General features: G+C 32.8%; 38 protein-coding genes. 16 read left to right on the forward strand and 22 right to left on the reverse strand.

All coding sequences use genetic code 11. From position 1 onward, the window contains the following. The 5 genes from ACN0WY_RS14495 to ACN0WY_RS14515 all read right to left on the reverse strand — a co-directional run. Positions 1 to 432 (reverse strand): hypothetical protein (locus ACN0WY_RS14495; RefSeq protein WP_417800815.1); only part of this gene is annotated, 432 nt, incomplete at its 3' end. Between the two features lie 49 nt (positions 433 to 481). Further along, positions 482 to 643 carry a hypothetical protein gene (locus ACN0WY_RS14500; protein ID WP_417800816.1) on the reverse strand — a complete coding sequence of 54 codons (162 nt, stop codon included), beginning with the start codon at positions 641 to 643 and terminating at the stop codon, positions 482 to 484. 94 nt (positions 644 to 737) lie between these two features. Continuing rightward, the gene (gene htpG, locus ACN0WY_RS14505) at positions 738 to 2651 is read right to left on the reverse strand and encodes a molecular chaperone HtpG (protein ID WP_417800817.1); all 1914 of its coding nucleotides are present in this window, start codon (positions 2649 to 2651) and stop codon (positions 738 to 740) included. Positions 2652 to 2717: 66 nt separating this feature from the next. Further along, positions 2718 to 3797, reverse strand: a complete 1080-nt coding sequence (locus tag ACN0WY_RS14510; protein ID WP_417800818.1) for a phosphotransferase enzyme family protein — start codon at positions 3795 to 3797, stop codon at positions 2718 to 2720. Continuing rightward, positions 3788 to 4681, reverse strand: a complete 894-nt coding sequence (locus tag ACN0WY_RS14515; protein WP_417800819.1) for a nucleotidyltransferase family protein — start codon at positions 4679 to 4681, stop codon at positions 3788 to 3790. Before ACN0WY_RS14515 ends, ACN0WY_RS14510 begins: the two co-directional genes overlap by 10 nt. A 71-nt stretch (positions 4682 to 4752) precedes the next feature. Here ACN0WY_RS14515 and ACN0WY_RS14520 point away from each other — a divergent pair, with 71 nt between their 5' ends. Continuing rightward, positions 4753 to 6555: a sodium:solute symporter family protein gene (locus tag ACN0WY_RS14520; RefSeq protein WP_417800820.1), complete on the forward strand. Its 1803-nt coding sequence runs from the start codon at positions 4753 to 4755 to the stop codon at positions 6553 to 6555. Between the two features lie 69 nt (positions 6556 to 6624). Here ACN0WY_RS14520 and ACN0WY_RS14525 read toward each other — a convergent pair whose 3' ends face one another. Beyond that, the gene (locus tag ACN0WY_RS14525) at positions 6625 to 8016 is read right to left on the reverse strand and encodes a Gfo/Idh/MocA family protein (RefSeq protein ID WP_417800821.1); all 1392 of its coding nucleotides are present in this window, start codon (positions 8014 to 8016) and stop codon (positions 6625 to 6627) included. 109 nt (positions 8017 to 8125) lie between these two features. On the opposite strand from ACN0WY_RS14525, the gene ACN0WY_RS14530 reads away from it, so the two are divergent. Continuing rightward, on the forward strand, positions 8126 to 9136 hold the full coding sequence (locus tag ACN0WY_RS14530) for a 3-oxoacyl-ACP synthase III family protein (protein WP_408027775.1): 1011 nt from the start codon (positions 8126 to 8128) through the stop codon (positions 9134 to 9136). Between the two features lie 54 nt (positions 9137 to 9190). Here the strand turns inward: ACN0WY_RS14530 and ACN0WY_RS14535 are convergent, their stop codons facing one another. Together ACN0WY_RS14535 and ACN0WY_RS14540 are read right to left on the reverse strand one after the other, a co-directional pair. Next, entirely contained in the window at positions 9191 to 11560 is a 2370-nt protein-coding gene (locus ACN0WY_RS14535; RefSeq protein WP_417800822.1) for a TonB-dependent receptor domain-containing protein, read from the reverse strand. An 88-nt stretch (positions 11561 to 11648) separates the two neighbouring features. After that, on the reverse strand, positions 11649 to 14045 hold the full coding sequence (locus ACN0WY_RS14540; RefSeq protein WP_417800823.1) for a TonB-dependent receptor domain-containing protein: 2397 nt from the start codon (positions 14043 to 14045) through the stop codon (positions 11649 to 11651). A gap of 96 nt (positions 14046 to 14141) precedes the next feature. Between ACN0WY_RS14540 and ACN0WY_RS14545 the strand changes: the two genes are divergently transcribed. Next, positions 14142 to 14504: a CoA-binding protein gene (locus tag ACN0WY_RS14545; protein WP_417800824.1), complete on the forward strand. Its 363-nt coding sequence runs from the start codon at positions 14142 to 14144 to the stop codon at positions 14502 to 14504. On the opposite strand, the gene ACN0WY_RS14550 is transcribed toward ACN0WY_RS14545, so the two are convergent. Genes ACN0WY_RS14550 through pyrR form a run of 5 tightly spaced genes read right to left on the reverse strand, consistent with a single transcriptional unit; the run spans position 14501 to position 17653 of the window. Further along, positions 14501 to 15442 carry a ribonuclease Z gene (locus ACN0WY_RS14550; protein WP_330488122.1) on the reverse strand — a complete coding sequence of 314 codons (942 nt, stop codon included), beginning with the start codon at positions 15440 to 15442 and terminating at the stop codon, positions 14501 to 14503. The two genes, ACN0WY_RS14545 and ACN0WY_RS14550, sit on opposite strands and share 4 nt — an antisense overlap. After that, positions 15443 to 15763 carry a T9SS type A sorting domain-containing protein gene (locus ACN0WY_RS14555; RefSeq protein ID WP_330488121.1) on the reverse strand — a complete coding sequence of 107 codons (321 nt, stop codon included), beginning with the start codon at positions 15761 to 15763 and terminating at the stop codon, positions 15443 to 15445. It abuts the gene before it with no gap. A 43-nt stretch (positions 15764 to 15806) separates the two neighbouring features. Next, a complete protein-coding gene (locus tag ACN0WY_RS14560; protein ID WP_330488120.1) occupies positions 15807 to 16139 on the reverse strand; it encodes a hypothetical protein in 333 nt (110 codons plus the stop codon). 2 nt (positions 16140 to 16141) lie between these two features. Continuing rightward, positions 16142 to 17074 (reverse strand): aspartate carbamoyltransferase catalytic subunit, encoded by a 933-nt coding sequence (locus tag ACN0WY_RS14565; RefSeq protein WP_330488119.1) that lies wholly within the window; start codon positions 17072 to 17074, stop codon positions 16142 to 16144. A 24-nt stretch (positions 17075 to 17098) separates the two neighbouring features. Then, the gene (gene pyrR, locus ACN0WY_RS14570) at positions 17099 to 17653 is read right to left on the reverse strand and encodes a bifunctional pyr operon transcriptional regulator/uracil phosphoribosyltransferase PyrR (RefSeq protein ID WP_330488118.1); all 555 of its coding nucleotides are present in this window, start codon (positions 17651 to 17653) and stop codon (positions 17099 to 17101) included. A gap of 147 nt (positions 17654 to 17800) precedes the next feature. On the opposite strand from pyrR, the gene ACN0WY_RS14575 reads away from it, so the two are divergent. After that, positions 17801 to 19693, forward strand: a complete 1893-nt coding sequence (locus ACN0WY_RS14575; protein ID WP_417800825.1) for a SulP family inorganic anion transporter — start codon at positions 17801 to 17803, stop codon at positions 19691 to 19693. 47 nt (positions 19694 to 19740) lie between these two features. On the opposite strand, the gene ACN0WY_RS14580 is transcribed toward ACN0WY_RS14575, so the two are convergent. Both ACN0WY_RS14580 and ACN0WY_RS14585 read right to left on the reverse strand, forming a co-directional pair. Then, entirely contained in the window at positions 19741 to 20487 is a 747-nt protein-coding gene (locus ACN0WY_RS14580) for a DUF6928 family protein (RefSeq protein ID WP_417800826.1), read from the reverse strand. Positions 20488 to 20526: 39 nt separating this feature from the next. Further along, on the reverse strand, positions 20527 to 21468 hold the full coding sequence (locus tag ACN0WY_RS14585; protein ID WP_125345236.1) for a hydrogen peroxide-inducible genes activator: 942 nt from the start codon (positions 21466 to 21468) through the stop codon (positions 20527 to 20529). Between the two features lie 116 nt (positions 21469 to 21584). Here ACN0WY_RS14585 and ACN0WY_RS14590 point away from each other — a divergent pair, with 116 nt between their 5' ends. Together ACN0WY_RS14590 and ACN0WY_RS14595 are read left to right on the forward strand one after the other, a co-directional pair. Then, positions 21585 to 22055: a Dps family protein gene (locus ACN0WY_RS14590; protein ID WP_125345235.1), complete on the forward strand. Its 471-nt coding sequence runs from the start codon at positions 21585 to 21587 to the stop codon at positions 22053 to 22055. A 188-nt stretch (positions 22056 to 22243) separates the two neighbouring features. Then, on the forward strand, positions 22244 to 23551 hold the full coding sequence (locus tag ACN0WY_RS14595; protein ID WP_417800827.1) for a serine hydrolase domain-containing protein: 1308 nt from the start codon (positions 22244 to 22246) through the stop codon (positions 23549 to 23551). A gap of 29 nt (positions 23552 to 23580) precedes the next feature. Here ACN0WY_RS14595 and ACN0WY_RS14600 read toward each other — a convergent pair whose 3' ends face one another. Both ACN0WY_RS14600 and ACN0WY_RS14605 read right to left on the reverse strand, forming a co-directional pair. Next, on the reverse strand, positions 23581 to 24360 hold the full coding sequence (locus tag ACN0WY_RS14600) for a sulfite exporter TauE/SafE family protein (protein WP_417800828.1): 780 nt from the start codon (positions 24358 to 24360) through the stop codon (positions 23581 to 23583). A 46-nt stretch (positions 24361 to 24406) separates the two neighbouring features. Next, positions 24407 to 25327 carry an AraC family transcriptional regulator gene (locus ACN0WY_RS14605; protein ID WP_417800829.1) on the reverse strand — a complete coding sequence of 307 codons (921 nt, stop codon included), beginning with the start codon at positions 25325 to 25327 and terminating at the stop codon, positions 24407 to 24409. A gap of 199 nt (positions 25328 to 25526) precedes the next feature. Between ACN0WY_RS14605 and ACN0WY_RS14610 the strand changes: the two genes are divergently transcribed. The 3 genes from ACN0WY_RS14610 to acs all read left to right on the forward strand — a co-directional run bounded on the left by ACN0WY_RS14610 (position 25527) and on the right by acs (position 29425). Then, positions 25527 to 27026 carry an aldehyde dehydrogenase family protein gene (locus ACN0WY_RS14610; RefSeq protein WP_417800830.1) on the forward strand — a complete coding sequence of 500 codons (1500 nt, stop codon included), beginning with the start codon at positions 25527 to 25529 and terminating at the stop codon, positions 27024 to 27026. Between the two features lie 58 nt (positions 27027 to 27084). Further along, positions 27085 to 27426 (forward strand): DUF779 domain-containing protein, encoded by a 342-nt coding sequence (locus ACN0WY_RS14615; RefSeq protein ID WP_330488111.1) that lies wholly within the window; start codon positions 27085 to 27087, stop codon positions 27424 to 27426. A gap of 91 nt (positions 27427 to 27517) precedes the next feature. Continuing rightward, the gene (gene acs / locus ACN0WY_RS14620; protein ID WP_330488110.1) at positions 27518 to 29425 is read left to right on the forward strand and encodes an acetate--CoA ligase; all 1908 of its coding nucleotides are present in this window, start codon (positions 27518 to 27520) and stop codon (positions 29423 to 29425) included. 20 nt (positions 29426 to 29445) lie between these two features. Here the strand turns inward: acs and ACN0WY_RS14625 are convergent, their stop codons facing one another. The 3 genes from ACN0WY_RS14625 to ACN0WY_RS14635 all read right to left on the reverse strand — a co-directional run bounded on the left by ACN0WY_RS14625 (position 29446) and on the right by ACN0WY_RS14635 (position 32451). After that, the gene (locus ACN0WY_RS14625) at positions 29446 to 30129 is read right to left on the reverse strand and encodes a DNA-binding response regulator (protein ID WP_417800831.1); all 684 of its coding nucleotides are present in this window, start codon (positions 30127 to 30129) and stop codon (positions 29446 to 29448) included. Continuing rightward, entirely contained in the window at positions 30119 to 32143 is a 2025-nt protein-coding gene (locus tag ACN0WY_RS14630) for a tetratricopeptide repeat-containing sensor histidine kinase (RefSeq protein WP_417800832.1), read from the reverse strand. The genes ACN0WY_RS14625 and ACN0WY_RS14630 overlap by 11 nt, the downstream gene beginning before the upstream one ends. A 71-nt stretch (positions 32144 to 32214) precedes the next feature. Then, entirely contained in the window at positions 32215 to 32451 is a 237-nt protein-coding gene (locus tag ACN0WY_RS14635) for a hypothetical protein (protein WP_417800833.1), read from the reverse strand. A 1668-nt stretch (positions 32452 to 34119) separates the two neighbouring features. On the opposite strand from ACN0WY_RS14635, the gene ACN0WY_RS14640 reads away from it, so the two are divergent. The 4 genes from ACN0WY_RS14640 (at position 34120) to ACN0WY_RS14655 (ending at position 40042) form a co-directional block, all read left to right on the forward strand. Next, positions 34120 to 35580 (forward strand): alkaline phosphatase PhoX, encoded by a 1461-nt coding sequence (locus ACN0WY_RS14640; RefSeq protein ID WP_417800834.1) that lies wholly within the window; start codon positions 34120 to 34122, stop codon positions 35578 to 35580. Between the two features lie 89 nt (positions 35581 to 35669). Beyond that, positions 35670 to 37373: a cytochrome-c peroxidase gene (locus ACN0WY_RS14645; protein WP_417800835.1), complete on the forward strand. Its 1704-nt coding sequence runs from the start codon at positions 35670 to 35672 to the stop codon at positions 37371 to 37373. Between the two features lie 116 nt (positions 37374 to 37489). Continuing rightward, a complete protein-coding gene (locus tag ACN0WY_RS14650; RefSeq protein WP_417800836.1) occupies positions 37490 to 38251 on the forward strand; it encodes a hypothetical protein in 762 nt (253 codons plus the stop codon). Between the two features lie 129 nt (positions 38252 to 38380). Then, entirely contained in the window at positions 38381 to 40042 is a 1662-nt protein-coding gene (locus ACN0WY_RS14655; RefSeq protein ID WP_417800837.1) for a sodium:solute symporter, read from the forward strand. Here ACN0WY_RS14655 and ACN0WY_RS14660 read toward each other — a convergent pair. Together ACN0WY_RS14660 and cmk are read right to left on the reverse strand one after the other, a co-directional pair. Then, a complete protein-coding gene (locus ACN0WY_RS14660) occupies positions 40039 to 41526 on the reverse strand; it encodes an NAD(P)H-hydrate dehydratase (protein ID WP_417800838.1) in 1488 nt (495 codons plus the stop codon). The genes ACN0WY_RS14655 and ACN0WY_RS14660 overlap by 4 nt on opposite strands. An 89-nt stretch (positions 41527 to 41615) precedes the next feature. After that, positions 41616 to 42305: a (d)CMP kinase gene (gene cmk / locus ACN0WY_RS14665; RefSeq protein WP_417800839.1), complete on the reverse strand. Its 690-nt coding sequence runs from the start codon at positions 42303 to 42305 to the stop codon at positions 41616 to 41618. A gap of 270 nt (positions 42306 to 42575) precedes the next feature. Here cmk and ACN0WY_RS14670 point away from each other — a divergent pair, with 270 nt between their 5' ends. From ACN0WY_RS14670 to ACN0WY_RS14680, 3 genes are all read left to right on the forward strand, one after another. Beyond that, positions 42576 to 44756 carry a gliding motility-associated C-terminal domain-containing protein gene (locus tag ACN0WY_RS14670; RefSeq protein WP_417800840.1) on the forward strand — a complete coding sequence of 727 codons (2181 nt, stop codon included), beginning with the start codon at positions 42576 to 42578 and terminating at the stop codon, positions 44754 to 44756. Positions 44757 to 44762: 6 nt separating this feature from the next. After that, positions 44763 to 46598 (forward strand): PorP/SprF family type IX secretion system membrane protein, encoded by a 1836-nt coding sequence (locus ACN0WY_RS14675; protein ID WP_417800841.1) that lies wholly within the window; start codon positions 44763 to 44765, stop codon positions 46596 to 46598. Between the two features lie 48 nt (positions 46599 to 46646). Then, on the forward strand, positions 46647 to 51740 hold a 5094-nt coding region (locus tag ACN0WY_RS14680; RefSeq protein ID WP_417800842.1), incomplete at its 3' end, for a SprB repeat-containing protein.

Here is a 51740-nt window from a genome sequence, read left to right on the forward strand (position 1 = left end):
AAAGACTTTATAAATAGGCATATATAAAAATGATGTCCATTCTTTTTTCTTTAAATATCCAAGTGTAATAAAATCTATAAATATGATAATGGAAAAAAATAGTAAGAATATAGAAAAAAGACCTAATAAAGTTAAGCCTAAAGTTTGAGAAAAAATAGTTGATTCAATAAAAAAATTACCAGCTATTATGAATATAAAAAGTATTGTAAAGAAAGAAATTAAGTAGAACAATGTTAAAAAAGTAACAGCAAATAAAATACTACAATAGTTTTCTAATTTTGCGATATACTCATCAAAAGAACCAACTTTGTTTTTTAAATAATTAGTGAAACGTTTGTTATAATCAAGTACGTCATAATCTATATCGTTAGAGACATATCTTAAACCAATTGCACCAATCCATAAACCTCTTAAAATAACATGAATAACCAAGTTAATAATTAATATGTAACAAGCTGCCCTAATTACAGGGTAATAAAATCTACCAAAGTTTTGTAGCGTTTATAGCAGCTTCAATAGGTTCGATTAAATTTATGAGACCAAAAATAGCAAAACCAGTTATAAGTAATTCTAATTGCCAGCTTTCTTGCTGGAGTTTATCAAGAAGGGCTTTAAATTTAGAGCTTTTGTAATCGTTATTCATAGTTCGTTTTTTGGTAGATGACTTTCTACAAAAAAACAAAATCCTCTTTGGATTAACAAAGAGGATTTGAATAATTTATTTCAGTAGACTCGAACTATTTTATTAATTCGTAGCTACGTTTGATAAAGTTGGTTAACTCTTCACCATGCAATAGGTTTTGAGATAATTTGGCTAAATCAAATGCTTGTGTAACTAATTGTTTTTGCTTGTCTTGATCAGCAGACAAAATTTCTGATACTAATTCGTGGTTGGTGTTTACTACCAAGTTGTACATTTCTGGTAGGTTACCCATTCCCATCATTCCACCGCCACCAGTAGCGTTCATTTCTTTCATACGACGCATGAATTCTGGTACCGTAATTATAAAAGGAGAAGCACTAGAATCCATCGCTTCTAATTGTACGGTATAGCTAGAGTTATTTACAGCTTCTTCGATAACAGGTTTTAGTTTCTCTTTTTCTTCATCAGAAAGTTTAGAAATTACTGTATCGTCTTTCTTAATTAAGTTATCAATATGGTCAGCATCTACACGTTTGAATTGTACTTTAGCATCTCCAGATTCCATTTCTAATTTTTGCATTAAATGTGGAACGATTGGAGAGTCTAATAAGAGTACTTCGTATCCTTTAGCTTTCGCATCTTCAATATAACTGTGTTGTGCATCTTTGTGCGCCGCATATAAAACAATATGATTTCCGTCTTTATCTGTTTGAGTATCCTTCGTTTTTTCAATTAATTCATCAAACGTAAAGAATTTATCATCAACAGTAGGGTATAAGGCAAACTTCTTCGCTTTGTCAAAGAATTTCTCTTCCGATAACATTCCATATTCAATAATAACCTTGATGTCGTTCCATTTTTGTTCAAAATCTTCACGATTGTTTTTGAATAAAGAAGAAAGTTTATCTGCTACTTTTTTTGTGATGTATCCAGAGATTTTCTTCACAGCTCCGTCTGCTTGTAAATATGAACGAGAAACGTTTAACGGAATGTCTGGAGAATCAATGACCCCTTTTAACATTTGTAAGAAATCAGGAACAATTCCTTCTACATTATCTGTTACAAAAACTTGGTTTTGGTATAATTGAATTTTATCCTTTTGCATATCCAAGTTCTGTGTTAACTTAGGGAAGTATAAAATTCCTGTTAAGTTAAATGGATAGTCTACATTTAAGTGAATGTGGAATAAAGATTCTTCAAATTGCATCGGATACAACTCTCGGTAGAAGTTTTTATAATCTTCATCTTCTAAATCTGCTGGTTTTTTAGTCCATGCAGGTTCCGTATTGTTGATGATATCGTCTACTTCAATTTGTTTGTGAGGCTCTGTTACTTCTTTACCGTCTTCGTCTTTTGTGGTTTGTGGAGTGAAATCAGGATCGTTTATTTTCTTGGTTCCGAATTTAATTGGGACTTGGTTAAAACGATTGTATTTTGTTAAAAGCCCACGGATTTTTCCTTCTTCTAAAAACTCAGTAGAATCTTCCGCGATGTGTAATACGATTTCTGTACCTCTGTCAGATTTGTCGTGTTCTACCAAAGTATATTCAGGAGAACCATCACAAGTCCAGTGAGCAGCAGGCTCGTCTTTAAATGATTTGGTGAAAATTTCTACTTTATCAGCCACCATAAAAGCAGAGTAGAACCCTAAACCAAAGTGACCAATAACACCTGTTTCGTTTTTATCGTCTTTGTATTTTTCTAAGAACTCTTCAGCTCCAGAAAAGGCAATTTGGTTGATGTATTTTTCAACCTCATCCGCGGTCATCCCAAGACCTTGGTCTTTTACAGTTAAGGTTTTTGCATCTTTATCAATACTAATTTCAATTTTAGCGTCACCTAATTCTGTTTTAGCTTCACCAATAGAAATAAGGTGTTTTAATTTTGTAGTAGCATCAGTTCCGTTAGAAATTAACTCACGTAAAAAGATTTCGTGATCAGAATACAAGAACTTTTTAATCAGTGGAAATATATTTTCTACCGATACATTAATGTTTCCTTTACTCATAAGTATATATTTTATTTGATATTATTTTCTGTGAGTTTAAGTGTCAAAAAAAATACCAAAGAAATATTAGTGACAAGATGACATGTAAGTGCTTTTTACAAAGGAATTTATTTCATGTTGTTGCTCGCGAATTTTTTGTACCAAACTAAATTGATTATTCGCTCTTTCTAGGTTGTGGTTTGAATGCTTGGTTTTATAATAAACATCATTATTTAAATAATCTGTTAAAAAGCGAAGTCCCATAATAAAGGTCATGACTTGAATACTAATAGGAAGATAGCTTGCTTCTTGTTTAGAAATATTATTTGCTAAACTTTTAAGAAAACCTTCTGTGTAATTTTTAAAATAATTGAGATTAAAGTTAATAGCTGATACATTGACTTCGTCTTCATCGGTCGTATTACAAATAGTTCGTAAAGCATCTCCGTAATCAAAATGTATGCATCCTTTCATTACGGTATCTAAATCAATCATACAAATAGCTTTGTTGTTGGTATCGAATAAAATATTAGAAATTTTAGTGTCATTATGAGTGACTCGTAACCGAATTTCTTTTTGATTGATAGCACGGTCAAGAACCATCATCTCTTTTTTGTTTGCTAGTGCAAAATCAATCCACTTTTGAGCTTTTTGTTTTCTTATTTTGGAAGTTGCATTTAAAGCGTTTTGAAACTCTTGAAAACGAAAAGACATGGAATGAAAGTTGGGTAATGTTTCTACCAAATCGTTTTCGAAATCTGATGTTTGTGCTAAAAATTCAGCGGTAATTAAGCCTGCTTGATATGCAATATCGTTCGCATTAACTTTTAAAAATGTTTGAGAGTTTTCAATAAATTCAGACAAGTTCCAAAGATGCTTATCATCATCTATCAGAGAATAGCTATTTTCTTTGGTGGGAATAAAATGAATTGTTTGTATTCCTTTTTTTGATAAATGTTGGGTGATTTTTATTTTGTTGTGAATAACATCGATTGCTTTTTTAAAAACAGTTGTATTTATTCTTTGTAATACATAATTAACTTCCTCTTGAGTAAGAATTAAGAAAGTATCGTTGATATGGCCAGAATTAAATGTTTCAAAACCTTTGAAAGTGTGTTCGGTTTGAAATTGCTGAAAAATAGTGGCTAATTTTTTTTTTAATTCCATAAGCTTTCTGGGTACACACCGTCTTTTTTTAATTCAGTTATTTTTGAAATTACTGCTGCTTTATCTTTTTTATAGGTAACTCCTAACCAATTAGAGCTGGTTTCTAAAACTTTTACAGTAGCTTTTTGGGTATCTAGTAAGTGATTTACCACACTTGGCAGGTAGAATTCTTCTTTTTCTGTTCGGTAATTCTCCTTTAAAAATTGATGAAAAGGGGTCTCCATTTCTCGAAAGATGGTGGGAGTAAATCCCCAAAAATTCATGGAAACCAAACTGTTTTTTTGAATTTCCTTCTCCTGATTGTTTTCGGAATAAATGATACGGTTGTTAATTAAACTTATGTTAGTGCGTTCAACAACTCTTTTTAAATACTTGCCTGAGTCAAGGTAACATTCTCCTCTTGAAACACTTCCATTTTCAGAAAGTGTATTTTGAATTTTAAATCCAACCATGGCATATTCACAAGAAGAAGAATCAGTTTTGTTTAAAAACTCAGCCATTTTTAAAAAAGCATTAGCTCCATAAAAATCATCGGCATTAATTACACAGAAGTTTTCATTAACTGCATTTTTGGCGGTTAAAAGAGCGTGGGCTGTTCCCCAAGGTTTTACTCTGCTGCTGTTGTTGAACTCTTCCGGAATATTGGTTACCTCTTGGCAAACAAACACTACCTTAATTTTATTGTGAAGTTTGGGTAAATACAAGGCTTTTATAGTTTCTAAGAAATCTTTTCGCACTACAAAAACTACTTTCTTAAAACCACATTTTACAGCATCATATATAGAAAAGTCGATTATAGCTTCGTTTTTATTACTAATAGCGTCCAATTGCTTTAATCCGCCATATCGAGTTCCCATACCAGCAGCAAGAATTACTAAAGTCATAACATTTATTTAAAAAAGCCCAATATAATTTAATCCGATTGATTATTTTGGTCGACATTAAATTTTATTTCATGAACTTAACTACGATTGATTATACTTTTATCTTTATTTTTTTCAGTATCACATTAGGAATAGGAATCTGGGTTTCGAAAAAATCAAAACAAAGTACTTCTGAGTATTTTTTGTCTGGAAGAAATATGCCTTGGTGGTTATTGGGAGTTTCAATGGTTGCCACAACTTTTTCGACAGATACTCCTAATTTAGTGACAGATATAGTTAGAACCAATGGGGTTTCTGGAAACTGGGTTTGGTGGGCTTTTTTGCTAACAGGAATGTTAACCGTTTTTATTTATGCAAAATTATGGAGGAAGAGTCAATCAACTACAGATTTAGAGTTTTATGAGCTTAGATATGGAGGAAAACCAGCTAAGTTTTTAAGAGGGTTTCGATCCTTATACCTTGGGATATTTTTTAATGTTTTAGCAATGGCTGGGGTAACCTTAGCTGCTATAAAAATAGGAGAGGTAATGTTAGGTTTAACACCAATTCAAACAATTGGGATTGCTTCGGTGGTTACTGTGATTTTTAGTGCTATTGGTGGATTTAAAGGAGTGGTGTATACCGATTTTTTATTGTTTTTTGTAGCTATGATTGGAGCTGTTGGTGCTGCTGTGGTTGCTGTAAATCATCCCCAAGTAGATGGTTTAGAAAATTTATTAACACATCCTAACGTCGTAGATAAATTATCAATTCTACCAGATTTTAATAACAAAGAGTTGTTAATTTCAATTTTTATTATTCCATTAGCAGTGCAATGGTGGAGTGCATGGTATCCTGGAGCAGAACCAGGGGGTGGAGGGTATATCGCTCAAAGAATGTTGGCATCTAAAAATGAAAACCATGCTATTGGAGCAACTTTTTTCTTTAATATTTTACATTATGCTTTACGCCCGTGGCCATGGATTATTGTAGCATTGGCTTCATTAGTTGTCTTTCCTGATTTGGCTAGTATAAAAGAGGCTTTTCCAAATGTATCAGATGATAAATTAGGACATGATTTAGCATATCCAGCCATGTTAACATTCTTACCTAGTGGATTAGCAGGGGTTGTACTTACATCGTTAATAGCAGCATACATGAGTACAATTTCTACCCATTTAAATTGGGGAGCATCTTATATAGTTAATGATTTTTATAAGCAAAATATAAATCCAAACGCCAATGAAAAAACATTGGTAAATGTAGGGAAGTTAGCTACTGTTGTTTTAATGATTTTAAGCGCACTGTTGGCTTTGCTATTTACCAATGCGTTGGAGATTTTTAAATTTATCTTAATGTTTGGTGCTGGTACCGGACTTATTTTTTTGTTGCGCTGGTTTTGGTGGCGTATCAATGCGTGGAGTGAAATTTCGGCAATGATAGCATCAGGGATTTTTTCACTGATTTTTTATTTTAATGCTGAATACTTATTTGGAAATGAGGGACTGTTTGAAAGCTATTGGCAGTTTCCATTAGTAGTGTTGTGTACTACTATTGTTTGGCTGTTGGTAACTCTGCTAACGAAACCAGAAGATGATGAAGTACTGATTAACTTTTATAAAAAAATTCAACCTAAAAAAGCAGGATGGTTGTGTGTGTTAGCTAAAGCAAAAGAGAAAAATATACACATAGATGAGCAAACAGAAACGGTTAATTTAGGCAATGGTTTACTAGCCGCCTTTACGGGCTGTATTTTAGTTTTTAGTAGTTTGTTTGCTACTGGAAATTGGATTTATGGAAATTATACAATTGCTATGGTATTAACAGGAATTGCATTCATAACAGTATATATTCTACTAGGCTTGTGGAAAAAGATTAAAGTAAATTTTTTATAAAAACAGATTAAAATAAATACTAAAAAAAAAACACTAACCTCTTAAAGGTTAGTGTTTTTTGATTAGCGATTAAATATCTCTTAACATTTCTGATTTGTTGTTGTTCTTCCATGTTCCTCCTGTAAAATCTGGAACTTTAATAGAGCTACTGTTTTGTGCTACAGATAGCTCTGAAAGAGGGGTAATCGCACTCCATAAAACACTATCATATACATTAATATCTAATGGTAATCCTTGGTTTAAGCATCTAATTAAGCGATAAATCATCACAAAATCCATTCCTCCATGACCTACAGAATTGTCTGAAATTTGTGTTTTTAGTTTGTCCCAAAGTGGGTGGTTGTATTTTTCTCTGTATTCATTATATTTTTCAGGTTTCAACCATTCATGTCCCCACCAAGCCAATTCTTCATCGTTAATATATAGTTTAGAAGGGTACCCTTCATGTACAGCTTTTGTACCTACTACAGTATTTAAACGATCGTATGGTCTACCTGTATGTACATCAAACTGTAGCATAATAGTTTTACCTAATTTAGTTTTTATCATGGTGGTATTCATATCACCACACTTGATATTAGAAAACTTATTTATTCCTGCATGTTTGGCAGCGTCGCTTAAACTTTTTTCACGAGAACTCATCGATACCACATGGTCATAGGTGTCACCACGACCTATATCCATATACTGACTTATTGGTCCCAATCCATGTGTAGTGTAAAAGTTACCATCTTTATATAAGTGGTGTTTTATTCTCCATTGGTCTTCGTAGTATTTTTCATCTAATAAATGCTTACGTAAATCGTGAATATAAGCACCTTCAGCATGAGTTAAATCACCAAAGACACCTTGGTTGACCATATTCAATACCCATAGTTCTTCGTTGTTAAAACAACAGTTTTCTAACATCATACAATGTTTTTGGGTACGTTCTGCGGTTTCTATCAACTTCCAACAATCTTCTAAGGTATAAGCTACAGGAACCTCGCAAGCTACATGCTTGCCTTGTTCCATTCCATATAAAGCCATCGGTGTATGCCATTCCCAAGGAGTAGCAATTATTAACAAATCGATATCATCACGTTCAACAACTTTTTTCCATTCTTCAGGATTGCCATAATACGCATCAGCAGTTTTATTGTGTGTTTTTTGAAGATGTTCGTTTAGTTTGTCTGTTTTCTCTTTACGTAAATCAGAAACAGCTACAATTTCAGCGTTATCATTTTTTACCAACCAATCAAACATTTGTACCAGTACTTGCCCTCTGTTTCCACAGCCAATAATTCCAACATTGACTTTGTCTATTTTAGAAGCAGTTAAAGCAAAAGCAGTTCCTTTTGCTGTTTTGTTTAATAAGGGAGTGGTTTTGTCTACTGCTTCTTCTTTACAAGAAAAAGCAGTAGACAAACCAAAAAACATAGCGGCTTTGGTTGATAATGAGAGGAAATCTTTTCTGTTCATAAATAATTAATTAATATTTGTAGTTTTATGTCTTTTTGTAAAGGTATTAATTAATTACTATTTTTACAGGCTGCAATTGACAACAACAAAATAATCAACATAAAAAAATATGTATAGTTCAAAAATTACAGGGTTAGGTTATTACGTTCCTGAGAACGTAGTGACTAACGATGACTTGACTCAGTTTATGGAGACGAGTGATGAATGGATTCAAGAAAGAACTGGTATCAAGGAGCGTCGTTGGATAGACCCAAAAACTTCTGATGATTCTACATCAGTAATGGGGGCAAAAGCTGCTAAAATAGCTATTGAGCGTGCGGGATTGACTAAAGATGATATTGATTTTATCATTTTTGCTACGTTGAGCCCTGAATTATATTTTCCTGGAGGTGGAGTACAAATTCAAGATTTATTAGATATGCCTACAATTGGTGCGTTAGATGTACGTAACCAATGTTCTGGATTTATTTATTCACTTTCTGTGGCTGATCAGTTTATTAAAACAGGAATGTATAAAAATGTTTTAGTAATTGGTTCTGAAAATCACTCAGGTGGTTTAGAACGTTCTACACGTGGTCGTGGAGTTACTGTAATTTTTGGGGATGGAGCAGGAGCAGCTGTTTTATCTCGTTCAGAAGAGGAAGGAAAAGGTATTTTATCTTCTCACTTGCATTCTGAAGGAAAGTTTGCGAAAGAATTAATGTTAGAAGGGCCTTCAACAGGGCGTTGGGTTCCAGAAATCATAGAGGCCAATGATCCAGATGATACTTCTTACTACCCATACATGAACGGTCAGTTTGTATTTAAACATGCAGTTGTTCGTTTTTCTGAAGCTATTATGGAAGGTTTACAAGCAAACGGATTACAAAAAGAGGATATTGATATGTTAATTCCGCATCAAGCGAATTTACGTATTGCACAATTTATTCAAAAGAAGTTCCAATTATCTGATGACAAGGTGTATAACAATATTATGAAGTATGGTAATACTACTGCTGCTTCGGTTATTATTGCATTAACGGAAGCTTGGGAGAAAGGAAAAATAAATGATGGTGACTTGGTAGTATTGGCTGCCTTTGGTAGTGGATTTACTTGGGGGTCTGTAGTGATTCGTTGGTAATTTTTACTTTATATATAAAACAAAAAATCCGAAGTTAATACTTCGGATTTTTTGTTAAAACATCCCTCCTTGGGCTTCATTACTATCTCTATATTTTCTGCTTTTACTCTTGTTCTTCCCGCTTCCAAAATTATAGGAAAAACCTAAGTAAATTGAGTTGTACTCCAGTGTATACTTTCCTTTTTGTATAAAAGGAGTGTTTGATGTATAATCAAAGTTTACATTATTAAAAATATCAGTACCCCTTAAGGTGATACTTCCTTTACCTTCAAATACTTTTAATCTAGCTCCAGCATTAATCATAGTATATGGTTGTACAGTGTATTGAATGTTTTCACTTTTACCTCTAAAAATACCTGATAACTGGAGACTCAGTTTTTTTGAAGCTTTAAAAGAGTTATTTATGCGTCCCTTCACCAAAGTGTTTTTAACTGTTTCTAAGTTATTATTTAATATTCCTTGAGAATCTTGTATGTAGGTTTCAAAAGAAGGTCTAAGTGTCCACCATTTTATGGGTTTGAAGCTAGCAGAAAGTTCAATACCATAACTATCAGCAAAGTCATAATTGGTAAAAGAATTAATTGTCCTATCAGGGTTTTGATTGTCTTTTTGTAGTAATCGACCAATTTTATCGTTAGTTCTTCTATAAAATGTACCAAAAGAGATATAGCCTTTTGTAATTGTCCTAGTATAATTGAGCTCTAGTGAGTTTGTAAATTGTGGTTGTAAGTTCAGGTTTCCTTTAGATATAGTTAGTGGTGAAAACCATTCCTGAATAGGAGTAACTTGATATGCAGAAGGTCTGTCAACCCTTCTGCTGTAAGCAAATTGTAAGTTGTCTTTTTTAGAAAAGTTATAGGAGATTGATGCTGAAGGATACAGATTAAAAATATTATCTTTTAAATTAGTGTTTCCTTGTTCTGTATTTGAAAAAAGAGCATTTAAATTAAATTGCTCTAATCGTATTCCTGTCTGAAAGGCAAACTTGTTGAACTTTTTATTAAAGTTAAGGTACCCCGAAAAGATTGATCGATTATATTCTAAATTGGTATTACCTACGGGGGCTACAATAGAAGAGCTATTTACAGCTTCTCTATCTGTGAGTATTTGATTGTAAAAGTTTTGTTTTCTAAATTCAAATCCAGCCTCCAATTTTCCTGATTTTATAGGTTTTACATAATCAATATTTAATAGCCATAACTTTCGTGTATCTTTAATATCATTCGTATAATTATACTCTTTCGAATTAGGATTGATAAATTCTTTGTTAGTTGTTTTTTCAGGATTTTTGGTCATAGAGTGATTAAATTCAATCTCTAAATCTTGTCCTTTATCATCAAAGCTGTAAATATAATCAATGTTATAAGTCTGGTCTTTTTGATCATAATCAGAAAAACTCTTGTTATCAAAGACTAAAGAATTGTTTTCATGAACAAGAGTATTGGTTGCTAAGCTATTATTATCGAAATTTTGAGAGGTGTAAGCAGATAATATACTTTGGGAGTTAATGTCTATGTCTACACCAAACTTAATATTATGATTTTCAGAATTGTTTAAAAAGTAGAGGTTTTGGGATAAATCACTGTCTACTCTCGTCAAGTTGTTGAAAGTTTCATAATCTCCCCAACTCGTATTATAATTTAGATAAAAATTAGTAATACCTGTCTTGTAATTGGTGTTTAAGATTATGTCGGGTTTGGTGTTTCTGCTGTGCTTAACACCTGCAACTAAATTACCGTTAAAACCAATTTTGGTGTTCTTTTTTAGTATTAAATTGATGATACCACTCATGCCTTCTGGAGTATGTTTTGCAGATGGATTTGTAATTATTTCAACACTTTTTACCGAGTTAGAAGGTATTTGTTTTAATAATTGAGCTGTATTTACGTTGGAAGGTTTTCCATTCACTAAAACTCTAACATTTTCATTTCCTCGTAAACTTATAGTCCCAGAAAGTTGATTAATATCTACTGAAGGAATGTTTTCAAGCATTTCTAGGGAGGTAGCTCCAGCAGCAGTTAAGTCATTACCTACATTGATAACTTTTCTATCAATTTTTTGAATAATAGTTGAAGTTTCTCCTTGTATTTCAACTTCGTCTAATTGAGTAGTATTTTCTTCAAGAAAAACGATTCCTATTTTACTATTTTTTTTTAAGTCAATTTTCTTTTCAAAAGTTTTGTAACCAATAAATTGAAAAGTTAAAAGTAAATTTTCTTTTGGAAGGTTTTCAACTTTAAAATTCCCTTTTTCATCAGCGATACTACCTGTTAGTATTTTATTGGAAGTGTTTTTGCAGGTAATTGTAACAAAAGGTAGTGGATGGTTGTTTTTTTTATCTAAAATGGTTCCTGTAAGTTGCAGGTTTTGTGCTTGACAAAAATAAGTACCTAGTAATAAAATTAATATGAGCAATCTTTTCATATGTTGAAGGGAATGAAATTGCGCTAAAAATAAAAAAAACGAAGTATTTAGCTTCGTTTTTTTTAAAATAATTAATTAAAAACTAATTTTATAGGAAACCTCCGCCTCCTTGCTTTTCGTTATTGTCACGTTGTTTTCTAGCACGGGCTTTGTTTTTACCTCCACCAAACCTATAGTTAAATCCAATATAAGCTGTTCTGCTTTCCCATTTAAAACGTCCATTTTGAACAAAAGGTCTTTCAGAGTTGAATTTAAATCTCATATCGTTAAAGATATCATTTACTCTAAGGTTGATATTTCCTTTCCCTTTAAGAATGCTATAGTTAGCACCAATATTAACCATTTTCATAGGGTCTACGTCCCATTGAATGTCTTCTCTTGGACCTCTGTACATAGCAAATAATTGTAAACGTAACTTTTTAGATACTGTAAAGCTATTGCTTATACGTGCGTTAAAAATATCTGTTTTAACTTCAGTAGTAGGAGCGTTAGGATCGCTTAAATCAGTGGTTCCAAATTGTTTTTGAGAATAATAATCCATACTAGCATTAGCTCTCCACCATTTTGCAATTTTATAGTTTGCAGAGAACTCTAAACCATACGCATCTGTGTCATCAAAATTAGCAAAGGTTAATATTTGTTTTAGCTCATTAGCATCGCTTGGATCTTTATAAGTAGCTCTGTTAATTACATCGTTAATATTTCTGTAAAAGCTTCCTAAAGTTATAGATCCGCCTTTTATTTTTCGTGTATAGTTAAACTCAACTGAATTTGTGAACTGGGGAACAAGATCAGGATTACCTATTGACGTAATTAAAGGCGTACTCCATTCTCTAATTGGGTTTACTTGTTGAATTCCTGGTCTGTCCACTCTTTTACTATAACTTAATTGAAATTGATCATTGTCATTTGGGTTAAAAGTAAAGAAAGCAGATGGATATACAGTAAAAATATCATCTGTGACAGTTTCTGTAGGTTCACCTTCTTGATTAAATATTCCTTTTATTTTATACTGCTCAAAACGTGCACCTAACTGCATAGTAAGTTTACCAAATTTATGACCGTAATTAGCATAAGCAGAGTAAATATCTCTATCATAACTAAAAGATGAATTGTTAAAATTAACCTGTGTTGTTAAGTTTGTATTATCAGTGTTATTCACTCTGTACTCTAAACCTAATTCTAGCTTTCCGTTTTTAGAAACAGGGTTAGTATAGTCTAAGTTTACTAATGTACTTTCTCTGTTGTTATTAATATCATTGAAATAATCTGGTTGTGAGTTTTCTAAGAAACGATTTTCTAAAAAGCTAGGTGTATCATTTTTAGAAAAGTTAGCTTCAAACTCTATATTATGTCCTTCTTTTTCAAATTCATGCTTGTAATTTACATTATAGGCCTGATTATGACTATCACTTGTTTGTGTGTTAGGAGAGTGTTCTATTAAATCACCATTATTATCTGTAATTATAGCACGCCCACTAGCGTTACTATCAAACCAGTTTTGAGTAGTGTAAAGAGACAAGGTGTTTTTATCGTCTAAATAAATATCAGCTCCAATTTTAAATAAATGAGACTCATTGTCATTAATAAAAACAAAGTCTTGGTTGTTAACTCCAGGTCTGTTAACATAACCAAAGTTATAACGATCTCCACCATTAAATCCGTAGTTACCAAAAAAGTTAACCTTTCCTGTTTTATAATTCATGTTTGTAGATGCATTATAACGAACATAATGTCCAGCTTCAACTCCTGTATTTATAGAACCATTAAAGCCCATATTAGCGTTTTTATTAAGAATAATATTAATAATACCGCTCATTCCTTCAGGATTGTATTTTGCAGAAGGGTTGGTAATTAATTCAACACTTTTAATAGATGTAGAAGGAATTTGTTTTAATAATTCAGAAGCAGGAATGTTGGTAGGTTTTCCGTCAACTAATACACGTACATTTTCATTCCCACGTAAGCTGATGTTCCCCGATTGGCTGTCAACACTTACAGATTGTACATTGTTTAGTAGCTCAGAAGCAGTAGCACCTGCTGAGGTTAAATCTTTACCTACATTAATTACTTTTCTATCTACTTTTTGGGTTACCGAAGAAGTTTCTGCACGAATTTCTACTTCGTCTAAGGTGGTACTGTCTTCTTCTAGAGAAATAATCCCTAAGTTTACTTTATTTGATTTATTACTAACTGAAACAGGTTTAGAAAATGTTTTATATCCAATAAATTGGACTTCTACAATGCTGTTACCTTCAGGGATGTTTTTTATAGAAAATAAGCCATTATCATCCGTAATTCCACCAGTAATAATTTTTTTGGCAGCATCTTTGATTATGATATTTACATAGGGGAGGGGTTGCTTGGTTGTTTGATCGACTACCTTACCAGAAATTACTCCTGGTTTAGGAAGGTTACTTTTAGGCATTTGCGCATAAATACTGGTAGTAAATACAGCTAAAAGTATTAGTAATATGTTTTTCATTTTTGTTGTTTTTGAATTGTTTTGACGCTTAATAGACTCTTTATTACTTAACTTTGTTACTTAGTTTAAGAGAGTTTAACGTATTATTAACAGAAAATGAAAAAACGTACTTTGGTGTTAGGAGCTTCGCTAAAGCCCACTAGATATTCTAATATTGCTATTAAAAGGTTAAGAGATAATGCCATAGAAACTGTAGCAATTGGTTTACAAAAAGGAATTGTTGCAGATGTAACTATTGAAACAGAAAATATTTTTTTAGAAAATATAGATACTGTAACCTTATATTTAAATCCAAAGCGTCAGGAATCGTATTATGAATACATAATTAATTTAGAACCTCGTAGAGTAATTTTTAATCCTGGAACCGAAAATGTAGAGTTTATTAAGTTGTTAAAAGAAAAAGGGATTGAGAGTGAAATAGCTTGTACTTTGGTGCTTTTATCGACAAAGCAATATTAATTTAAAATTTCTACAGGAAAAGAATTGGTGCTATATCTTTTTCCTGCTTCTGCTAATTCAGTATTCTTAAAAACTGTTTGAGCCTCAATTTTAAAATCGTTAATGTTTTTATACCTGCTAGAATAATGCCCAATAATTAATTTATGTGCATTTGCTTGATTGGCAATAGAAGCAGCTTGTTCTGCGGTTGAGTGTTTTGTTTTATCACATAAATCCTCTCTGTCTTTTAAAAATGTTGCTTCATGGTATAACAAGTCTACCTCTTTAATAATAGGAACAATGTCTGGTTTGTAGGCAGTGTCACTACAAAAAGCAAAACTTAAAGGTTTAGGCGGATTGATAGTAAGTTCGTCGTTAGGAATTACCTCTCCAGTAGAAAGAGTAAAGTCCTTTCCTGCTTTGATGTTATGAAAGTCACAGGTTTCTATTTCTTTGTATTGCTGAATATTGTCAATGTGTAACTTTCTAAGTCTTGGTTTTTCAGTAAAAAGAAAACCATTAGTATATACCCTATGGTTTAAAGGTATAGTTCTTACAGTAACGTTATCATCTTCAAAAATAAGTTCACTTTCTTTAGATTCTAATTCGTGAAAAACAATAGGGTACTTAGTCCACGATTTTGAAACCTTTAACTGAAGTGTTGTTACCTCTTTTATACCTTTTGGGCCGTAAATATGTAATTCTTTTTCTCTGTTTAAAATCCCAAAAGTAGCAATAAGTCCCACTAAACCAAAAAAGTGATCCCCGTGTAAGTGAGAAATAAAAATATGGTTGATTTTTGAAAAACCAACCTTGTATTTTCGCATTTGTCGTTGGGTACCCTCTCCGCAATCAATTAAAAAATGACGATTGTTAATTTCTAAATATTGGGCAGTAGGATAGGCATTAACTCTAGGGGTAGCAGAATGACAACCTAAAACAGTTAAGTGTAAACTCATTTATTTAATTACAAAGCGTTTTGAAATGATTTCTTTATTACTTTGTATTGCGTAAATGTACATTCCAGATTTTAAATCGTTACGTTGAAACGGAAAAGAGTTACGGCCTTGAACCACTTTAAGCTCTTTGTTATAAACGGTTTTACCTAATACATTTCTAACAGTTAAAATAACTGTTTGACTATGTTTAGCATTAAAGTAAATAGTAGTATTGTTTGTAAAAGGGTTAGGGGATGCGATTAACTTCTCAATTGATTTTTCTTGAGAAAAACCAATGGAAATAGCTAAGAAAAAAGTTATAAATAGTATTTTTTTTACCATAAATTATCATTTAGGGGATGGATAATTACTTAAAAACATAAGGTTAAAAACCTAAATCACGTTGAATATTTTCCATTTCTATAACATCTTCCGCTTCTACTAATGTAGGAACAATGTTAAAGGTTTCTGGAAAATCATCAATAGTTACATCTTTTGATACAACTACAAAAGATGTGCCATTGTTTTGATGTTGTTCTGCGTATTTCAAAAATAGCAAAATATTTTTGTTAGAAGCATTAAATTCTTCTGAAATTACAATAATCAGGTTTTTTCCTGTGAGGTTTAGGTATTCATTCTCAAAGCTTTCAATGAAGTTCGAAAATGTATTTTCCTCAGCAGTAATTAAAGTGTAATCAGTTTTATTTATTATATTCATTGCTATCTTTTTATTTGTTGTGCTAACAAATAAATAACTGCCATACGAACAGCAACTCCATTTTCTACTTGATTTAGAATAATTGATTGATCACTGTCGGCAACATCACTTGTTAATTCTACTCCTCTGTTAATAGGACCAGGGTGCATGATGACAATTTTTTTACCAAGATTGTCTAAAATTTCTTTGTTGATACCAAAAAGTTGTGTGTATTCTCTAGTTGATGGAAAATATTTTATATCCATACGTTCGTGTTGCACACGTAATACATTAGCAACATCACACCATTCCAAAGCTTTTTTTAGGTTGGTTTCTACCTCAACCCCTAAACTAGAAATATATCTAGGAATTAAGGTGCTTGGTCCACAAACTTTTACTTTAGCTCCTTGTAATTGTAAAGCGAATATGTTTGATAAAGCTACACGAGAGTGTAAGACATCACCTACAATTACAATTTTCTTACCTTTTAAGTTACTATTTAAAGCTTCTCGCATAGAAAAACTATCTAATAATGCTTGGGTTGGATGTTCATGTGTACCATCACCGGCATTGATAATTTTAGCATCTACATGGTTTGATAAGAAAATTCCTGCTCCTACATTTGAATGACGCATTACAACAATATCAACTTTCATTGATAAAATATTGTTCACAGTATCAATTAAAGTTTCTCCTTTTTTTACTGAAGATTGTCCAGCAGAAAAATTAATAACATCTGCAGACAAACGTTTTTCAGCTAATTCAAAAGAAAGTTTTGTACGTGTACTGTTTTCAAAAAATAAATTAGCAATGGTAATATCACGTAAGGAAGGAACCTTTTTAATAGGTCGGTTAATGACTTCTTTAAAATGAGCAGCAGTTTCAAAAATAAGCTCAAGGTCATTTTTGTTAAGGTATTTAATTCCTAATAAATGTTCAACACTTAACTGCTTCATTTTAGTTTGTTTTTTTAATCATAACTAATCAAGCTTTGAGGGCTTGGGTTCAAGGTAAATTGTATCTTCTTTATGAGTTTCTTGCCAGTTTACAACTACTTTTTCTTCGTTGATGGCGTCTACTTGTCTTCCTCTGTAATTAGGTTGTATTGGTAAATGACGGCTAAAACGACGATCTATTAATACCAATAATTCAACATAATCAGGTCTTCCGTAGGATTGTAGTGCTGTTAAGGCACTTCGAACGCTTCTTCCTGAAAATAAGACATCATCAATAATAACCACCTTTTTTCCTTCAATTAAAAAGTCAATTTGTGTAGAAGTGGCTTCTAAGGGTTCTTCTCTTCTGCGGAAATCATCACGATAAAAAGTAATATCTAACAAGCCTAACTTTAGGTCTTTAATATGATATTTTTCTCTTAGTAATTTAGCCAATCGATTAGCTAAATACGAACCTCTAGGTTGTAATCCTATTAAAACGGTGTTAGAAAAATCGTTGTGATTCTCGATTAACTGACACGCTAATCGATGCAGAATGATTTCAATTTCTTTCGAAGTAAGTAGTGTTTTTCTGCTCATTTGTTGCTACCAAATTGGTTTGATAGTTCAACGTTCAAAATTAAGGCAAAAATTTACGCTGACAAAATTAAACTTAATGAAAGGTAAAACTTGGTCTATAAAATTATCTTTACATTTGCGCACTTTTACAAAAGACTCTTAGAAATTATGATGAAATACATTAAAAGTAAGAAGATTAACATAAAAGACGATTCGCTAGCAGGTATTACAGTATCGTTAGCAATGATACCAGAAGTGGTAGCTTTTGCTTTTGTGGCTCAAATTAGTCCTATTGTAGCACTGTTTGGAGCTTTCGTTGTGGGAATCATTTCTGCCGTTTTTGGAGGAAGACCCGGGTTAATCTCTGGAGCAGCAGGAGCTGTGGCTGTAATTTTTGTAAACATGATACAAGAAGGACATGCAAAAGGACTGCTGTTTGATACGCCTGTAGAAAATATGGGATACTTCTATTTATTGGCAGCTGTGGTTTTAATGGGGGTTATTCAAGTATTAGCAGGAGTATTTAAACTAGGGAAATTAGTTCGGTTAATTCCACACCCAGTAATGATGGGGTTTGTAAATGGTTTAGCGGTTGTTATTTTCATCGCCCAATTAGGGATGTTTAAAGAAAACAAGAAAGATATTTTCGGACAAAACATGCGTAAAACCGAATCGAAAGAACTGGTTTATAAAATAGCAGATAATGAAGTACAAGATCTAGTATCAAATGCTGCATTATTTTCAATCAAAGGAAATTCAGTAATTAACAATCAAACAAATCAAGAAGTTTTTGTAAAATCAGATACACAAGTGTTTGATGCCAAAACAAAAAAGGTTGTTTTTAATATAGAAAATGGCGGATTCTATTCCGTAAAAGATAGTGGAGTAGTAAAATCTACTTTACAAGGAACAAAACTATATACTATGATAGGGTTGGTGTTACTAACAATGTTAATTATATGGTTGCTACCAAAAGTAACAACAAAAGTACCAGCAGCGTTAACAGCTATTTTAATTGTTACGTTTGTAGCTGTTTTTGGAGGATTGGAATCTATAAATGTTGGAGACTTCATTAGAGATGGTGGAGGAGCTGGTTTAAATGGTTTTGATGAGATTTCTAAAAAAATGAATTTAGCAGAACTTTGGAGCAATTTACCATTCAACTTAGATACGTTAAAGTTTATAGCACCGTACGCTTTTTTAGCAGCTTCTGTTGGATTGATTGAAACGTTAATGACGATGAACTTAGTGGATGAATTAACAGACTCAAGAGGTGATGGTAATAAAGAGTGTATAGCTCAGGGGGCTGGAAATATGGTAAGTGGTTTGTTTGGAGGAACTGGTGGTTGTGGTATGATTGGTCAAACAGTAATTAATATTAACGCAGGTGGTAGAGGACGTTTATCAGGAGTTATGATGGCGGTTACTTTATTAATTTTTATTCTTTTTGCAGATAAATATATAGAACAAGTACCTATTGCAGCTTTAGTAGGCGTAATGTTTATGATGGTAATTGACACATTTGCATGGTCGAGCTTTAGAATTATGAACAAGATACCAAAGTCAGATGCGATTGTGTTAATTATAGTATCAGCGGTAACCGTGATTTTTGACTTGGCAATTGCTGTATTTGTTGGAGTCATTATTTCAGCATTAGTTTTTGCTTGGGAAAATGCCAAAAAAATTAGAGCGAGAAAACGTTTTAAAGAAGATGGAACTAAGATTTACGAAATTTGGGGACCATTATTCTTCGGAAGTATTACTGCTTTTAACGAAAAGTTTGATATTAAGAATGACCCAGCTAATGTGGAAATTGACTTTGTAGAATCGCGTATTTCTGATCATTCAGCTATTGAAGCTATTTTTATACTAGTTGAAAAATATCAAAAGGTAGGAAAAAAGGTAACCTTAAAACATTTAAGTGAAGATTGTAAGGTGTTGCTTTATAAAGCAAGCCCTATTTTTGCAGATGTTATTGAAGAGGCGGTAGATGATCCTCGTTATCATTTAGCAGCAAATCCGGAAGATTTTCCAAAACCTTTATCAGAATATAGTTTTTAAATCGCTGAGCGATAAAAAATAAAAAATCCCGCTAATAGCGGGATTTTTTATGTGTTTTTTAGAATTAGGCGTATAATGATTATTGCAACTAAAAATAATAGATACTTTAGAAATTTTGTATTTAATTGAGTGTTTTTATTTAAGTTATCAAGAGGAGAAGAAACTTTTCTTATGTTAGTAGGTGTTTTTGAAAAACTATATCCTTCTAAATTAGTATCAAATAATAACTCATCATCTGAATTCAATTGCTTTCCAAAATACCTTGTACATAACTCAAATACAAAATTTTCACCTACTTGATCTTCAGTAAATTCTCCTTCAGTAAAATCATCGAAATTATAAAACCTATTTCCATTTTCATCTATTTTTGACTTAGATAATAGTTTTTCTTCCTCTTTAAGAGGTTTACCGAAATCAATAAAGGTGCCTAGTTCTGATGTTCCTCCTTTAACCCTTAATTTTTGATTATTTATAGTAACAGAATATGCCCAAAAATTAACAGTGCTTTGAAGAGCAATAGAACATATTTCAGTATCAGGAAAAAAATCAGCTAGTGTATTTTCCTCATAGGAAGTGTTTTCTTCAAATGATTTTATGGGCAATTCTTGTTCACATATTATCCAATTTCCTTTGTATTTTGTAATATAAACGGTATTATCTGGAGGTAACATAACCTCTTCAAACGTTTTAGGAACTATTTTTTTTAGATTATGAAAACCGATACTATTTAAGAGTTTTTCTTTCTCTACTTCTTTGTTAGAGTTAATAATTACGCATGATATTTTCCATCCCATAGCTAGGTCAGTTATTTTAAAATGTTAACTTAATGAAGTTTATTTTTTCTGAAGTGGACTTATAATTTCTACATCACTAAAAGCAATAGCACCTCTAATAACACTATCAATAGTACTTTTTAGAGCTTCTATCAATTGCATTTTCAATTGAGATTTATGATAAATCAAGCTAACCTCACGTGCAGGAGAGGGAGTTTCAAACTCTCTTAAATGAGTTTTATCTCGCTCATTTAAGTCCAACGTGTTTAAGTAAGGAAGTAAGGTCATTCCTAAACCGTCTTTAGATAACTTTATCAATGTATCAAAACTTCCACTTTCTAATTGAAAGTGATGTGTTGAACTTCTTTTATTTGTTCTACAAAGATTAATTACACTGTCTTTAAAGCAATGTCCGTCTTCTAACAATAAGATATCATCAACTTCTAAATCGTCAACTTTTAATTTCTTTTGATTAAATAAACGATGTTCACTAGGAACCAATCCAACAAAAGGTTCATAATATAAAACACGTTCTTTAATCGCTTCATTTTCTAATGGAGTAGCTGCAATAGCAGCATCGATATAACCATCCATTAATTTTCTTACAATTTCCTCAGTAGTTAACTCCTCGATAACCAACTGTACTTTGGGGTAATTTTTACTAAATGTTTTTAAAAACATAGGAAGTAGTGTAGGCATAATTGTGGGAATGATTCCTAATCTAAACTCACCTCCTACATAGCCTTTTTGTTGATGCACAATGTCTATAATGCGATTGCTCTCATCAACAATAACTTTGGCTTGCTCTACAATGCGTTTACCAACTTCTGTAAGTTCTATTGGTTTTTTTGAACGATTAAAAATTTTAGCATCTAATTCTTCTTCTAATTTCTGAATTTGCATACTCAACGTTGGTTGTGTAACAAAGCAATGTTCAGCGGCTATGGTGAAGTTTTTATATTCAGCAACCGCTAGTGTATATTTTAATTGTGTTATAGTCATTTCAATAATAATTTTTGATAAAGATATTAAAACAATCGATTACCTTTATAGTAAAGTTGTTAAAACTTGCCTTAAATTTGTAGTAGAAAAAGTAAAAAACTTAAAATCAAAACAATATGTCAACCACAATTTTAGGATTAGATAAACAAAAAACTGAAAATTTAGTAAAAGAGTTAAATGCCTTATTAGCAAACTTTCAAGTGTATTACCAAAATGCAAGAGGATTGCACTGGAATATTAAAGGAAAAAATTTCTTTGAGTTACATATGAAATTTGAAGAATTTTATACCGATGCGCAAGAAAAAGTAGACTTAATTGCAGAGCGTATTTTAACATTACAAGGAACACCATTGCATACTTTTGAAGATTATACTAATGTGTCGAGAGTACCAGTAGGTAAAAATATTTCAAATGATGTAGAAGCTGTAACATTAATCATTAATTCATTATCAGAATTACTAAAAATAGAGCGTACAATTCTTGATTTGTCGGATAATGCAGAAGATGAAGGAACAAACTCGATGATGAGTGATTTTATAGCTGAACAGGAAAAAACATTGTGGATGATGAATGCTTGGTTAGGCTAAGAAATAGTTATCTATGTTTTGGGGATGAAAGAGCAACGTATATACGTTGCTTTTTTTTTGGGGTAAAACTTGTAACCTGTTTTTTTTTGCTGCGTCTTACCTACGATAATCACGAAAACAAACCAAATGAAAAACAGAGTTCAAATTAAAAAAGGATACTTTCGGTATTGTGCTTTTTACTAACAAGCATGGTTAGTGCACAAAATTTAGAATCAGAAATTGATGAAATTTTAAAAGCTCAATTTAAAGATAATGAAAGTGGAGTTGTTGCTTTGGTTGCTAAAAAAGGAAATGTTATTTACAAGAAAGCTTATGGAAAGGCTAACTTAGAGTTAGATGTAAACATGAAGCCAAAAAATGTTTTCGAAATTGGTTCAATTACTAAACAGTTTACAGCAGTTTCCATACTAATGTTACTAGAAGAAGGAAAACTTGACCTAGAAAATAAGTTAGCTAAATTTATACCTAATTATCCAAAAGGAAAAGAAATTACAATCCACCACCTATTAACACATACTTCTGGGATTAAAAGCTACACCTCAATGCAAAAGTTTGGAGAAGTAACAACTCAAGATGTAGAACCTTTAAAATTTATCGATTTCTTTAAAAATGAACCGATGGATTTTGAACCGGGAGAGCAATATAAATACAATAATTCTGGGTACTTTATTTTAGGATACATTATTGAAAGAGTAAGCGGAATAAGTTATCCAGAATTTGTTGAAGAACGAATTTTTAAGAAACTGAATATGAATTCTTCTTCTTATGGAAGTCATGTAAAACTGATTAAAAACAGAGCCATAGGATATCGAAAGAGAAATGGAGACTATTCGAATGCTCAATACATAAGTATGTCGTTACCGTATGCGGCAGGATCACTTATGTCGAATGTAGATGATATGTTGCGATGGCAAACAGCCATTCGTAATAATACACTAGTAAAAAAAGAAACAATTGAAAAAGCGTTTACCAATTACGCATTAAACAATGGTAAGAAAATAGATTATGGGTATGGTTGGAGCTTGAATGAAATAAATGGAGTACCAACTGTAGAACACGGTGGCTCAATACCAGGGTATAAATCTATGGGAGTATATGTGCCAAGTGAAGATGTGTATGTAATTGTATTTTCTAATTGCGGTTGTAAATCACCAACAGCATTGACTATAAAAATAGCAGGGTTGGCTATTAACAAACCTTTTGCTACAGGTAATAATGCTGTTTCTTTATCAAAAGAAGAGTTACAAAAATGGGTAGGTACTTATAAATTTGAAGATGGAGGAATTCGTTTAGTTACGATGGAAAATAACCAACTGTATAGTCAAAGAAAGGGGAGTTCAAGTAAATTTAAGATGTATCCTACTTCACCAAATGAGTTTTCTTTTGAAGATGGATTTTACACGTATAAGTTTTCAGAAAAAAAAGGAAAGAAAACAGTAATTTTTCAAAACAGAATAAAAAAAGAAAAGGGTATGCTTACAGCAAACCAAAGCTAAAGAGTAATAAAAGGAGCAAAAAAGCGAAATTAAAATAAGTACTTAATTAAAATGCGAATACTCACAAAGGCAATCAAAATAGCAGTTGCCTTTTTTAGTTGCTTAGGTGTAAAGAATTGGTTACTCATTCTGCTACCTATTTGCCCGCCTATAAAAACTGTAATTAGGAGAGCAGAGGTTAAATTCCAATCGATAGAAAATTCAGGGTTTGTATATTGACCTATCAATCCAGATATAGAATTTACCAAAATAAAAAAGCTTGCTGTAGCGGCTATTTTTTTAGGGGTGTCCCAATTGGTTAAATGAAGTAACGGAGCTAAGAAAATACCGCCACCAATTCCAACCATTCCAGAAACAAAACCCATAATTCCGCCATAACCTGCATTTTTTACTAGGTTTAAATCGGTAGTTTTATTGTTGTTGGTAACTACTTTGTTAGAAATCCACATGGTAATAGCTGCAAAAAGTAGTGTAAAACCTAAAAGAATAAAGAAAAACGTTTGACTTATTCGTAAATAACCACCTAAAAAAGCCATAGGTACACTAAATAGCGTAAGCGGAATAACCTTTTTCCAATTATATTGCTTTTGTTGTATGTACAGTAAAACATTACCAGTAACTACCATAACATTACAAAGTAATGCCGTAGCTCTTATTTGTGTAAAAAGTAAGCTCGTAAGTGCTAAAACAGCCAAGTAACTAGAGCCTCCTCCAAAACCAACTGAAGAGTATAGAATAGCTACAGTAAAAAAAAGTAAGATTATGTACCAATTGGTACTTAAAACATCTAGAAAAAGAGAGATAACCATATCAAACAAATGTACCTATAAAAGTTTTTGAAAAAAAGTTACTGATTTACTCTTTTATAAATGACTTTTTAAATTGCTGAGGAGTAATCATCTCCATTTTTTTAAACTGTCTGTTAAAATAGCTAATATTGTTAAAACCAGATTTGTAAGCTATTTCAGAGATTCGTAGGTTTTTAGATTGTTTTATAAGTTTTTTAGAAAAATTAATCTTTTCAGAATTTATATAGTCAATAGGAGAAATTCCTAAGGTGTTTTTAAACTTTTTATGAAAATGAGATGTACTCATGCAAGCCTTCTTAGCTAACAATTCTACAGTGATATCTTTATTAGTAAGGTTGTTTTTAATAAACTTAATAACCATGCCAATACGGGTGTCTGTAAGTGTACCAGAAGGATCATTTAAAATAAAAGCTTTAGCCTTTGTTTGTAATAATCTAACAATCAATTCTTGTATCATAAGATCAAGAAGAATGTCTTTAGATTTGTTTTGATCGGTAAATGTATGTACTAAACGTCCAATTAAATGATTAATATCCGTATTATGAACAAGGTGAGAAGAAGTTTCATTTAGCTTCCAATGATTATTTTCGCGCTCTATGGCTACATTGTGATTAAATTTTTCTACTATCTCGTCAATTTTATCAGAGTCAATACCCAAAGCCAAACATTGAGTAGGATTCTCTTTTTCAGCCAAAGGAAAATCGATAATCATTTCTTGGTTGGTAGGCATTACTACAGATTCACCAGGGAAAAACTCAAAGGGTTCCATACCTTCTAAATGCATTATTTTTTTTCCAGTGAGCATACTTGCAATCACAGGAAAATCAAAAGTCAAAGAGACTTGTTCTGCGCTTTTGTGAGTTTCAAAAATATTTAACTCAGCATATTCAGCATTGTACGTAGTTCTGTTCTCAATTAAAGTAGTGAGTTTTCTACTCTCTTTATGTCGACTTAATAAATGGTTCATAATCAATAGTACAAAAATCTATCGTTTCTTTTTTGAGATAATAGATATGTGTTACAATTTAATAAATACGTTCAATATATTGACTATTTGATATTTTAATTTTACAAAAATTACGAAATATTCATTTTTAACACGGATTGATTAGGGAAGTGTTATTTCGAAAAATTAATTTAAGTAAAGAACAAAAATACAAAGTTTTATGAGTTACACGAAACCAAAATTTAAAGACACGTATGCAAATTTCATCAATGGGAAGTTTGTGTCTCCATTAGGTGGAGAATATTTTGAAAACAGATCTCCAGTTGATAATAGCGTTATAGCAAAATATCCAAGATCACAAAAAGAAGATATAGAATTAGCATTAGATGCAGCCAATGCAGCAAAGGAAAGTTGGGGAAACACTTCAGCTGCAGAACGAGCTTCTTTGTTAAATAAAGTAGCAGATATTATTGAGGCAAATTTAGAAGAGTTTGCCTTGGTAGAAACCTGTGATAATGGAAAACCAATACGAGAAACATTAAATGCCGATGTTCCATTGGCGGTAGATCATTGGCGCTATTTTGCTGCTGCTATTAGAGCAGAAGAAGGAAGTGCAACAGAGCTTGATCAAAATACCTTATCAATGAACATTAAAGAGCCTTTAGGAGTTGTGGGGCAAATTATTCCTTGGAATTTTCCTCTTTTAATGTTGTCGTGGAAGTTACCTCCAGCATTGGCTACAGGTAACTGTGTAATATTAAAACCAGCAGAACAAACTCCGTCATCTGCAACCTTGTTAATGGAAAAAATAGCAGATGTTTTTCCTCCTGGAGTTATTAATGTCGTGCATGGTTTTGGTCCTGAAGCAGGGAAACCATTAGCATCGAGTTCAAGAATTGATAAAGTAGCCTTTACAGGAGAAACCACTACAGGGCAGCTAATTATGCAGTATGCTTCTAAAAATTTAAATCCAGTAACGATGGAGCTAGGAGGTAAGTCTCCAAACATCTTTTTTAACAGTGTAATGGATGCAGACGATGCATTTTTAGATAAGGCTATTGAAGGAGCTGTGTTGTTTGCTTTTAATCAAGGAGAAGTTTGTACCTGCCCTTCACGTATTTTAGTTCAAGAAGCTATTTACGATGCCTTTATGGAGCGAGTGGTAGCAAGAACAGAAGCTATCGTACAAAAGAGTCCGTATGACGTAAACACAATGGTAGGTGCGCAAGCATCAAATGATCAATATGAAAAGATCCAGGCATATATTAAAATAGGAAAAGAAGAAGGAGCAAAAGTGCTATGCGGTGGAGAAGCAAATGTACTAGAAGGAGAGTTAGCAAATGGTTTTTATATTAAACCAACTATTCTAGAAGGGCACAATAAAATGCGTGTCTTTCAAGAAGAAATTTTTGGACCTGTTGTATGTGTAACAAAGTTTAAAGATGAAGCGGAGGCGTTAGAAATAGCAAATGATACCATGTACGGATTAGGGGCAGGAGTGTGGACACGAGATGCACATCAGTTATATCAAATACCAAGGGCTATTAAAGCAGGAAGAGTATGGGTAAATTGTTACCATGCTTATCCTGCGCATGCGCCATTTGGAGGATATAAAAAATCTGGATTTGGTAGGGAAACACATTTAATGATGATGGATCACTATCGTCAAACTAAGAATATGTTAATATCGTATGATAAAAACAAGTTAGGATTCTTTTAGTTGTTTGACAATACTGAGCTTTAAAAAGCTCAGTATTGTTGTTATAAAAAAATAAAATATGCAAAGAGTAGCAATAACAGATGCCGCAAAAAAAATAGTTGAAAAACTAAAAAAGCAACATGGCGCATTGATTTTTCATCAAAGTGGTGGGTGTTGTGATGGATCATCACCAATGATTTTTCCTAAAGATGAAATGTATTTAGATGAAAGTGATATTTTGTTGGGAGTGTTAGAGGAAGTCCCCTTTTATATGAATAAAGATCAATATGAATATTGGAAGCATACACACTTAACCATTGATATAACTGAAGGAAGAGGAGCAAGTTTTTCATTAGAAATTCCTTTAGGAGTCCGTTTCATTGTACAATCACGTTTGTTGCAACAAGAAGATGAAGAATAGTGTTATTTTAAGAAGAGAAATTAATAAGTTGATAAACAATTAAAAAAGATTTATTTTAGTAGCTTAAGCTAAAATAAAAAGGAGTATAAGAATGAGTAACTACCACGTAAAAACATTAGAAGAATATTTTCAAGTATATAGAAAGTCTGTTAGAAATCCAGAATTATTTTGGGAAGAAATAGCAGAGGAACACTTTGTTTGGAGGAAGAAATGGGACACCGTTTTAGACTATGATTTTGAAAAAACAGAGTTCAAATGGTTTGAAGGAGCAAAGCTAAATATTACAGAAAACTGTATCGATCGTCATTTGCATATTAGAGGAGATAAAACAGCTATTTTATTTGAACCAAATAATCCAAAAGAAGAAGCTCAACACATCTCTTACAAAGAGCTACATAAACGTGTTTGTAAATTCGCCAATGTGTTAAAAGATAATGGAATTAAGAAAGGAGACAGGGTTTGTGTTTACCTGCCGATGATTCCAGAATTAGCCATTTCAGTTTTAGCCTGTGCGCGAATTGGAGCAGTGCACTCGGTTGTTTTTGCAGGCTTTTCGTCAACAGCACTAGCAACGAGAATTAATGATTGCGAAGCAAAAATGGTAATTACTTCTGATGGTTCTTTCAGAGGAGCTAAAACTATTGATTTAAAGAGTATTGTTGATGAAGCATTAGAAGACTGCCCTACCATAGAAACTGTATTGGTTGCTAAAAGAATTAATTCAGATATTCAATTAAAAGAAGGGCGAGATAAGTGGTTAGCCCCTTTATTAGAAGAAGCTTATCAAGATTGTGTTCCTGAAATTATGGATGCTGAAGACCCTTTGTTTATATTGTATACTTCTGGTTCAACAGGGAGTCCCAAAGGAATGTTACATACTACAGCGGGTTACATGGTATATACAGCGTATACGTTTAAAAATGTATTTAATTACAAAGAGAACGATGTGTATTGGTGTACCGCAGATATTGGCTGGATTACAGGGCATAGTTATATCGTGTATGGTCCCTTGGCAAATGGAGCAACAACTGTAATGTTTGAAGGAGTACCTAGTTATCCAGATTTTGGTCGTTTTTGGGAAATTGTGGAGAAGCATAACATAAATCAATTTTATACAGCACCTACAGCAATTAGAGCATTGGCGAAAGAACATTTAGATTTTGTGGATAGCCATAATCTTTCATCCGTAAACGTATTAGGAACGGTTGGGGAGCCTATTAATGAAGAAGCATGGCACTGGTATAATGATAATGTTGGAAAAAAGAAAAGTCCAATTGTAGATACTTGGTGGCAAACTGAAACTGGTGGAATTATGATTTCACCATTGCCCTATATTACGCCAACTAAACCTACTTATGCAACATTGCCTTTACCAGGAATTCAAATAGCATTGATGGATGAAAACGGAAAAGAAGTAAAAGGAAATCAGGTTGATGGTAGGCTGTGTATAAAATATCCTTGGCCTTCTATGGCAAGAACTATTTGGGGAAATCATCAACGTTATAAAGAAACGTATTTCTCTGCATTCGATGCTATGTACTTTACAGGTGATGGTGCACTTCGTGATGAGGTAGGTTATTATCGAATTACAGGTAGGGTAGACGATGTAATTATCGTTTCTGGGCATAATTTAGGAACAGCACCTATTGAAGATGCTATAAATGAACACCCTGCTGTGGCTGAAAGTGCTATAGTTGGTTTTCCACATGATGTAAAAGGAAATGCCTTGTATGGATATGTGATTTTAAAAGAAACAGGAGAGGCAAGAAACCAAGATAATGTACGTAAAGAAATAAATCAAATTATAACAGAGCATATTGGACCAATTGCGAAGTTGGATAAAATTCAGTTTACAGCAGGACTGCCTAAAACACGTTCAGGAAAAATTATGCGTCGTATTCTACGAAAAATAGCACATAATGAATTAGATAATTTGGGAGATGTTTCTACACTCTTAAATCCTGAAGTAGTACAAAGTATTATTAATAACAGGATGTAAAATAAGAGAAAAAAGGATTCTTACAAGAATCCTTTTTCTTTTGCTATTAAAATTAAATCGCGATCATCAGAATTGTCAACCCCAAATACCTTAGCCATTTGTCGTTTTCTTTTTTGTACGGCAGCTAATGATAAGGGGAGTATGTTAGGCAATTTGTTAACACGATTACCAATCGATAATTCATACAAAATTTTTCGATCCAAATCATCTAAGAAATACTCATTAGAAACTTGACTTCTCAGCATTTTCATTACTGTTTTACTGTAGTAAGGAGGGTCGTTAAGCACTTCTTCAATAGCATGAACTAGCTCTACAGGAGTAATGTCGTTTTTTACCAAGAAACCATCTGGGTTTACATTTTTTAAAATGCTATGTACTCGATAATTATCGTTAAAAGTAGTAGAGATGATAATTTTAGCTTCTGGAAGCTTTTCATTTATAATCAAACCTAAATCTTCACCAGATAAAATACTTTTTTCTTCTAAAGGAGGTAAGCTAATGTCTAAAAAAATAATCTCAATAGGTTGCTTAGAAGAAGCATGGCTTTCAATAATTTCATCGGCAACGCCACAATTGTTCGCTATTTGAATATGAAAAGAAATGTTTTCATTTTGACTTTCAATATAGGTAAAAGCACTTTTGTAGGCTTCTGATATTAAAGGATGATCGTCAATTATTAAAGCGTTGTACTTTTTACTTTTCATTTTTAGTGTTAAAAGGGGTTATAATGACAAGTGTAGTTCCTTGATGTTCTTTAGAAATAAATTTTAAATGACCACCTAGTTTTTGTACCCTTGCTGTAATATTTTTGATACCAATTCCCTTTTTCTTTTTCTCGGTGTTAAAACCAATTCCGTCGTCTTTCAGCGAAATAATGAGTTCTTTTTTCTTAAAAGAAACCTCTAAGGTAACATTTTTTGCCTTAGCATGCTTTATAATGTTTTGCAAAGCTTCTTGAATGATACGATATACATTGGCCTTTGTAACTTCACTAATTTCGCTCCAAGGAATAGTTTTATCAAAATCAAATTGATAAGTAAAGTTACCAATGGCGCTTCTGTCTTTTAAAAGCTGCGTTAAAATTGTTGTAAAATTAATATTGGCACTATCAAAATTATCGCTTAATCTGTGAGAAACATCTCTAATTTCCTTTTCGATTTCTTGTAACTCGTCTAAAAAAGCCTGGTGTTTTTCTTGAGTTTCAGGCTTCATTTGCATCGCTAAGAAGCCAAGATTTACTCGAGTACCAAAAAGTTTTCCTAACACACCATCGTGTAGTTCTGCCGAAATACGGTTGCGTTCATTAATTCGTTCTTCTTCTAATTTTGCTTGCTGTTGTAGGGTTAATACATATACTTCTTCATTGGCTTTTTGTTGTTCGGCTTCTAGTTTTAATTTTTCATTTCTTACTTTTTGTACACGTAAAAAATAGAGTAGGCTAAGAACTAGTAGACCAGCAAAACTAGTTACTAGAATCCATATACGTTGTTGACTTAACCGCTCGGTTTCTTCAATATATTCATCTGTTTCAAACTCAATACGTGTAAACTTATTTTGTATTCTTCGTTCGGCACTAATTAAGCTATCGTTAAACACTATATAACGATCTAAGTATTTTTTAGAATTTTGTTTGTCTAAGTTGGCAAGCTGGTTTAGAGTAGTTAAATAATCTCTACCATTCTTTAACTCTTTAGCCAATAAATTGGCTTCTTTAGCATACTGTAGAGCTTCAACGGTGTCTTTAATATATTTGTAATAATCTGAAATATGGATTTTAGAGGTTAGAATTCCTTCTTTGTTTTTTAAGCTGTCTCTTATAGCGAGTGCTCTTTGTAGGTTTTTTTTTACATCTAATGTGTCTTTCATTAAAAGCTTACAATGGGCTATGTTGTCAAGAATTCTTGCATATTGAGTTTTAGTTATGAATGGTATTTTAAAGTCTTTATAGTAGAATTCTAGTGCTTTTGAGTACTCTTTCTTTTTCAAGAAAATATTACCAATATTATTATTAACCGTAATATACTCTCCTCTTTTTAAGCGTGTATTTAATCTATTGGAATATTCCATGGCCTTATGAAAATAATAAATTGCTTTATTGTATTCCTTGATATCTTCTTGTAAAAGACCTAGGTGATTATAAGAGGCATATAATCGTCTATAATCTTTTAAATCTTTAAAAAGTTTAATGGCTTCAATGTTTAAAATTTCTGCTCCTGTATAATCTCTATACTTTCCTTTTATACTAGCCATTCCTTGTAATGTTTGCGAAGCTTCTTTTTTAAAGCCTCCTTTAATGAAGCTTTGATAGGCTTTATCAAAGTGATAATAGCCTTTACTGTAAAATTCCAACTTTACATAATAAGTGGCATAATTCCAATGAGCATCACCAATAGCATAAATGTGTTGGGTCTTAGTTGCAAGCTGTAATGCTTCTTTATTGATTTTAAAAAAAAGAGTAGTGTCCTTTAACTTGTAAAATTCATAAGCAATAGAGCTGAGTTCTAAAGGTAATTTTTTGTTATAGTTTGTAATGTAATTGTAAGATTTTAAAAGCAAGTGTCTTTTCTCTAAAATATTTAGTTTTTTATCTTTAGCTTGTTGAAGCCATACCTTAATACTATCGTTTTGTTTTATCTCTTGTATTGGAGAAGAAAAACAAATGAAGTGGGTTAAAAAAAACAGAATAAACCAGAAAAAGGATTTTTTAAAATATCTCAAGATTGTTGGTTTTTGACAAAACTAAAAAAAAGCTTTTAACAAATTTGTTAAAAGCTTATAAATATAAAAGGTTAGTTTCCTTTGGTTCCATCACCAGTACCACTTCCATCACCATCACCACCAGTATCTATATCGGTAGTTCCCCCAGTACCGTCATCACCGGTACCATTGGTAGGTATATTAGTACTTGTAACTAATTCTGTTTGGTTAACAGTGTTGTTCGGTACAATATCTTCTGTTAAGTCTGTACAACTTGTAGTTAACAAAAATAACAAGCTTATTAGTAGTGTAAATTTTAAAGTTCTCATAATTTCAATTTTTAAATTTTGACAATAGTTTTCCTAGCCGCATCTGCAGCTCATATAGCATCGAAATAAATTTTCGTGTGTATTGCATCATTTTTAAATGAGGCAATAGTCATCTAACCCAAGTGTTTGGGTAGTAGGTAGAATTAAATTGATAGAAACATCAATTTATGAAGATGCGTTACTGCTAAGGCCTATTGAGTACAACAGACTTCAGGAAATTCTACTTTGTCATAAAGGAAGCGTTTGCAATTTTGAAATGAACGCTAGTTGATTTTGATTCTAAAATAGTGACATCATTATAAATAATGAAGGTAATTTTAGTAAGCGTTCTTGTTTAATGAGTAAACGTCCTTTTTCATTTAGTGTGTGCAATTTTAATGTTTTCATAGCTTTTATTTTGTCCCCTTAATATAGTGAAAAAAAACGAATCATACAAGTTTTAACTTGTTAAAAATGTGTTTTTTAACAAAAAAAAGGCGTCTTTTTTAAAAAAGACGCCTTTGTGTAATATATAAGTAGAGAATAATTACTAATTCCTCATTAAATACATTGCTTTACAATAAACATCCTTGTCCTTTTTTGTTTTGTAATCAGCTCCTTTTCCATAAGCTAAGCTGCTACTTCTGTTTATATTAGTTAATACCATAGTGTTAAATTATTATTTATCAATACTACTAAATTAAGTCTGCCTTAATAAGTAGGGTACAAATATACAGAATTTTTACAACAAAACAAGTTTTTTTGGATGTTATTTAGTTGGTAATCAGTACTTTAGGTTAGTTTTGAGATAGAAGGGGGTTGTCCGGATAAGATCCAGATAAGAAGTTATTGGTAACGTTTTGTACGTTAGTAGTTTAGAGTTCAATTAAGAATTTTTATATGTTTTATGTTAAAATTTCATTTTTCAAAAAAAAATATAAAAAAAGCGTCCAAAATTATTTGGACGCTTTATATATTATTACATAGTTATAATCAACTCATGTTTGAGTTTTTATTATAATTAACATATAACGTCCGGTTTTGGCAGATTCCTTCATCAGGATTTCTGCGAAAACCACATGTTAAGCTTACCAGCTCTTGTGCTATATGTAAAATCATTTTTTTCATAAAAAGCAAATATATATAAATTTTAATAATTATTGTTTTGGACTATTTTTTTTGCTCTTAAAGTATTTTTTAGTCCATTTTGATAAAAAAGTAAGTCAGTGACTTACTTTTAGTAAGTCACTGACTTACCAAAAAGAAAATTAGACGGTTTATTTTTGTCTCGGTTAAAATTTAAACCTTGTATAAGGTAAGATATAAAATGGGGAATTATATCACGTCGTCGGGGAAAATTCTATGAAAAAAAAGAAAACAAAATGATTTTTACTCTAACCAAAGTAAAATTTTGAAGTAAACTAAGAGCACCTTTTAAAGGTGCTTTTTTTTATTATATAGAAAATGAAGCAAGCAATTATAAGGACCATATAAATTAAGTAAAGAAAAGGTTAACTTGTAGAGGGGTGATAGTTAGTGTTTAAGTCGTTTTGAGGACAATTATTGTGTAGGGCTGTTTAAGTTTAGTTAAAGTTGGTAACCTTTTGATGAGATAGATTTAAACTACAGCTAAGAACTTCTTAAAGTAAGAGTTGTTGATTTGCGGGTATAAATAAAATTAACAAAATAATGAAAAACTTACTTAAATTAGGATTCTTAGGTGTTTGTGGTGCTATTGCTTTAACATCTTGTGATTCTGATAGTACCCCTAATCAAGGAGATTCAATTGAATTAAAAGCACATTCAAAAACTCCTAACTTCTTAAAATTAGAATCTGCTTTTTCTGGAGTGAAAATTTACCCTTTGTTATCTTCTGAAGATAAGTTAGAAGATACACCAAACTTTGTATACGGTTCTATGGCAGACGGAGCTGGGTTAATGAGAAACTCAGATGGTACTTATACTTTAATAAATAATATAGAGGCAGATTATTCAATTGCTCGTATTACCTTAGATAAAACTTTTAAACCTGTACATGGAGAATATATTTTAAATGCAAATGCTACAGCTAGTACGGCACAGTGTTCTGGATCTTTAATTACAGAGGCTGAGCACGGTTTTGGCCCATTGTATTTATCAGGAGGAGAATGGGGAGGAGCTTCTAAAGGAGTTTTTGCTACAGATCCTTTAAAGAGTGCTTCAGCAGCAAGTTCTCCAAGAATGTTAACAGCTTTAGGGCAATGGTCTACAGAAAATGCTGTAGCTATTGGTAAAGACGCTTATGCTAATAAAACTGTTGTATTTATAGGAGATGATCATTCAGATAATGAAGTTCCTTCTGGTCAGTTAGGGATGTATGTAGGGAGTAGAGGAGATTTAGAAGGAGGTAAATTGTATGGTTTGAAAGTAACGGATGAAGGTATTGCATATGAAGTAGATATGAAGGAAGGTACAACCTATAATGCTTCTTTTGTGGAGTTAACGGAAAAAAATATCGATTTACTTGATGCTGAAGCAAAAGAAAAAGGTGTAATGGGCTTCTCTCGTTTAGAGGATATTGATTGGAGAAGAGGTTCTGCTCAAAATAATCGTGAAATCTATTTTTGTGTAACAGGTCGTAAAAAAGATGGTTTAGTGGGGAAAGGAAGTATTTACGGACGTGTATATAAGGTGGAATTAAACGAAAACGACCCTACTGGAGCGGCAAAAATTACTTGTGTATTGGATGGCGATATGTTAGATGGGAAGGCGAGTGCTTTCCACAGTCCTGATAACATTGTAGTGACTGAAAATTATGCCTATATCCAAGAAGACCCTAACGGATATTTTGATGGAGAAAAAAATCATGCGGCAAGCTTGTATCAATACAATTTAAAAACAGGAGAGTTAAAAAGAGTATTAGAATGCGATCAAGTAACGGCTTCTGCACAAGGTTATGGAGCGTCTTACCAAGATAATGCATGGGAAATTACGGGGATGATTGATATTTCTGAAACTATTGGCGTAAGCAATACGTTCTTATTAATTACTCAAAACCACGGATGGGTTCCAGCAGACGGGGGAGCATTTACTGACGCGAATGCAAATGATGCAGCTGAAACATCAAAAGAAGGAAGTCAATTGTACGTTATTCAAGGATTAAATAGGTAATGACAAAGAATTTTCAAAAAATAAAAAAGACACATGTTCTCATGTGTCTTTTTCTACTATCTATAGTTAGCTGTAAACAAGAAAAATCGGTGAGCTATACAAAGGTTGAAAATCAAATTTTGGTAAAGAAAGTTCAAGATTATTATTCAAAACATCTTGAAAACTGTATTTCGTATTTAGAAGAAATTAGTACCGTTAAAGAGGTTTCAGAAAAACTTAAAAACTACAAATTAGCAAGAAATGAATTTAAGTTACTGGAACCAATAGTAGCTTTTGCTGATAAAGAAAACTACAAGAGTCTAAATGCTCCTAATATTTTAAAGGTTGAAGAAGAGGATGCAACAGATATTAAAATAAGAAGTCCTTTTGGGTTTCAGGTTATAGAAGAATTATTGCACGAAGAAACAGCTGAGACTATTAACGTAGATGAAATAGTTAAAATTACAGCGAACAGACTTAGGTTAATAGCTGCAAATAATAGGCTGTATTTAAAAAAGCATCATATTTTATGGCTGTTACGCGACCAAATTGCTCGTGTAGCTTTGGTAGGCATTACAGGCTTTGATTCACCCGTATTAGAGCAATCGTTATCAGAAGCAAAAACAACCTACGAAACCTTACTCTTTATTATAAACACATATAAAAATGAGTTTTCAAAAGATAATTTATATACTGATTTTGTAAATGAGTTGCAGACAGCTCAAAAAATGTTACAAGAAGGCGACTTTGAGTCTTTTAACCGCTATGATTTTATAAAAAATCACACACATAAAGAATTGGAGTTGTTGGCAAAAACCTCAGAAGATTGGAAAGTGGAATTCCCGTTAACTATGGCGTTCAACAATAACATCACTTCATTATTTTCTAAAGAAACATTTAATGTGGATTTTTTTAACGATTACCACCAGCTAGAAAAAGCCACGGCTGAAGAGAAAATAGCATTAGGAAAAAAGTTATTTAATGATAAGAACCTGTCGAAAGATGGTGTGATGAGTTGTGCTACTTGTCATATTAAAACCAAAGCTTTTACTGATGGGTTGGCAACTTTTCCGAAACAGTTAAGAAATACCCCAACAGTATCGTATGCAGCTTACCAACAAACTTTTTTTCACGATGGAAGAGCAGGGAGTTTAGAAGGGCAAATTGTAGGTGTTGTTGAAAACAGGAATGAGTTTCATACCAATTTAGAAAACTTAACGGAAATTGTAAAAAAAGACAGTGTGTACACAAAATCGTTTGCTAATTTATATGGAAAAGTAACTGATTTTAACATTAGAAACGCAATGGCAAATTATATTAGAAGCTTGGGCGACTTTAGTTCTAAATTTGATAAAAACATCAATAATAAGGAAAACACTTTAACAACGTCTGAAATCAACGGTTTTAATCTTTTTATGGGGAAAGCAAAATGTGCCACTTGCCACTTTCCGCCTGTGTTTAATGGAACAGTTCCACCTAATTTTACTGAGACTGAGGTAGAGTCTATAGGAGTTCCTAATACACAAGAAACAGGATTAGATGATGATTTAGGGGCGTATAATATATTTAAAACTGAAGAACGAAAATACTTTTTCAAAACTTCTACCGTTCGTAACATATCCAAAACGGCTCCCTATATGCATAATGGGGTGTATGAAACCTTAGAACAAGTAGTTGATTTTTATAATGAAGGTGGTGGACAAGGATTAGGGTACGAAGTGCCAAATCAAACCTTACCATCAGATAAATTGAATTTGTCTGAAAAAGAAATTAAAGACCTAATCGCTTTTATGGAAGCCTTAACGGATGAATAATTCATTCAATTTTTATAGTTAACACAAACTCTCTAAATATATTTGGAGAGTTTTTTATTTTTACTGTAATTTCTAATGGTAGTTTCGACCAAATAGAATAAAATAAATCAATCATCATGAAAAAAATAGTACTACTAATAGCTATAGCTCTTGTTTCAACAGCATGTAAAAAAGAAGTTAAAAAGGAAACAATTAAAAAAGAAGAGGTAGCAATATCAAAATATCCAAAAGCTTTAGAAGAAGTTTTAAAAAAACATGGAGGCATTGAACAATGGAAAAAAATGAAAACATTGTCATTCACACTAAAAAATGAAGAACATACTACAGATTTACATTCACGAAAAACAGTAGTGAATTCACCAGAATATTCTTTAGGGTTTGATGGAAAAGAAGTGTGGTTACAACAACAAGATTCAACAGCGTTTAAAGGAACCCCGGAGTTTTATTACAATCTATATTTTTATTTTTATGCAATGCCTTTTGTATTAGCTGATGATGGCATTGTGTATTCAGAAACAAAACCGCTGACTTTTGAAGGAGTTAGCTATCCAGGAATAAAAATTTCATACAAAGCCAACGTAGGAACTTCACCAGATGATAATTATTTTATATTTTACCATCCAGAAACAAAACAAATGGCATGGTTAGGGTATACGGTTACTTATTTTAGCAAAGAATCAACTGATGCTTATAAAATTATAAGATATAACGATTGGGAAAATGTTAACGGTTTGTTATTACCAAAATCCATAACTTGGTATGCTAAAGATGAAAACGGGCAACCAACAGAACCAGGAAGAGAACCAATTCAGTTTAAAATGCCTTTGTTAAGTGAAGCATCATTAGCCAATAGTTTTTACGAAAAACCAAAAGAATAATCAACTAATAAAAAACAAAGTATGGATAAAAAGTATGTATGGAAAAAAGAGTATACATTAGTCTTAGTGGCTAATTTAGTATACATCGTGTTATTTTACATAATCACTAACATATATACAAAATAAACCATGCAACTAATAGATTGGATTGTTCTTTCGGTAACCTTATTGTTTATTGTTTTATATGGAGTTTGGAAAACCAGAGGAAGTAAAAATGTTGAAGACTATATAAAAGGAGGGAATGAAAGTAAATGGTGGACGATTGGTTTGTCAGTTATGGCAACACAAGCCAGTGCGATAACTTTCTTATCAACCCCAGGGCAAGCATTTCATAGCGGAATGGGCTTTGTACAGTTTTACTTTGGATTACCAATCGCTATGGTAATTATTTGCTTGGTGTTTATTCCAATTTACCACCGATTAAAAGTTTACACAGCCTACGAATATTTAGAAGGAAGGTTTGATCAAAAAACTCGAACCTTAACTGCAATTCTATTTTTAATTCAACGCGGATTAGCAGCTGGAATCACCATTTTTGCGCCCGCTATTATTTTGTCTGCTGTTTTGGGGTGGAATTTAATTACTTTGAATATCATTATTGGTGTTTTGGTAATTATTTACACCGTTTCTGGGGGAACCAAGGCAGTGAGTGTTACGCAAAAACAACAAATGGCTGTAATTTTTGCAGGAATGTTTGTCGCATTTTATTTGATATTACAGTATTTACCTGATGATATTACATTTACGAAAGCGTTAGAAATTGCAGGAGCTTCCGATAAAATGAAAGTGCTTGATTTTTCGTGGGACTTAAATAACCGTTACACGGTTTGGACAGGTATTTTAGGAGGTACATTTTTAATGTTGTCGTATTTTGGAACAGATCAAAGCCAAGTACAACGCTATTTATCAGGAAAGTCATTACGAGAAAGCCAATTAGGATTGATTTTTAACGGGCTGTTAAAAGTGCCGATGCAGTTCTTTATTTTATTGGTAGGAGTGATGGTGTTTGTATTTTATCAGTTTAATCCGTCACCGTTAAATTTCAATCCAAAATCAGGAGAAGCAATAGCAAATTCCAACCTTGAAACAATAGAACAATATGTAAAATTAGAAGAGCAACATCGTTTTATTGAAGGAAGAAAAAAAGCGTTGATTTTTGAAGGGTTAACTCCTGCAAACGTAACACAACTTCAAGAATTTAACGAACAAGATAAGGTGCTAAAAGAAGAAGCAAAAACTATTATTTCAAAAGTAGCTCCATTGGTAGAAACAAACGATAAAGACTATGTGTTTATTCACTTTATTCTGAATAATTTACCCAAAGGGTTGATAGGTTTGTTGTTGGCAGTAATTTTATCAGCAGCAATGTCTTCTACAGCATCAGAACTAAATGCTTTGGGAGGTACCACAGCTATTGATTTATATAAGCGAAATACCAAAATAGAATACAGCGAAGAACATTATGTAAAAATGTCAAAGTGGTTTACCTTAGGTTGGGGTATTTTGGCAATTTTAGTCGCCTGTGTCGCTAATTTATTTGATAATTTAATTCAACTTGTAAATATTATTGGTTCTATTTTTTACGGAAACGTGCTGGGAATATTCTTATTGGCCTTTTTTATAAAACATGTAAAAGGAAATGCAGTATTTATTGCAGCAATAATTACACAATTAATCATTATAGCAGTTTGGTATATCGATTGGTTACCGTATTTGTGGTTAAATGCTTTAGGCTGTGGTTTGGTAATGTTATTAGCGGTAGTAGTTCAATCAACGTCTAAACAAAACTAACTTTTTTCTATTCGTAAAGCATCAATAATATCAGAAGCAATTAACGCATTGTATCCTTTTTTACAAGCGGCATCGTCACCTGCTTTTCCGTGAAAAAACACGCCTAACAAAGCAGCGTGTAAAGGTGGGTAATTTTGCGCTAATAAGCCTGTGATAATTCCTGTAAGTACATCACCGCTACCACCTGTTGCCATTCCTTGGTTTCCAGAAGTGTTGAAGTATAAATTTCCTTCAGGAGAAGAAACAGTAGTAAATGCATTTTTTAAAACCACGATGCATTCATGTCTTGCAGAAAATTCAAGTTGCTTTTGAAAACGTTCCGTTGAGGTGTCAGATTTTCCAACCAATCTATCAAATTCTTTAATATGTGGAGTTAAAATAGAATTTTTAGGAAGCAACGATTTCAATTCTTCGTTTTGGGCAATGATATTGATGGCATCGGCATCAATAACTAATGGGACATTGCTTTCTGAGAGTAGTTTTTTTACAAGTTGAGCTGTTGGGGTATGAATACCCAATCCAGGACCTATCGCGAGAACGTCGTATTTGGAAATTTCTGGGAGATGGGTCACGAATTCTTCATTCTCATCGGTTAGGCACATAGCTTCTGGAATGGAAGATTGTATAATTTGATACCCACACTTAGGTACATAACTAGTTAACAAGCCTGCGCCACTTCGCAAGCAAGCTTTTGAAGAAAGTACTGCAGCTCCCATTTTTCCGTAAGAACCAGCAATTAATAATGCATGTCCATAACTTCCTTTGTGTGATTGACGCAACCGAGATGTTAAAAGAGTAGCAATTTTATCGTTCAGAATAAAATAATTGCTTTCTTGTTGCTGAATAAAATCTTCATCTAAGCCAATATCAACCGTTTTCCAATTTTTTACAAACGTTCCATTTTCAGGGAAAAAGAAAGAAAATTTTGGTCGTTGAAAACTTACGGCTAAATCTGCTTGTACAACAGTTTTTGAATCAGGTAACTTATCACAATATAATCCTGAAGGAACATCAACAGCATACACAGTTTTTTTAGCGTTATTAATGCTTTCAATAACATGTTTTATAAAACCAGTAATAGGCTTGGAAAGGCCAAAACCAAAAATAGCATCAATAATCACGTCGTACTCAGAAAAATCAGGAACTTCACTAATAGACTTTATAATAATGGTATCATCAAGTTTTTGAAAATTAATATCACAATCTGGGCTAAGTGTATCTTTAAACTGAACTAAAAAAGGTTGTACAGTATATTTTTTACTTCTTAAAATTCTAGTAATAGCAAATCCATCACCACCATTATTACCAACACCACTAACAATGGCAATTTTTAGAGAGCGATTTAATAAAGGCTCAATGGCTTTTACAAATGCTAAAGATGCTTGTCCCATCAAAGCAAAAGAGGTAATTCCCTTTTTAGTAATAGTGTGTTCGTCTGCTTTTCGTATTTGAGTAACGTTGATTATTTTTTGAAGATTTTCCATGTAAGAAATTTACAACTTTACATAAAAAAAGCAAAAAGAAACCCACAAGAATTTTGTGGGTTTATTGTACTAATAATTAAAAGTAGTTTTTATTGAATTTTAGTGGAAACCAAACGCATAATACGTTCAAATTGTTCTTTAAGACCCATGTCAGAATTATCAAACTCAATAGCATCATCAGCCATTACTAAAGGAGAGTCTTTTCGAGTAGAATCTATTCTGTCGCGTTCTTGTACGTTTTGTAAAATTTCTTCGTAGTTCACCTTGTCACCACGATCTAATAACTCTTTATAACGACGCGTAGCGCGTTTGTCTGCAGAAGCAGTCATAAATAATTTTAGTTCAGCATTAGGAAAAACGACAGTTCCAATATCACGACCATCCATAACAATACCTTTGTTTTTACCCATTTCTTGCTGCTCACGAACTAACTTTTTTCTAATTTCAGAGATTTCAGCAACCTTGCTTACTAATTTAGAAACTTCAATGCTTCGAATTTCTTTTTCAACATTGGTTCCGTTTAAAAACATTTCAGCAAACCCCAATTCTTCATTAAAAGTGAAAGACAAAGAAATATTGGGTAAATCAGCAATTAAATCTTCTGGGTTAAAATGATTCTCAGAAATATAGTTTTGCTGCATCGCATACAAAGTAACAGCTCTGTACATTGCCCCTGTATCTACATATATATAGGCTAATTTTTTAGCTAATTGTTTGGCAATGGTGCTTTTTCCTGTTGATGAAAAACCGTCAATGGCTATGGTGATTTTCTGAGTCATGATTTGAAAAAATAGATAGCAAATATACGGTGGATTTTTAATATAGTTGAGAAGATTTAATGTTAGGAAGAGGTTTGTAGTACTAGAGAATTTAACTGGTTGGTTAGTATTGTTTTATCATTAATTTTTTAGGTAAAGTAAAGCGGTAGAAAACTTTAGTTGCTTGTTAAAAATAGATTTTATATATTTCCCTATTAATTTTATTGGTTTTATTATAATTTTGTTAAGAAAAACTATAAATTTGACACCCCCTTTAAAAGGATCCCTTAAATGAAAAAATACACTAAAAGCATTTATCTACTTTTAGCGGCGTTTACGTTATATGTAACAAGTGCTGTGTCTCAGACTATACAAAAGCCTGAAATACAGTTTGCGAGTGCTTGCAGTGGTTCTGTTATGGATTTCCCGGTGGAATTTAATTATTCAGGCTCATCTTTTAATACAGATAATGTGTTTACGATTGAATTATCTGATGCAGATGGAAATTGGGGAGCTCCAAGTAATGTAGGGACAGTTACAACAGAAAACTCTTCATTTAATTTTAACAGAACATTTAGATTACCTGACGATACATATGGAACTAATTACAAGCTGAGACTCGTGTCAACTTCACCAGCAATGATAGGACCTGATTCAGATTCATTTGCAGCCTACAAATTCTCTACTGATGACCTGGTGTTAAATAATTATAACGATGTTGTACTCTGTGGAAGTGGATCTGCTGAACTTATATTAAACACTGATCTAAATGGAGTTTATCAATGGTTTAAAGATGATGTTTTATTAACCACAACAGAAGAGCCTAAATTGGAAGTTACGGAGTCTGGAAAATATCAAGTAAAAATTGATTATGGAGAATGTGGATATAAAGAGTCAACAATTTCTAATGTTATTATTTTAGACAATGCAGCCAAAGAAATTAAAGGTCCTTCAACAGTAGAAATTTGTGGAGATGAGTCACATACCTTTGAAGCAAACACAAATCGTTCTGGGTTAACTTATAACTGGTATTTGGATGGGGTTTTAGTTCATTCCTCTAATTTATCAACCTATACAACACCGACATCGGGACAGTTTGGGACTTATTATTTAGAAATAGACACAGGAACGTGTACAACAACGTCGAATAATGTTGTACTGCAACAACAAACCACTGCAGGGTATTCTGTAAATACAGAAGGAGCTCTCAAAAGAATTATACTACTAGGAGAAACAAAGGAGTTATGTATAACACATGATGCAGATCCTGCTGAAGTTACAATTGATTGGTTTAGAAATGGTTCAACAATGGGATCAGCTGTTAGAAATCAACTATGTATAAATGCATCAACGCCAGGGACCTATTATGCTAGGGTAACTAAAAGTAGTGGCTCGTCTTGTGATGCTGTTGTAGATTCTGAAAAGTTTACACTGTTAAATGTAACTTCATTTAACGCAACAATTAGAACAGAAACAGATTATGAAGAGTGTAACACGTCTAATACGAAATTAAGTATAGTAGGTGTTGTGGCTGAAGGAGAGGATGGGAATAATTATGATTTAACATCGGATCAAATTGCAATGTTAGGTTTTGAATGGAATAAAGATGGCGCAACTACTGGAGTTACAACCAATGAATATACAGTAAATTCATATGCGGATAATGGAACGTACACATTAAGTGTAAATTTTAATAGCATAGCAAGTACGTCAAATGAGCTAATAATTAAGCTAGCTGAAGTGCCAGCAATAAGTAGCACTTCAACTTCTAACTCATTGTGTGCGGGTTCTTCTATAACGTATACAATAAATAATTATTTAGCAGGTTATACGTATCAATGGATTAAAGATGGTACAGATGATGTTACTCCAATTGATCCTCAAAATCTAATAGTAACAGAAGTAGGAGAGTATGTATTGAAGTATTCTGGCTACGGCTGTGATAATGAACTAGCACCGATAGAGGTAATTTTATTTGATGATTCAGCAGTAACAATTACACCTTCTGAGATTGTTGTAATGGAAGATGGAGGAAGTGCAACTATAACAGCATCAGGAGGAGAGTCTTATGAATGGTATCAAGGAGAAGATATTTCAGGAGCTTTGTTGTCAACAACGGAAGAATTAACAGTAAACTCTTTAGGTTTTTATACAGTAGCAGTAAAGGTAGGAGACTGTTCTGTGATAAGAACAGTAGAGGTGGTAGAGCCAGATGGGCAAATAATAGTTCCAAATATTGTATCGCCAAATCAAGACGGAGCTAACGATACGTGGAAATTGTCAAACTCTTATGCCTACCAACCTAATGTGGAAGTTATTTTGTACAATTCTAGCGGAAAAGAAATTTTAAAAACAACCGATTATAAAAATGATTGGCCCATGGAAAGTCTAGGTAATCAGAAGATATTTTACTATAAGATTATTAAGGACGATAAATTGATAAAAGCAGGAACTATATCGGTAATAGATTAGATTTAGATGATAAAAAAAATTACTTTATTTATTATTTTCGTATTAAATGTGTTTGTTGTACAAGCACAATTTTCTGGTGGTGAGCAGCAATACAATAGTTTTAGCTCTCGTAACTTCATGAAATTTAATCGTTTTTTAACGGTACCTACATTCTCTGCATTGAGAGAAAATAAAACATCAATTTCGGCTATTGTAAGGAATAGCAATGTTGAATTTGAAGACAATCCTAGATTGTATTTAGCCGCCTACTCAGGAAAAATGCGGGAAAACGTAGGAGCAGGTTTGGCAATTTACCAACAAGAAGTAGGAGTGTTTAAAGATTTCGGTGCGCTAGCAAACTATGCGCATCGTTTGCAGTTAAATGAAACGATGGATTTAACCTTTGGTTTTAACTTTTTATACAGTAGAAGAAGTGCAGACGGCGTAAAAGTAAATTCAACCGACCCAGAACCTCAAATAGCTAATTATCAAGACATACCAGTTGTAAATTTTCAACCAGCAATTACCCTGTCAATAGGGAAATTTGATGTAGGCGTGTTTTTTGAAAATTTGTTAGACTTCAATATGAAAAAAAGCGAAATGGCTACTTCTTTTGGAGAGAAAACATTTTCAGGGCATTTAATGTATTCATACGAACTTACCTATGCTAAAGGACTTTTTGAAGGAGCAGATATACGAATGTTAGCAATGGCGAGAAAACCAGGAGAGGGTGAGTTTGGTTATGGAGCCAATGCTATTATAGATTTACCTAAAGCAGGTTGGTTAAAAGCTGGTTATGATAAAACCTACGGTATTTCAGCTGGTGTTGGAATAAACCTTTCAGAAAATTTAGCGATAGGATTTAGTTACGAAAAAAGTAGTTTTGCAGCAACAAATGAAGTTGGACTTATTTATAATTTTGGTAAAAAAAGGTTTACAAGAGAACGACCTAAGAGGAGAACAGGAAATATTAAAGTAAACCTTCCAGAAAGAACACCTAAAAAAGAAATAGAATATAAAAACCCAGAACATAACGATTTATCTGACGAGATTCAACAAGCACAGGATTCTATTGATATACTAAATAAAAAGATAGATGAAGTATTACGAATACTGAAAAATCAACCGGCTCCTAAAGTAATTACCAATACTAATACAGTAATTATTAAAGATAGTGCTCAAACAAAAGATACCACATTAAGAAGAAGATCAAATAAACCATGGCGTAAGAGTACTGTAACTCGCTCTGGTGGAGGAGGAACTATGTATTATGTGGTTTCAGACCAGTTTAGAAGTAAAGAAAATGCAGAAGCTTTGATAGATAAATGGGCCCGATTAGATATTGAAGCTAAGTATGTATTTGAACCTAATAAAAAATTATACTATGTATACATAGATAGGTTTGCTAAAGAAGAGGAGGCAGAAGAAAAGGTAGACGATTTTAATGATAAAACACGTTTATTTGAAAAGAATGATGAGAAAAAAGATAATTCTACAATAAAGGTTAATAAGACTACTAAAGACCCTGTGTACGTAGTTAAAATTACCTTAGGAGGAGAGCTTAGTAGTTATGAAGAGCCAAAAACTCAACCACCAGCGAGGGTTTATCCGATGCAGGCCGAAGGAGTTGAGCCCGGATATTATTTACGAGTATACGTAAATTCTCAGAAAGCATTAGCTGATAGAAATGTAGATGAATTAAGAAACGATGACATAGATGCAGATTATTTTGTAGATCCAAAAACAGGCTACATGCATATATATATATTTAAAACAACAGATAGATCGGAAGCGATTAAAATGTACAATACAAATTTAAATGGTGCTTTTTATGATCGTAAAGCAATCATTCAAATTAAATAATATAATAAAATAAAAGAACTTGATTAATTAATTTCCCCAATTGATATTATGAAGAGAATAATTACCCTACTAATAATTGTATTACAAACCTTTTTTTGCTTTTCTCAGGAGAAACAAAAACCAACATCAAAACCATCACAAGTAGTTTTAGATGAGACGGTAGGTTATGAAAAACTAATAAAAAGGCTTCCTAAAGAGAAGGCATTAAGACCGCCATCAACGCCTTATTTTGATCAGAGAGTTGTTAAGCCAGATGGAAGTTCAGGAGGTATTAATATTAAAGGTGATATTACGTTTATAGCCAATAATGTTTTAAGTATTGATCAATGGGGGTATGACCCAGAAGACCCTTACGATGGATCTAGTTCAAACGGAACTGTTAATATGCAGTATATTGACATTGATGGGGATTCTTCTACAGATTCATCAAGTTCAGATGAGTTAAACTTACCAAGTTGTTCTAGAGTAGTATATGCAGGATTGTATTGGGCTGGTGTTTATCCATACGAAACTTGGGGGGGACGAGAAAGTAGGAGATATAATCCATATCAAATAAAATTCAAATTACCAGGAGGAAATTATCAAGATATAGAAGCAGATGCGAGTGATGTTACAAAGAGGGAGCTAATTTATGATAATGGTGTTGCTTATATATGTTATAAAGACATTACTTCAGATATTCAAGGGTTAGCAACTGTAAACCCGGAAGGGCATAATGGTACTTATGTAGCAGCTAACATTAGAGCAACAAGAGGAAGAGATTATTCAGGTGGTCTAGGAGGTTCTGGAGGTTGGACAATGGTCGTAGTTTATGAAAACGAAACAGAGTCAAGTAAAAACATATCTATTTTTGATGGTTTTGCAGATGTACGTAATGGGAATAATGTAAATTTATCATATTCTGGATTTACAACAGTACCTGTAGGGCCAAACCCAGCGAATCCAGCACCAGTTAGAGCAACATTATTAGCCGCAGCCTTAGAAGGAGATAGAAGTATATATGGAGATAGATTTCAAATTAAAAATACAGCTGGTAATTTTATAAATCAATCTACTCCTAATACAAATCCAAGTGGTAATTTTTTTAATGGTAGTATTACTAGGTATGATCAATATGTAACATCACGAACCCCTGATAGTGAAAACACCTTAGGTTTCGATGCAGATTTATATCAGTTAAGTAACCCTAATAACAGTGTCATAACCAACGGACAAACTTCTGCAGAAGTAAAATTTACAACTAGTGGAGATGTGTACTGGCCTTTTTTAAATGCCTTGGCTGTTGAAATCATAGAACCAAAAGTACAATTAATTAAAACAATTGAAGATGCTAGTGGAAATGATATACAAGGCACACCTGTAGGTTTAGGAAATGAATTATTTTATAACATAAGCTTTCAAAATGTAGGAACAGATCATGCAAGAAATACAATAATTACAGATAGATTACCAAAAAATGTAGATTTATTAACAACTACAGCACCAAATGGCTCTGTTGCTCCAGATGGAACACGTTTTGATATAGATTTACCTCCAGGAGTATCTATAACAGCATACGATCCACCAAGCGCAGCTAATGATAATAGAGCTGAATTAGAGATTTCAGTACCAGATAATATGGTTTTAGAGGGAGGTGCCCTTTATAATATTCGTATGCACGTTCAAGTAGTAACAGACTGTAGTCAATTAAGAGATGTGTGTTCTAATGAAGTTAGAAATCAAGCTTTTGCCAGATACGAAGGAGTTAGAGGAGGAGTAGTTATTAATAATGAGCCTAGTTTTTCGGGATTAGATGATTGTAATTTTGGTATAGTTGGTACTTCAAACTTTTTAGTTGATACAAGTGGGTGTTCTTTTGAAACCACACAAGTAATGTGTGGGGGAAGTATAACATTAACTGCTGGTGCTGGATTTGAATCGTACGAATGGAGAGATGCTTCAGGAACCTTATTAGGAACTACCACAGTACCATCTTTTGATGTAACTAATGAAGGAACTTACACAGTTAATAAGATAGCCTCAGTAGCATCAGGATGTATAAATGCTGAAGAAACCATACATGTTGTAGGATATAATTCAGAACCAAATCCATTACAACCATTTGCAGACCAAGTATTAACTTGTGCAAGTAATGGAGAAGAGTTAGCTGAAGTTTACTTATGTGGTGATAGTGGTTCTAGAACTATTAATTTACCATTTGATACCTCTTCAGCTACAACAGTACAATGGTTTAAATTGGATGAATCTTCTTGTACCGATGTAACAGAATCAGGATGTCCTAATATAAATACAGGCTGTACATGGAATGAGGTAGGAAGCGGAGAATTTTCTAGAAACTTTGCAGATGCTGGAGAATATCGATTAGATGTTTTATATGATGGAAGATGCCCTAAAAGTTACTACTTCAATGTGTACAAAGCAACTTTAAACCCTTCCTTTATTACACAGGATATTTTATGTGGTAACAATGGGTCTATTACAGTAAACAATATACCAGCAGGTTATCAATACAGTTTAACAGGTCCAGGAGGTTATAATGCTCCTTTTCAAAATAGTAATGTTTTTTCAAATTTAACAGCTGCAGGAAACTATAACCTTTCAATTCGTGTAAGTAGTGCGTCTGCTGCTTCATGTACATATACTTTTCCTCCTATTAATATTCAGGAAAATGACATAGATATGGACGTCATTACAACACCTATGCAGTGTTTTAATGATTCAGCACAAATAAGAGTTCAAGTAAATAATGTTTCTGGAGATTATACCTACGAGTTATTACAAGGTGGAAGTGTAGTAGGAATAGAAGGTCCAACTGCTAATAACGATTTTACTTTTAATGTTACAGATGGTGGGGCTTACACAGTGAGAGTTACAACACCTCAGTGTACCGCTACAGAAACGATTGTTATTAATGAACCAGATGAGTTATTACTTACAGCATTAAAAACTAAAGATATAACTTGCGAATCAGGAAGTTCAGACGGAATTATTCAGTTAACTGCAAGTGGAGGAACATTAGACACATCGTCAGGTAATAATTATAATTTTGCTGTATGGACGAGTCAGGGAACAGATTTATATACAAACCCATCAGACATTCCTAATACTGCGTTTTTAACACCAGCAACAAACCCATACACCTACAATGTGCCTGTTGGTAGTGAAGGAATATATCGATTTATTGTTATTGATGATAATAACTGTTATACAATTTCAGACCCGGTAGAAATTACTGTAGAGCCAGAATTAGCTTTTACTCATTCAGAAACAGATGTAACTTGTAATGGTGCTAATGATGGAATTATCAATGTTCAAACTAGTGATAATTTAGGGTATGCTATAGAGTATAGCATAAATAATACAGATTGGTACACCAGTGGAACGTTTTCAAACTTATCAGCTGGAAATTATACTATATACATTAGGGCTTCTAAGAACGCATACCAATGTTTATATCAAATTTCAAATATTGAAATAACAGAGCCTGAACCACTTAGTGCAGAGGTAGTTAAAGAAAGAGATTACAATTGTGGTGCAGGAGGAAAAATTAGGTTTTTTAATGAAACTGGAGGAACTTTAGGTTATGCCTACGGTATAGGTACAGTAGATACTAGTGGAAATGTAACAAGTATTAATTACTACTCTTTTGATTCAGGAGGATCTGCCGAAGCTGTATTTAATAGTTTACTTCCAGGAACTTACCGTTTGTATATACGAGATGCAAATGGATGTGTATATGAAATACCTGGAGATATTACGATTGAAGATTCTCCGAATGCGCCTAATTTAGTGCCAGCAATAACATATAATTGTAATGGAACAGGAAATGTGGTGTTAGGGCCAGCCTCTGAAATAAAAAATAATTTTGAATATTCATTAGATGACGGACCAACAACCAACATTAATAACTTTCCTAATTTAGCTCCAGGGCCTCATAAGATTTTAGTATATTATAAGGGGCAAGATTGTAGTACACAGGTTAATTTTATTATTGAAAGTAATAAAGAGTTTTCGGGTAGTATTATAGCTTCTTCAGATAGTGAATGTTTCGGGTCAGATAACGGAAGTGTAACAATCTCAGCTAGCAATGTAATTGGTGGAAGTTTTGAATATTCTGTAGATGGAGGAATTACGTGGTCGATTACAGCCGATAATCCGTATAGAGTTGTAGGTTTAGCCGCAGGTACATACAATGTATCAATAAGAGAAACTGATGGAGGTCAAACGTGTGAGATAGACTTAGGAAATGTTACAATTGGGCAACCAACTGAGTTGACCTTGTCTGCATCAGTAACTCAAGAAATAACCTGTAATACAGCCACAGGAACCATAACAGCTTCAGCAACAGGAGGAATCCCTCCATATACATTTAGTATTGATGGTGGAGCTACTTGGCAAACATCACCAACTTTTACAAATGTACCGCCAAGAGCGACAGACTATATTGTAATGGTCAGAGATAGTAGAAATTGTAATGAATGTGGATGTACTGCTAATTTATTTGAAAATGGAGGTTTCGAACAACCTACAGAAACAGCAACCACCTATAGGTTAATAAATGAAGACGATGTACCTGGTTGGGATTCTACGGCAGCTGATAACTTAATTGAAATTTGGTATAATGGGTTTAATGGAGTAACTCCACACGAAGGAAATTCTTTTGCAGAATTAAATGCTAATGCGGTTTCTTCATTATATCAAGAGTACTGCACACAACCAGGAGATGTAATTTCTTGGTCTGTTGCTCATAGAGGTAGAAGCGGTACTGATGTGGCTACCGTAAAAATAGGAGACGACTTAGCTACGGCATCTGTGGTTGAAACAATGTCAGATGGAAACTCAGCTTGGGGAGTTTATACTGGTACCTATACAGTTCCTGTTGGACAATCTACCACAATTATAGCTTTCGACGCAGTGTCTACTGCTGGAGGAAATAGAACTGTAGGTAACTTTATAGATGATGTACAAATCAACATAGCAAGAACTAACTGTATACCAGTAAGTGTTCCTTTAAACGACCCATCTACAGTTGCTTTTACTGTAACACCGGTAGTTTGTTACGATGGTTCAAACGGTGCATTAACCGTGAATGTAACTTCGGGTAATAATGATTACCAGTTTAGTTTAGACAATGGAACTACA

Source organism: Tenacibaculum sp. (assembly GCF_048269885.1).
Lineage (GTDB): Bacteria > Bacteroidota > Bacteroidia > Flavobacteriales > Flavobacteriaceae > Polaribacter.

Coding starts and splice junctions, on each gene's coding strand:
- ACN0WY_RS14515 (WP_417800819.1), bottom strand. CDS start 4,681: ATGACTTTAGTAATTCTTGCTGCTGGTATGGGAACTCGATATGGCGGA.
- ACN0WY_RS14580 (WP_417800826.1), bottom strand. CDS start 20,487: ATGGGATGGAAAATATCATGCGTAATTATTAACTCTAACAAAGAAGTA.
- ACN0WY_RS14500 (WP_417800816.1), bottom strand. CDS start 643: ATGAATAACGATTACAAAAGCTCTAAATTTAAAGCCCTTCTTGATAAA.
- ACN0WY_RS14635 (WP_417800833.1), bottom strand. CDS start 32,451: ATGAGAACTTTAAAATTTACACTACTAATAAGCTTGTTATTTTTGTTA.
- ACN0WY_RS14545 (WP_417800824.1), top strand. CDS start 14,142: ATGAAAAAACGTACTTTGGTGTTAGGAGCTTCGCTAAAGCCCACTAGA.
- acs (WP_330488110.1), top strand. CDS start 27,518: ATGAGTAACTACCACGTAAAAACATTAGAAGAATATTTTCAAGTATAT.
- ACN0WY_RS14595 (WP_417800827.1), top strand. CDS start 22,244: ATGGTTAGTGCACAAAATTTAGAATCAGAAATTGATGAAATTTTAAAA.
- ACN0WY_RS14605 (WP_417800829.1), bottom strand. CDS start 25,327: ATGAACCATTTATTAAGTCGACATAAAGAGAGTAGAAAACTCACTACT.
- ACN0WY_RS14525 (WP_417800821.1), bottom strand. CDS start 8,016: ATGAACAGAAAAGATTTCCTCTCATTATCAACCAAAGCCGCTATGTTT.
- ACN0WY_RS14655 (WP_417800837.1), top strand. CDS start 38,381: ATGCAACTAATAGATTGGATTGTTCTTTCGGTAACCTTATTGTTTATT.
- ACN0WY_RS14540 (WP_417800823.1), bottom strand. CDS start 14,045: ATGAAAAACATATTACTAATACTTTTAGCTGTATTTACTACCAGTATT.
- pyrR (WP_330488118.1), bottom strand. CDS start 17,653: ATGAGCAGAAAAACACTACTTACTTCGAAAGAAATTGAAATCATTCTG.
- ACN0WY_RS14610 (WP_417800830.1), top strand. CDS start 25,527: ATGAGTTACACGAAACCAAAATTTAAAGACACGTATGCAAATTTCATC.
- ACN0WY_RS14565 (WP_330488119.1), bottom strand. CDS start 17,074: ATGAAGCAGTTAAGTGTTGAACATTTATTAGGAATTAAATACCTTAAC.
- ACN0WY_RS14530 (WP_408027775.1), top strand. CDS start 8,126: ATGTATAGTTCAAAAATTACAGGGTTAGGTTATTACGTTCCTGAGAAC.
- ACN0WY_RS14615 (WP_330488111.1), top strand. CDS start 27,085: ATGCAAAGAGTAGCAATAACAGATGCCGCAAAAAAAATAGTTGAAAAA.
- ACN0WY_RS14560 (WP_330488120.1), bottom strand. CDS start 16,139: ATGAATATAATAAATAAAACTGATTACACTTTAATTACTGCTGAGGAA.
- ACN0WY_RS14670 (WP_417800840.1), top strand. CDS start 42,576: ATGAAAAAATACACTAAAAGCATTTATCTACTTTTAGCGGCGTTTACG.
- ACN0WY_RS14640 (WP_417800834.1), top strand. CDS start 34,120: ATGAAAAACTTACTTAAATTAGGATTCTTAGGTGTTTGTGGTGCTATT.
- ACN0WY_RS14585 (WP_125345236.1), bottom strand. CDS start 21,468: ATGACTATAACACAATTAAAATATACACTAGCGGTTGCTGAATATAAA.
- ACN0WY_RS14550 (WP_330488122.1), bottom strand. CDS start 15,442: ATGAGTTTACACTTAACTGTTTTAGGTTGTCATTCTGCTACCCCTAGA.
- ACN0WY_RS14675 (WP_417800841.1), top strand. CDS start 44,763: ATGATAAAAAAAATTACTTTATTTATTATTTTCGTATTAAATGTGTTT.
- ACN0WY_RS14520 (WP_417800820.1), top strand. CDS start 4,753: ATGAACTTAACTACGATTGATTATACTTTTATCTTTATTTTTTTCAGT.
- ACN0WY_RS14510 (WP_417800818.1), bottom strand. CDS start 3,797: ATGGAATTAAAAAAAAAATTAGCCACTATTTTTCAGCAATTTCAAACC.
- ACN0WY_RS14590 (WP_125345235.1), top strand. CDS start 21,585: ATGTCAACCACAATTTTAGGATTAGATAAACAAAAAACTGAAAATTTA.
- htpG (WP_417800817.1), bottom strand. CDS start 2,651: ATGAGTAAAGGAAACATTAATGTATCGGTAGAAAATATATTTCCACTG.
- ACN0WY_RS14650 (WP_417800836.1), top strand. CDS start 37,490: ATGAAAAAAATAGTACTACTAATAGCTATAGCTCTTGTTTCAACAGCA.
- ACN0WY_RS14535 (WP_417800822.1), bottom strand. CDS start 11,560: ATGAAAAGATTGCTCATATTAATTTTATTACTAGGTACTTATTTTTGT.
- ACN0WY_RS14575 (WP_417800825.1), top strand. CDS start 17,801: ATGATGAAATACATTAAAAGTAAGAAGATTAACATAAAAGACGATTCG.
- ACN0WY_RS14625 (WP_417800831.1), bottom strand. CDS start 30,129: ATGAAAAGTAAAAAGTACAACGCTTTAATAATTGACGATCATCCTTTA.
- ACN0WY_RS14660 (WP_417800838.1), bottom strand. CDS start 41,526: ATGGAAAATCTTCAAAAAATAATCAACGTTACTCAAATACGAAAAGCA.
- ACN0WY_RS14555 (WP_330488121.1), bottom strand. CDS start 15,763: ATGGTAAAAAAAATACTATTTATAACTTTTTTCTTAGCTATTTCCATT.
- cmk (WP_417800839.1), bottom strand. CDS start 42,305: ATGACTCAGAAAATCACCATAGCCATTGACGGTTTTTCATCAACAGGA.
- ACN0WY_RS14600 (WP_417800828.1), bottom strand. CDS start 24,360: ATGGTTATCTCTCTTTTTCTAGATGTTTTAAGTACCAATTGGTACATA.